The following is a 57671-nucleotide window of genomic DNA, read 5'->3' as shown; positions in this document are numbered from 1 at the left end:
GACATATCAACAGCGCTAGCATATCGTTCTGAAGTCCAATTCAAACGGTAATTTTCTTCGACGAGTTGGCAAAATTGCCTCAACTGATCGTCTTTTTGCGATATTGATAGTTCACGTGCAGAATGTTTGCTCGGTAAAGTTTGCCGGATAAGTGACACCAATATGGTTGTTATATCCGCTTTCAATGACTGCTTTCGCAAAGGATCAATGTTTGAAAAATCTGTCACCAGATTCTGGTATGCGTTGAACGCAGCGGAAAATGATGGGTCCGACTGCTTTAGGATGCACCAGCTTGTTGTAAGAAAGTGACTGTCAGGCAAATCTTCAAGCATGGCATGTAAAACGGGGAACCGAATGCTGATTGCCCCGCCAATGGCATTTTGGGGAAATTGAAATGCGTGCACGCAAAGCGGTGGGATTACGGCGAAGATAGGCTGTGAGGTGCAAATATCTGTTTCACCTAAACGTAATTTTGCACCTGGAGTTTCTACGTAAAATAATTGCCAAAGCGTATCATGTTTGTGTGGTTTTATTGACCAGTTGTGTTCTGCGCTTCGGATACGAAGTTGCTCAAAATGCAATATGTCATCATAGCTTTCTTCGAGATTTTCACCGTAAAGCGCATATGTTGGAATAGGTTGCATATTGGATGAATCGTGCTCTTAAGTTGAATTGTGTGATCGAATAGTACTATTCTTTGTTCATTCTGTCACTTGAGAAGGCTCGTCGCTACTGCCTAAGTCTAAGCTAGGCAAATGGAAGATCGTTATGAAAAGTAAGAAGACGCAAGTTTGTATCATAGGTAGCGGACCTGCGGGCCTCTTACTGTCGCAACTTCTGCACAATGAAGGCATTTCAAGCATAATTATTGACCGCCAGTCACGGGAACGCATTGAAGCGCGCGTGCGGGCAGGCGTGCTGGAATGGGGATCGGTCGAAGCGCTGGATGAAGCTGGTATTGGTGCGCGTATGCACAAAGAAGGCATTCCCCATGCAGGCTTTGATCTGGCATTTAACGGCAACAAGCACCGCATTGATATCAAAGGCCATACAGGCAAGGATGTCATGATCTATGGTCAAACCGAATTGACAATTGATCTCATTGCTAAGCGTTTGGAGCAGGGATGCGAGATTATCTTTTCAGCAGATGACGTGCAGCCTATCGATGTGAAATCAAGTTCACCTAAAGTGCGTTACTCACGCGGTGGAGAGAGTTACGAGGTCGAGTGCGATCATATTGCTGGATGCGATGGTTTTCACGGCGTTGCGAGAAGTGCGATTCCAGACGATGTAATGAAAACGTTTGAGCGTGTTTATCCTTTTGGCTGGCTCGGTGTGCTGGTCGAGAAACCGCCGGTTTCAGAAGAATTGATTTACGCAAATCACGAACGCGGTTTTGCACTCAGTTCGATGCGCTCAGAAATCCGAAGCCGCTATTACATTCAATGTTCGCTCAATGACAAAGTTGAAGATTGGTCAGATCAGCGTTTCTGGGATGAGTTTTCACTTCGCATGGGCCCGGAAATTGCAAGTAATCTGAAAATCGGTGCTAGCTTTGAAAAGTCGATTGCGCCGCTGCGCAGCTTTGTTGCAGAGCCAATGCGTTACGGCAATTTATATCTAGCAGGGGACGCTGCACATATCGTGCCGCCAACAGGTGCAAAGGGTCTAAATCTTGCGATTGCCGATGTGCGTATTCTTTCGCGCGCGCTTGTTGAGCACTATAAGAAAAACAACAATGATTATCTGGAACGCTACTCTGAGATTTGTTTGAAACGAGTTTGGAAAGTAGAACGATTTTCATGGTTCATGTCGATGATGCTGCATCAATTTCCCGATATGAGTGCCTTTGAAAAACGTATGCAGCGCGCAGAGTTTGACCATATAGTGGGCTCCGAAACAGCATCGCGATCAGTCGCGGAAAACTATGTCGGCTTGCCGCTTGAAATGTGAGGATTGTTAAATGTCTGACGCGAACAATAAAGGAATGAAAACGCGCCGTGCTGTTTTAGGCGATGCACATGTTGATCGCGCGGAAGCTGCTAAGACAGATTTCGATGCTCCGTTCCAAACAATGATAACGGATGCTGCTTGGGGTAATGTCTGGTCGGGCGACCATTGGACAAAGCGCGAGCGCTCTATGGTGACGCTCGCGCTGCTGGCAGCGCTTGGGCACTACGAAGAGTTTGAAATGCATGTTAGGGCAACGGCGCGCACTGGCGCAACGATGGAAGATATTCGCGAAGCATTGATGCATGTGGGTATTTATGCCGGTGTGCCCCATGCCAACCATGCATTTAAAATAGCAAAAAAAGTGTTGGCCGAGATGAAGGATAGCTGATCATGAGTAGTTCCATTAAAGGCGTTTCACCGCGTCAGTATGATGCCCAGCCGGCGATGGATTACCCGGACTATCGCTCAACTATTTTGAGGCATCCCAAGCATAAGCTTGTCGCGGTTCCTCAAACACTTAGCGATGTAACAGGGCCCGCCTTTGGCGACATGGCTTTAGGTCAATATGATAGTGATCTGATCGTCAATTATGCGGAGGCGGGGCAAAGCGCCATTGGCGAACGCATTGTCGTTCATGGTCAGGTTCTTGATGAGGCCGCACGACCCGTGCCGCATGCTTTGATTGAGGTGTGGCAGGCTAATGCCGGCGGCCGCTATCGCCATAAGAATGATTCTTATCTTGCGCCATTGGATCCTAACTTTGGTGGCTGTGGGCGCTGTGTAACCGATGCGGAAGGCCGCTATCAATTTCGCACGATCAAACCAGGGCCTTATCCTTGGCCCAATGGCGGCAATGATTGGCGCCCTGCCCATATACATTTTTCAATCTTTGGATCAGGTTTTGCGCAACGCCTCATTACACAAATGTATTTTGAAGGTGATCCGCATATAGCGATTTGCCCGATTGTGCAGTCGATTAACGATGCACGTGCTGTCGATCAATTGACGGCGCGCTTGGACATGTCAAAAAGTATCCCAATGGATTTGCGGGCTTATCGTTTTGACCTTGTCTTGCGCGGACCGAGTTCGACATTGTTTGAAAATAAATTGGAGGGCAATTAAGATGGACCCTTTGGAAATCAGACGCACACGACCAGCAGAAACTAACACGCAAAATCCGTTGCGGGAAACCGCGTCACAAACCGCTGGTCCTTACGTCCATATAGGCTGCCTTCCAAATTCCGTTGGCATCGATAAAATCTATGACAATGATCTAACGCATTATGGTGCGATCAATCATAAAGACCCCATAACAATTCGCGGACAGGTTTTTGACGGCGATGCGCAAATCTGCCGCGATGTTATGCTTGAGTTTTGGCAACCAGAGAATGAAGGCACTTGGCGCCGTACAGGCACAGATTTTGAAACTGGATTTTATGAGATCAAAACATCTAAACCGGTATCAATGCGTGATGAAAATGGTAACGAGGTTGCGCCTTTCATTACAGTTTGGGTTACGGCACGCGGCATCAATATCGGCCTTGTGACACGCATCTATTTTTCGCAGGTTGATGGAGATGCTCAACTTGAATTGGTGGATGAAAGCCGCAGGCACACGCTTATCGCTAAGCCACTAGACGAGGCAGGCGTCTACCAGTTTAACATTCACCTGCAGGGAGACCAAGAAACTGTCTTCTTCGACATATAATCAAGATCACAGGATAATCGCATGAGCTATACATTTGGACCAAGTGCAATGCTCAATGCGTTTAACGACGATGCTGAGATTGAAGCGCTTTTCACGGCCAAAGTCGACATTCAAGCAATGCTAGATTTTGAGTATGCTTTGATCTGTGCGCAAGCGCAGATGGGCATCGTCGCTCAGGAACACGCAGAAATAATCAAGGGTGCAATCGAGAAATTTGAAATCGACGAGAATGCACTCGCCGCAGATTTCAAGAGTGATGGCGTTGCACCGCCGTCGCTGGTTCGCCAACTGCGCGCAAATCTTGAAGAGAATATACGTCCTAGCTTCCATCTGGGCCTGACCAGTCAGGACCTCATCGACAGTAGCGTGATGGTGCGTTTGCGCCAATCGGTTGCAATTGTTGATGAGCGGCTTGCCGTCTTGGATCAGGCATTAGATGCTTTGGTTGCGCGTAGTGCAGACGGTCAAATTTTACAGGCTCGTACACGCATGCAGAACGCGCTGCCAATTTCAGTGGCTGAGAAAGTTGGCAACTGGAAGTCTCAAATAGCAAATTTGAAACGCACAAAACCGGATTACTTTCCCGTTCAATTGGGAGGGCCGGAAGGCGCTGCGCGCAATTTAGGCAAGCCTTACGATGCGCTTTGCACATCGGTCGCAAATGCTCTGAATTTGGATGCGCCCAGCCACCACTGGCAAACAGACAGGCAGCCAATAGTCGCGATTGCTGTGTGGTTCTCGGCTGCAGCGAGCGCCATGGGCAAAATTGCACAAGACATCTTGATGATCGTGCAAACCGACATTGCGGAAATGACATTAGCCTCAGGTGGCAGCTCTTCAGCAATGGCACATAAGAAAAACCCTGTCCTTGCAGAGATCATCGTTGCGCAGGCCCGTTATTGTCATGCACAAATGGCCGGACTTCATACGGCTTCTATTCATGAAAATGAACGTTCCGGTGTTGCTTGGACCTTGGAATGGATGCTTCTGCCAGCCATTATAATCACGGCGTCTAAGAGCGTGTTGAATTTAAACGAACTGATAGGCGGCGCGCAATTTCGAGTGCCTTAGTGAATATTGGTATTCCAGATATCTATTTTGAGAAATATAAGTCGCATTTTAGCGGCCCATTTCTTGTGTTTTTAACATCCGCACCCTATGAGAATTATAGCAAATAAGGGTTAATATATGTCGAAATCGACCATCCGTCTTCATAAGGGCGATCTATCCGATGAGGCTGTTGCCCTTTATACTGGTGACGTTGCCATAGATACAGAAACGCTGGGTCTAAACCCGCAGCGAGACCGATTATGTGTGGTTCAGCTTTCGCCTGGTGATGGGTCTGCTGACGTTGTGCAGATTGCACGTGGACAGAAAAAAGCACCCAATATTACGGCGCTATTGAGGGACCGTAAGAAGACGAAGATTTTCCACTTTGGCCGTTTTGATATTGCGATCATGGAGCATGCCTTTGGTGTTCAGGCTAATCCTGTATTTTGTACAAAGATCGCTTCCAAGTTGACGCGCACTTATACAGATCGCCACGGGTTAAAAAATCTGACATCGGAAATGATCGGTGTTGATCTGTCCAAACAACAACAATCCTCTGATTGGGCTGCTGAAAAACTGACTGATGCGCAAATTGATTATGCGGCAAGCGATGTCTTGTACCTGCATAAATTGATGGACGCGTTAAAGCTTCGGCTTGAGCGTGATGGGCGCATGAAAGAGGCAGAAGCGTGCTTTAAGTTCTTGCCTACACGCGCAAAGCTCGATTTGATGGGCTGGCCGGAACAAGACATTTTCTCACATACGTAAGCGACAATAATGTTCGATAAACCACTGATGATTTTCGACTGCGATGGCGTGCTCATCGATAGCGAAGTAATTTATCTCGAAGAAGAATTCCGGGTGCTAACATCCAAGGGAGTCGATGTGGATAAGGCTTGGTATGTCGGCGAGTTCATGGCGCTGGCACAGCCGCTTTGGAAGAATAAGTTTGTAAATCTCATCAAAGAACGCGCAGGTGTTGATCTCACTGATGATGACTTTGAGGCGATGAAAGCTCTGACAAGAGAACGTATCGCCGCTGAAATTAAAACGGTTAACGGCGTTGAAGATATGCTTTCCGCGTTGCGCGTGCCAGCCTGTGTTGCTTCAACAACGCAAATGCAGTTTTTGCCGAAGAAGTTAAACAGAACCAATCTTGCGCAATATTTTGGTGAAGGCGTTTATTCCGGTGATATGGTTCAATACGGTAAGCCTGCACCCGATTTGTTTTTATATGCTGCGGATCAAATGGGCGGCACCGTAAAAAATGCTATCGTGATTGAAGACAGTGTAAATGGTGTGCGCGGCGGTAAAGCTGCAGGCATCTACACGATAGGCTTTACAGGCGGCTCGCACTGTTTTGATGGGCACGATGAGATATTGAAAGCTGCTGGCGCAGATGTGGTTTTACCATCGCATTCTGCATTGCTTGAATGGCTTTCTGTCAACACGAATGCACTCACCTAGCTTGTAATTATTTAGGTCGTTTGATCACGCCGACACGCGCCATAACATCCTTGGGAATGTCATAGGTGCTGGTCAGGTGATGATCGGTGCGAAGGCCCAAATGGTCGCGCTGGATAAAGAGTGTCCATGCTGCATCAGCAGCTTCTTGAACAAGATCGTCGCGGTTGCGGTTGGCTCCGGATGTAGCATCATGGCGTCTTAGAGCCTCCAATGCCATTTCTAATCTTTTGCCGATGCGTCCCAACGCAACGGCCGTTTCCTGTGCAGCTTCATAGGCCAGCGCATCCAGTGAATCGCTTCCCGTCTGTCCTTGAAATGCACGTGGCGGCTTTAGCATTTTTGTCCTCTTCAAAGCTCGAATATAGGCAAAGAAAAACCCGCCGCAACTGTTCAGTTACGGCGGGCTTGATCAAGCAAAGATAGGACGACTTATTTGTCGTCGCCACCTTTCAAGGCTGCGCCAAGAATATCACCGAGTGATGCACCTGAATCGGATGAACCGAATTCAGCCACAGCGGCTTTTTCTTCTGCAATTTCAAGCGCCTTGATAGACACTGAAACCTTGTTGTCTTTTTTGATGTACTGCGTCACGCGAGCATCAACACGCTGACCAACAGAGAAACGCTCTGGGCGCTGCTCGTCACGGTCACGTGAAAGGTCTGCACGGCGGATGAAGCTTGGTACGTCATGATCGACGAGTTTCACTTCAAGGCCACCATCAGTAACAGCTGTTACTTCACATGTGACAACTGCGTTTTTACGCAATGAACCATCTGAAGAAGGTGCGGCTGAACCTGAACCTTCACCGGAAAGCTGCTTGATGCCAAGTGAGATGCGTTCTTTTTCAACATCAACGTCAAGCACGATGGCTTTAACCATGTCGCCTTTGTTGTAGTCTTCGATTGCTTCTTCACCTGAACGGTTCCAGTCAAGATCAGACAAGTGAACCATGCCGTCTACATCGCCTTCAAGGCCAATGAAGAGACCGAATTCAGTCTTGTTCTTAACTTCACCTTCAACATGCTGGCCAACTGGGAATTGAGTAGCAAAGCTTTCCCATGGGTTGTCCAAAGTCTGTTTAAGGCCAAGAGAGATACGGCGCTTGTCCGGATCAACTTCCAATACAACCACCTCAACCTCCTGAGATGTTGAAAGGATTTTACCGGGATGTACGTTCTTCTTTGTCCATGACATTTCAGAAACGTGGATCAAGCCTTCAATGCCTGGCTCAACTTCAACAAATGCACCGTAGTCAGTGATGTTTGTTACCCGGCCAGTAATTTTTGCTTCAACTGGGTATTTAGCGTCGATGCCATCCCATGGATCGCTCTCAAGCTGCTTCATACCAAGTGAGATACGATGTGTATCTTGGTTGATACGGATGATCTGTACTTTCACAGTCTGACCAATCGACAGGATTTCTGTCGGGTGGTTCACACGGCGCCATGCCATGTCTGTGACGTGTAGAAGACCGTCGATACCGCCAAGGTCAACGAATGCACCGTAATCGGTGATGTTTTTGACCACACCTTCAACTGTCTGACCTTCTTCAAGGTTCTGAACAATCTCAGAGCGCTGTTCCGCACGGCTCTCTTCAAGCACTGTACGACGTGAAACAACGATGTTGCCACGGCGTTTGTCCATTTTCAAAATTTCAAATGGCTGCGGTGTGTTCATCAATGGTGTCACATCACGGATAGGGCGAATATCAACCTGTGAGCGCGGCAAGAATGCAACTGCGCCATCAAGATCGACTGTAAAGCCGCCTTTAACCTGATTGAAAATTTGGCCTTCAACGCGTTCACCAGCTTCAAACTTGGCTTCAAGTTTGATCCAGCTTTCTTCGCGGCGGGCTTTGTCACGAGACAGAACAGCTTCGCCAAGTGCGTTTTCAACGCGCTCAACATAAACTTCAACCTGATCGCCAACTTTTAGCGTTCCGTCTTTGGCTTTTGCGCCGAATTCTTTAAGAGCGATACGGCCTTCAACTTTAAGACCGACATCCACAATCGCCATATCTTTTTCAATGGCTGTGATTGTGCCGACAACAACTTGGCCTTCTACGGCATCGTGTGTCTGGTAAGATTCATTGAGAAGAGCTTCAAACTCTTCCATTGTTGGGTTCATTTCTGACATTTAGGCTCCAAAGTACCGGCATTATATGCGGGCACAGGCGTCGGGGTTAGTGTTTCAAATGCTCCAAACAACAATCCGGCCCATCATATTTGGGGCCTTCCGACGCAGAATTGCGGTTTGAAGGTCGTCAATTTTTGATAGCTACAACATCTATGATGTTTTTGGCAGCTTCAAACGCCGCCTCTATAGTCATTTTTGACGTATCGAGCAAGTGCGCGTCTTTCGCTGGTTTTAATGGGCTGTCGGAACGCCCCATATCGCGTTCATCACGGACTTTTATATCGGCCAATATCTGGGCTTCATCGGCCTCATTTCCGCGCGCTAATATTTCATGAAAGCGGCGTTTTGCACGTACTTCTGGTGAGGCAGAAACATAAAGCTTCACGGGTGCGTCAGGGCATACAACGGTGCCAATATCACGCCCGTCCAGCACCGCACCACCAGCCAAGCTGGCAAATTCGCGCTGCTTTTCTACCAGTGCTTGGCGCACACGCGGCATAACCGCTATCTTTGATGCAGCTTCTCCAATTGCGTGAACGGCCAGCTCTTCACGCTTCATCGCGCCCAGATCAACGGCTTTGGCCGTTTGTGCGGCAATGTCTTCATCGTCAAGCGTCAGCCCTTTATCTAAAAGTGCTTTGGCAACCGCGCGATAAGAAAGGCCGGTATCAAGATGCTTAAGGCCGTAATGAGCTGCGATCTTTTGCGATAAAGTGCCTTTGCCCGATGCGGCTGGCCCGTCTATAGCAATTACTAGTCGCATTAATTTGTCACCTGAATATCTGCGCCTAAGCCGCGCATTAAATCCATAAATTCAGGAAAGCTCGTGGCAATCATTGTCGCGTCATCAATATGAACCGCTTTTTCAGATGCCATACCCATCACGAGGAACGCCATGGCAATCCGGTGATCAAGATGGGTTTCAACAACAGCCTGTGCGGACAGCGCACCAAGCCCTTTACCGCCAGGTGAGCCTTTTACAGTTAGTGACATTTCACCTTCATGACATTCAACGCCATTGGCTTCTAAACCGCGTGCGACAGCCGCAAGCCTGTCAGATTCTTTGACACGCAATTCGTCTAGCCCGTCCATGAAGGTTTCACCTTCTGCAAAGGCTGCCGCGATAGCAAGAACCGGATATTCGTCAATCATGGATGGCGCGCGTTCCGGTGGCACCACGACGCCCTTAAGGTTAGATGCTCTGACATGTAGATCTGCTACATCTTCGCCGCCCGCATCACGCATATTGATGATGTCAATTTGGCCGCCCATTTCCTGCAAGGTCGTAATAAGACCTGTACGCGTTGGGTTCATCAAAGCGTTTTCGATAATAATATCGGAGCCAGGTACAATCAGCGCGGCAACAAGCGGGAAGCCTGCAGATGAAGGATCGCCCGGCACTTCAATGGTTTGGCCATGCAATTCGCCTTGCCCGTGAATGTGGATGTGGCGCGTACCATCGGCATCTTCTTCAATTTCAATTTTCGCCCCAAAGCCTGCAAGCATTTTTTCTGTATGGTCACGCGTCATCACGGGCTCAATGACCGTTGTAATGCCGGGCGTATTCAGGCCTGCCAGCAAAACAGCAGATTTAACCTGCGCGGATGCCATTGGTACACGGTAGCTGATTGGATTAGCGGTGCGCGGGCCATGCAAGGTTATCGGGCAGCGGTCACCATCGGCGGCTTCCACTTGAACGCCCATTTCACGCAGTGGGTTCAGCACACGGCCCATAGGACGTTTTGACAAAGATGCATCACCGGTAAAAGTGGTTTTCATATTGTAAGTTCCGACAAGCCCCATGGTTAGCCGCGCGCCGGTGCCTGCATTGCCAAAATCAAATGGTTCTTCCGGTTCAAGCAAACACCCATTGCCTGTGCCATTGATAATCCATGTATCGCCTTCTTTACGAATTTGCGCGCCCATGGCCTGCATCGCACGGCCTGTCGCCAATACATCGTCGCCTTCTAAAAGCCCTGTGACACGGGTTTCACCAGATGCGAGCCCACCGAACATGAATGAACGGTGAGATATTGATTTATCACCTGGTACACGTGCTTTACCTTTAAGCGGCGGAGACTTGTGAGCCGAAGCTGGCTTGGGTGTATGATTGTGCATTTTTGACTCTGAGCTAATAGGCGGTTTTAAAATGAAACTAGGTGGCGATTATCATGACATTATGCGAAAATCACGCCTAGATGCCGCCAAACCTTCAAATAGTTTGCATATCACCTATAAAGATGAGCGATGTGAGAAGCATTTGGGCTTTGACTTAAAGCGTCTTTATCGGTATGCACCCCCGATCATCACGAAAATAATTTACGATGGATCCGGCATTTCGCTGTGAATCATGCGATAAAAGCAAGCATAACCGAGGTTTACATTGGCTAAAGCTGAACTTGGAACAAAACGTACTTGTCCTGAAACGGATAAGAAATTTTATGATCTCAACAAAGATCCGGTAGTTTCACCTTACACAGGTAAATCTTACCCGTTGTCATTCTTCGACTTGCCGACAGGCCCAAGCCGCGCAAAACCTGCGCCGCCAATTAAGGCCGTTCAACCTGCATCTGTTGAAGACGAGGACGAGGATGATCTAGAGTTGGAAGGCGCTGATGTCGTTTCATTGGAAGATGCCGATGAAGACGAGACAGGGGCAGACGACGCAAAGAACATGCCTGATCTCGGTGATAACACCGACGACGACATTGAAGACGTTGACATCGATGACGATGATGACGACGACACATTCCTCGCGGCTGATGACGACGATGACGACGATGACGTTACCGGCATTGTAAATGTTTCTGGCGACGACGACGACGACAGCTAATTATTGAAACATTATTTCGATAAACACTTGATATCGCCCGCATTGGGCGGTATCGGAAATTCCAGAATTTGTTTGCTTGATTATCTTTTTTAAATCCCAAGATCAGGCAAACCCGCAATAAGATTTATTGCGCTTTGGGGCCTTAGCTCAGCTGGGAGAGCGCTTGCATGGCATGCAAGAGGTCAGCGGTTCGATCCCGCTAGGCTCCACCAATTTTCTATCATGTCGCAACTTTAAGCTGCTGATTCATATAGATTTTTATTCTTCTACATTCCGGCTATCTTCAAAAGTTTGCAACCGAGCAACTTACCCTACAACGTAGCGCCGAACTTGTGTTCTCGTTCGCGAACTTGCTTGTTCGAGCAATCAACCGACTGTCATATGCGTATTACAATTAGAGAACAAAAGAGGGGAGTTAAACGATGGAGACGAAAATGATACCCAGCGCATTCACAGCGAGCGGCCAATTTTGGCGGGGCAATTTACATACACATTCGACAAATTCAGATGGTGTATTGGCGCCGGAGGAAGTTTGCCGCCGGTATCAAGCCGAGGGCTATGATTTTCTTGCCTTAACGGATCATTTTATAGGCCTTTATAACTATCCAATTACGGACACAGCTGCATTTAGAGGCGATGGCTTCACCACCATTTTGGGCGCGGAACTGCACTCTGGCGCGATGAAGAATGGCGAGTTGTGGCATATACTTGCCGTGGGTCTTCCTTCTGATTTCGCCGCGCCTAATTCTCCAGCCTTTAGTCCTGTGGACGGACAGGAAACAGGCCCAGAAATTGCACAGCGCGCGCGCGATGCTGGTGCCTATGTTGCTATTGCTCATCCACAATGGTCTGGTCTGACGATGGATGATGCGCGTTCGATAGACGCTGCTCATGCTGTTGAAGTATACAATCATGGCTGCGCGATGGGATGTGACCGTCCAGATGGTTTCCACACGCTGGATCTGCTTCTTAGCGAAGGCAAGCAGTTGAATTTATGCGCGACAGATGATGCGCATTTCTACGAGCCTGATCATTTTGGCGGATGGGTCATGGTCAAAGCTGAGAAGAATGAACCTGAGCAACTTTTAGCCGCATTAAAAAATGGCAACTACTATTCAACTCAGGGTCCAAATCTACATCATATTGAAATCAAGGATCGTCAACTTCACGTTGAGTGCTCTTCAGTTTCAGCCATTATCATCCAAGGTCAAGGATCTGCTGCCGTTGCAAAGCACGGCCATTCAATGACAAAAGGTCAGATCGGCCTTGGACGCTTTGACGCTTCACCTTGGATTCGCGTTACTATTATGGATGCGGCAGGCAAGAAAGCTTGGAGTAATCCGATATGGTGTGACGAATTCAAATAAACGAACGTGGATGAAGGTTGCCCGTTTTCTGAGATGGAACACGGGCAATTAACATCAACAATCGCAAATGATCGTGTCCAGTTTAAGCTGGTAGCGCGAGAATATCTGAGCTGGCGAAATAAACGGATGTTTTGTCACCAACATCTGGCAGCATCAGGCTTGGATTGTTGAACATATCAAATGATATTTCACGCCCTTCAACGTCCATTACGGCACGGATGACCGAGCCAAGAAAATTTATGCTGGTCACTGTACCATCGAGAGATACATCCTTTGCAGCATCAGGGACGATTGAAAAGGCTTCAGGGCGCAGTGCTAAAGAAACCATGCCGTCTGGTTTAACATGCTCGATAGGATCGTTCAGCTGTATTTTTTTGCTGCCGATTAGGACGGTGCCGTCATCTCGATTGTGAACTTTCGCATCAATGATATTGAGAGTGCCGACAAAGCCAGCGACAAAACGTGTCGCGGGCTTATTATAGATTTGATTGGGAGTGCCAATTTGGTCAGCGCGCCCCCCATTCATAACCACGATACGGTCAGAAATCGTCAATGCTTCTTCTTGGTCATGGGTTACAAAGACTGTTGTGATGCCAAGCTTTTTTTGAATGTCTCGAATTTCTTCACGCAGTGAAACACGAATTTTTGCGTCCAATGCAGAAAGCGGTTCATCAAGTAAAAGTACATCCGGCTTAGGCGCTAAAGCGCGTGCGAGAGCGACACGTTGCTGCTGGCCGCCAGACATTTCATAGGGGAAGCGGTTAGCCAGATGGGTAAGGCCAATAAGCTTGAGCATCTCTTCAACACGCGCTGAAACAGCCTGTTTTGTCATGCCTGAGATTTTTAGGCCAAAGGCAATATTGTCGAAAACACTCATATTTGGAAACAGCGCATAAGCTTGAAAGACCATGCCAATATTGCGCTTATTGGGGGCAACGTTTGTTACATCTTTGCCGCCGATTGTGATGCTGCCGCTTGAAGGCGTTTCAAACCCAACGATCATGCGCAGAACAGTCGTTTTCCCACAGCCTGATGGCCCAAGAAAAGAAACAAATTCACCCTTTTCAACAGCCAGATCAAAGCCTTTAACAACAGTGTTGGTGCCAAAGCTTTTGACGACATTGGAAATATTGACAAAGCTCATGCTTCAACTTTCTTATATAATTTAATGCTTAGCCTTGGAAACCAACGCGAACCTGGTTTTTTGACCGCAAATAGTTGCATGAGCGCCATACAGGCCCATGTGAAGGCAAAGGCCATAATTGCAAGGGCGGCGGGTTCGTAGGCACGGTCTTGACCAAGCTGAACAAGGTAAGGGCCAAAGGCGGGGCGGTTGAGCAGGCTTGCAAGGACGAACTCGCCCAGTGAGATTGAGAAGGTTAAAAATGCGCCCGACATGATTGCGCCGCGTACATTTGGAAAGATAACAAAAGCAATAGTGCGAATGCGAGAAGCGCCAAGGCTTTCTGCAGCTTCGGTGAGCGTTTTAATGTCAATGACGGACATGCCATTGTCTACAGCTCTAAACATATAGGGCATCGACATAACCACATAGCCAAAGACTAACAATAAGTTGGTGCCCTGGTCGCTGCCTGCTAATGGCAACCAAGAGTTAGAGCCAAAAACACGAATATATCCGAAAACCAAAACTACAGGTGGCACGACAAGCGGCAGCAGGCTGATGAACTCGATGACCGGTCTAATGTGGGGGAGTTTCAATCTAACCCAATAGGCCGTTGGCACGATGATAACAGTGCCAATAACAATTGCGCAAAGCGATGCAATGGTTGAAAATGTAATTGTGTCTATAAATATCGAACTGTTGAGCACTGAGCGATAAGAGGCAAAACTATATTCGCCGCGTGTCATCTTCAATGAAAACAAGAACGTGGCATACAGCGGCACGAGAAAATATAGCGCTGACATAAGCGCAATTAATGTTGGCATAATTGGAAAAGGTTTTTTCATTTTTGCCATCTTTCCGCGCGTGCCCGCAAGGTCAAATAAAGCGTATTTGAAATACCCATGATGATCACCATACCGAGCGCAACAGCATAGCCAAGATTTGGATTATAAAGCACATTCCCGCGAATTTGCTGGAACAGAACAATCGGAACCACATCAAAGCTGGAGCCGGTCAAAGCGTAAATCGTGGCCAAGGTTCCAAAGGCGTTGGCGAAAAGTAATAAAAAGCAGCCAAGAATAGAAGGCATTAACACCGGAAGTGCCACCAATTGCCAATATTGTCGGCGCGTTGCGCCAAGAGTTTCTGCCGCCTCTCTCCATTCTGCCTTTAGACCATCAAGCGCAGGTGTGATCATGAGAAACATCAAAGGCAGTTGAAAATACAGATAGGCGAGAGCAAGCCCAAAGAAAGAAAAAAGTGTAAAGCCAAGATCATTATAAATATTGATGCCAAATAAATCACGCATCAGGATTGTGACCAAACCTAAACGGCCCAAAGTTGCAATGAAAGCAAAAGCAAGCGGAACGCCAGCAAAGTTTGATGCAACGCCGGAAAAAGTCATAAAGGCATGGCGCACCCATTTTGGTAACCCGCCTAAGATAACAGCGCAGCCTAATAAAAGGCCGGAAAGAGCACCAATAAAGGCTGACACAAAGCTAAGTTTTATTGAGAGCAAGAAGCTGGCAACAATATTGTCGCTGCCCAAAGCGGCGATATTTGCGAATGTAAAGTCGCCGTCGGTATTTTGAAAAGCGCCAGTTATCAAATAAAGCACAGGGCCGATAAGAAACATCGCAGCAAAGAGAAAAAATGGCACAACGCCAAGCCATTTCAAGTCCAGTTTGACAAGGTTCTTTTTCGGGGGGGTTGTATGGCCAGTTTGCACGGCCTCATAGGGCATTGTGGCGTTAAATGACATTTTGAACTCGCTTGCGTAATGCAGTCGTGTAAATGGACGCCGAGCAGAAGTCGGCATCCAAGATTAACAAGGACGATTATTGAGCGCCCATTTCCGTTGCCCAAGTGTCAGCAACAACCGCTTTAGCCGCAGATTGCTCTTCGAGGCTTGGGAAAATCGCGTTTGCATAAGATGCAGCGTCGGGGAGTTTTTCCATGATGTCAGCTGGAATAACGTTGCGAGCATTCATATCGTTGAAACGGATTGGGTGACAGTAACCTTTTAGATATTCAATCTGACCTTCGTCAGAGTAAAGGAACTCCATCCAAAGTTTGGCTGCATTTGGGTGTGGTGCATAGGCTGAAATCGCCTGAACATAAACACCTGCAATGACAGCGTCAGTCGGGATCGTTACTTCAACGGGTGGGTTGCCAGCTAATTTGTCACGCATTGCAAGAATGTTGTAATCCCAGTCTGCAATGACGGGGGTTGCGCCTTGTGTTAAGTTTTGCGCGTTCCCGTTTGCTGCAACAAGATTGCCGCTTGCTTTTAGATCTTTATAGTAAGCGATGCCAGCAGTAGCTGCGTCGCCGCCAGCAGCTGCACCTGTTGATATGCCAGCGGCATAAACAGTCATCATTGTACTATTGCCAGTACGTGGATCACCCTGAAGAGATATAGAGTTTTTGAACTTAGGGTTTTTCAAGTCTGCAAAGCTTGTTGGGGCTTCAGGCACGAAGTCTTTGTTTGAACCAAGCGCAAGAACGCCGTAGTAATCACCATACCAAAAACCATCAGCATCTTTGGCTGAATCTGGAATAGAGTCCCAAGTTGAGACTTTGTAAGCTTGGATCAAGCCGTCTTTTTTCGCAGCAGGGCCAAATGATAGACCAACATCGATAACATCTGGAGCCTGAGGCCCAGTATTGTCTTTATTTGCTTTGATTGCTTCGATTTCGTCGCCCGAACTTGCATTGGGGTTAAGCTCGTTTACTTCTAAACCGTATTTGGCTTTGAATGCAGCGATAACGCCGCCATAGTTACACCAAGAGTGCGGTAGTGCGATTGTTGTTAACGTGCCCTCAGCCTTTGCTGCAGCAATAAGATCTTCCATATTGTCAGCATGTGCAACACCTGATGCTAAGATTGCCAGCGAGGTAGTTAGAGATAAAAATTTTGAAAACTTAAGAACCATTTTCTGCTCCAATGGATGTCAGCGATGTTAATAGTCACAGGTATTCCTGCTGCATGACATCTATATGAACGCGAGGATTCACACGGCTTTGCAAAGGGACCGTTTATTCTTAGAGGTGCGGGAGGTGTTATAAAAAGCGACGGCTTTCAATTAACGCAGGCCGATGGCCGTCTGTATAAAGCAATCCATCTCATCAAATGGTTTGAAAAGTAACACAGCGCGTTAGGATGCCATTTGGGCGAGACAAAAAGCTTAAATGGGGGTTGTGCTTTCGCGTACCAACAGCTTCGGTTTGCCCAGTATCAAATCCGATGGTTCAGAGTACCCTAGTCGATTGGCAACCAAGGCTGCTGTATATTTGCCAATGTTTTTTGCATCTACGTCAATCGTGGTTATGGTCGGGTTTGAGACTTCTGAAATATCGTATGCGCCAAACCCAGCTATGGCAATCTGCTCAGGCACTTGTATATTGTTTCGAATACAATGGCTGATCGCGCCGAACGCTGAGAGATCTGAAACACACATAACTGCATCTGTATCAGGCCATTTTTCCAAAAGTTTAGTAAGTGAAGTCACGCCTTCGCGCATTGTAACGGGCGGAGGGCCTTCAGAAACAATCCGTTGGCTGTCGATATCTAATTCATCTAGCCTTCTTACGAATCCGCGCCTGCGATCTAGGCCGCGTGTATCACGCATTTCATCGCCGCCGATAAAACCAATTTTTGTACGCCCAAGGCTAACAAAATGATCAACCATAAGCGAAGCTGCTGCCGCATTTGAAAATCCAATATGCTCATCAATGGGATCTTCAGGTTCGTCCCACATTTCAATTACGGGCACGCCAGCTTGTTTCAATAACCGCCTGCAGCGTTCTGTATGAGAACCGCCCGTTACGACAACGGCTTCAGGGCGGCGTTGCAGAAACTGTTCGACGAGGCGCTCTTCCTCGTCTTTGGAGTAATCGGTGTATCCGAGCAGGATTTGCAAGCCGCTATTGCGCAAGCCTTCACTCAGGCCTGTGAGTGTCTCTGCAAAATTTGCATTGTTTATTGAAGGGATTGTTACCGCGACAAACCCAGTTTTGTGTGACGCAAAGTTGGCAGCGTTGGTGTTCAGAACATAACCCAATTCTTCGGCTGCATTTTGTATGTTTTCGCGCGTTTTCTTGCCGACAGAAGTGTCTGGCCTGAGCGCACGCGAAACTGTCATAGGTGATACACCTGCCAGTTTCGCAACATCCAACATGGTGGGCAGTTTGGGTTTTGTAGCCATGATTTTATATAAATGGTACCTTCAACTATTATCAAGCAGTGAAACGCTTGCATTGTGGATTGCGCAATTGTGATTTTGTGAACTACAAATCATAAGCACAACCCACAGCGTTATTCTATTGCGTTGCTGAAACATTGAAATGGTTTGCTAACGTCACATGATGATGGATTACGCCGTCGAAGAATTTTTCAACCATTTTTCCAGTTTCTTCCTTAGAGGCATATCGCGCGGGGCTTTCCATGGCTTGTGCCATAGCGTCACGGTTCGGATAGCTGATCGCCAGAATTAATGGAAATTCCGGGGCGCCTTCGTCTCGCTCTTCAGAGAACATCACGCGGACTTCTTGGGCGCCGGTGAACTTTGTCCAAAGCGGCACAAGGTGTTCTTGCGCATAAGCGCGGAATGCCTCTGTCTGTCCATCTTTAATGGAGCCTTGAAATAAAGCGTAACGTGTAATCATGATAAGTTATCCTTGTTTGCGCCATTGAAGAATTCCATGACTGCAGCCTGATCTTCTCCGCCCAAGCCTGCAGCTGTGAGCATTTTATGAATTTCCATACATAGCGATGTCATCGGCATTGAGGTTCCAGTTTGCCGCGACAGGTCTTGAGCAAAAGCGAGATCTTTTACCATGTTGTCGATACGCCCCGTACGGCGATAATCTTTATTTGCAAAACGCGGCATATACTCCTGAAGGAGCGCGCTATCAGCGCGGCCACCGCGCAATGCAACGGGAATTTTCTCTGCATCTACACCTGCATCAAGTGCAAGCTGTGTTGCTTCTGCGACAGCTAAGAAACCGAGCCCACACAAAACCTGATTGATGATTTTCGTTGTTTGCCCCGCGCCACTTGGGCCCATATGTGTATAGTTAGATGCAACGTCTTTCAGACACTCATGCGCGCGTTTTACATTTTTTTCTGTGCCACCAGCCATCAATGTAAGTTCACCAATTAACGCTTTAGGTGCGCCGCCAGAAAGTGGAGAATCTACCCAAGCTAGGCCTTTTTCGTCTGCTTTCTTGGCAAACTCGCGTGTGTTTTCCGGATCAATTGAAGACATATCGATGAACACGGTTCCGGCTTTTGCACCGCTTGCAGCGCCTTTTTCACCGAAGGCAGCGATGCCAACAATTTTTGCAGCGTTGAGCGAAAAAATCACAAAATCGGATACGCTTGCGGCTTCAGCAGCACTCGTTGCCGCCGTGCCACCTTTTGCTACGAGCTCGTCGACTTTTCCCTTATCGAGATCAAAAACGCTTAGTTCATTTCCCATTGCCAATAAGCGAGTGCCGATTGCGCTCCCCATTGCACCAGCACCAATAAGCGCAATCTTATTTGCCATTCTTCTTCTCCCAATCTTCCCTGATCACATCAGCGATGTGTGTAATGATTTCCCGTTCCTGACCCGAGATATCAACCGAAATCGCGTTCTCTGTTTTGTTCGGCTCTTCTAATGTTGCAAACTGACTTTCCAGCAACTTAGCAGGCATGAAATGCCCTTGACGTGCGGCCATTCGTTCGCCGATCAGTTCTTTCGTGCCATTCAAATAAATGAACTTAACCGGCTCGCCTGCATTCGCAGTTATGACTTCTCGGTATGCTTTTTTGAGTGCCGAACACCCAACTAGACCGATGCCATTAATGCGAGCCAGTTCAGTTGAAACAATCTTGAGCCATGGCCATCGGTCATCGTCTTTCAGTGGTTCGCCACTTGCCATTTTGTCGATGTTAGATTGCGGGTGAAAATCATCGCCATCTATATATGTGCCACCGATTAAATCTGCGACACCTGCACCAATCGATGATTTCCCGCTTCCGGCAACACCCATTAAAACGTAAAGACGCTGTTTCATTTATAGTGACGCCGTGATGCCACCATCAACGAATAATGTGTGGCCATTAACAAAACTCGAAGCACTTGATGACAAAAAGATCGCCGCTCCCACCAGTTCATCAACATTGCCCCAACGGCCTGCTGGTGTGCGTTTTGACAACCAATCTGAGAATGCTGGATCTGCAACAAGGGCAGCATTAAGCGGCGTGTCAAAATAACCAGGTGCAATAGCATTGCATTGAAGCCCGTGTTTTGCCCAATCCGTTGCCATGCCTTTTGTAAGATTTCCAACTGCGCCTTTGGTTGCTGTGTAAGGCGCAATCCCTGGCCGAGCTAATGCTGTTTGAACAGACGCGATATTGATGATCTTGCCAGCGCCGCGCTTAATCATATGGTTCGCTACATATTTGCCGACCAAGAAGACACTGGTGATATTGGTTTTTAGAAGCAATTCAAATTTGTCTTCTGGGAAATCTTCAAGCGGAGTGCGGTGTTGCATGCCCGCATTGTTGATCAAGATATCAATGGAGCCTTGCTCGGCTTCAAATCCATCAATGGCACTGCGAACAGCAGCGCCGTCAGTTGCGTCGAAAGCCAACTCATAAACTTGTGCACCAGCTTTTTTCAACTCTTCTGCCGCCGCACTCAATTTATTTGCATCTCTGCCATTGAGTATAATTTCTGCGCCAGCTTCGGCCAAGCCTTTTGCCAGTGCAAATCCGATACCTTGGGATGAGCCAGTTATAAGTGCACGCTTACCATGCAGGTTAAAAAGTTCGATTCCACCAGCCACGTTTTTTTCTCCAAAGTTCAAATTTATCTCGACAAGTACGATTTGAGCAGTATATGTTATCGATAACAATTTGCAAGCGTCAACGGAACAAAATCATGAGTAAACCAGAAATTCTTCAAGTCGGCCCGTACCCTGAATGGGATGAAGGCCCACTCAATGAAGCATTCACAACGCATCGTTATTTTGAGGCTTCCGATAAGGTTGAGTTTCTTAAGCAGCATGGTCCCGCAATTAAAGGCATCGCAACGCGCGGAGAGTTAGGCGCAAACTGCGCTATGATCGAGGCGTGTCCAAATCTCGAAATAATATCTGTTTATGGTGTTGGTTATGATGCCGTTGACCTTGCTGCTGCAAAAGAAAAAAACGTGCGTGTTACCAATACGCCAGACGTGTTGACTAAGGATGTTGCGGATCTGGGTGTTGCAATGATGATGGTTCAATCACGTGGCATGATCGGCGCCGAAAGCTGGGTACGTTCAGGCAATTGGGAAAAGCAAGGCCTTTATCCGCTGATGAATCGTGTGCACGGCAAAAAAGCAGGAATACTAGGCCTAGGGCGCATCGGTTTTGAGGTAGGTAAACGCCTCGCCGGTTTTGATATGGACATTGCTTATAGTGATGTGGATGCAAAGCCATATGCTTCTGAATGGACATATATCAAAGATGCTGTGGCGTTGGCTGAACGTTCGGACTTTCTCTTCGTTACGCTGGCAGCATCTGCCGCAACGCGTCACATTGTTAACAAGCAAGTTATTGAGGCACTTGGTCCTCAGGGCATGGTCATCAATATTTCTCGCGCAGCAAATATCGATGAGGATGCTTTGCTTGATGCATTGGAAGCCAAAAAACTCGGGAGCGCAGCGTTGGATGTCTTCGAAGGTGAGCCAGCACTTAATCCGCGTTTTTTGAAACTTGATAATGTCCTTTTGCAACCTCATCACGCATCGGGAACGTTTGAAACCCGTAAGGCCATGGGCAAATTAGTAAGAGATAATCTAATTGCACATTTCAATGGCGATGATCTTTTGACACCGGTACTTTAAGGAAAAACCATGCGGGCAATTGTAGTTCACGGCGCAAAAGACTTACGCATTGAAGAAGCTGAAACGCAAATTCTTGGTGCAGGGCAGGTCGAAATTAAAATGGCAACGGGCGGCATCTGTGGTTCGGACTTGCACTATTATAATCATGGCGGTATCGGCGAAACCATACGTCTCAAACAACCAATGGTGCTTGGACATGAAGTGTCCGGTTATATCAGTGCGCTTGGTGATGGTGTTAGCAATCTTGCTGTTGGTGACCTTGTTGCTGTGTCGCCTTCGCGTCCTTGTTTTTCCTGCCAGTATTGTCAAAAAGGGCAGCATAATCATTGCGAAAGCATGCGCTTCTATGGCTCAGCAATGCCGTTTCCTCATATTCAGGGCGCATTTCGTGAGGTTTTGGTTGCAGAAGCTTGGCAATGTGTAAAAGCCGATAATTTGTCACCAGGTGAAGCTGCTATGGCTGAACCTTTAGCCGTTTGTTTGCATGCCACGCGGCGTGCCGGTGAAATGATCGGCAAGCGCGTTCTAGTCACTGGTAGCGGCCCCATCGGCACGCTTTGCGTACTGGCCGCGCGTGCGGCAGGGGCAACTGAAATAGTCGTGACCGATTTAACGGATGAGGCTTTAGCATACGCACAAAAAATAGGTGCGGACCGCACTGTGAATATGATTAAAGAGCCGGACGTTATGAAGCAGTACCAAGCAGGCAAGGGTTACTTCGATGTTTTGTTTGAATGCTCAGGTGCGGCTCCGGCTCTCGCGGCAGGCGTAGCAGCGATGCGACCGCGCGGCGTAGTTTTACAGCTTGGGCTTGGCGGAGACATGAATGTGCCGATGCAGATGCTGACAGCAAAAGAGCTCGATTTGCGTGGCTCGTTCCGCTTCCATGAGGAATTTGCGGTTGGTATCAAAATGATGCAGCAAGGTCAGATTAATGTGAAGCCCCTCATCTCTCACACGTTCTCGCTTGATCAAGCCATCGATGCATTTGAGATCGCCAGTGACCGCACAAAAGCTATGAAGGCGCAAATCAGTTTTTCTTAAAAAACGGTTTGCGCGCCAATAGCGACCAAGGCGGCTGCGGCAACTTCGATGTCCTGTTCACCTGTGCCGGAACCAACACCGATGGCGCCAACCAAATCGCCATCGATAATTATGGGAAGTCCGCCTGGTAAGCCAGTCACCTTGCCGTCTGTTGCAAGACCAATTTGAACGCGAATATGATCAGGTATGTTTATCGAAGGGGCGCCTATAGAGGCGGCTGTCAGGGCTTTGGCAGCGGCACTTTTACGGCTTAAATACTTTGCGCCATCCATACGAATTTCACCGAGCAGCTCGCCACTTGTATCGACGATAACGATACATTGAGGTTGCTTCATCTTTTCTGCGGCATTGACTGCTGTTTTTAATAACAGCATCGTGGCGCTGTGAGTAAGGTAGGGTTTTTGTACAGTAAAATTCATAGCAAAAAGTCTTTAACATATGAGTAATTGTTACCGATAACAATTGCACGAAACGCGGGTTAATACAAAAGGAAATATGGATGTTATTTTTCGAGGCTACTGATCCAAAATTCAATACATATTCTGGCAGCGCAAAGACTTCCTTTGATCCTACTCGCGCTTTTTTCCGATTCAGAAACGCAGTAGAGAATCCAATGAACGGTAATCAAAGGGCATTAGGTTCAACGACAAAACAAACTAATCTTTTTTTACAACTGCCGCTTAGTTTCTTGAGCCTTGAGTTAACTGAAAGGTCTAATAAAGGTTGGTAAAAGTGGTTGCTACCAATACAATTACAGAACTGAACTAGGTAATGCAGGCGTGAGGCTCTGAGGGGCTAAGCTACTTTCGCTGTTTTCACAGATATCAACTCTCCATTGAGCTCCCTATTACACTTATAGGGCGTGTCATCTACGTTTAATAAGCCCCAAATACAATAATACGAATGCATCGCGTGTTTTTAACCTGAGCTTAAAACGCGCTTACTCTGCTCTCACCCAGCAGTTGCGATAAGTGCTTCGTGATTATGCGATTCCGTCACGTGATGATGAACTCGCCCTTCGAAGTAGGTACTCAAAATTTCTTCAGTTATCATTTTGGCTTTCTCGCGCTCAGGACTTTCGAGCGCAATTGTCATACATTTTATATCACTATACGTGACGGCCATAATGATAGGAAACTGTGGCGCTCCTTCGTCTTGAAACTCGGAAAACGAAACGGTGAGGTTTAACACATTCGGCATTTGCCTTAATTGAGGAACAGCCTTGCTTAAGAATGCCTCGCGGAAATCTTCTAGTTCGTCGTTCTTAACGGTGCCTTCAAAAAGTGCATAACGCGTAATCATAAAATAACTCAGTGTTTGAAAGTAAGATAAGTGGATTTCGAGCGCAAAAGTTTATCCAGTTGTTCCCGATAGAATGTGTAATTTAGTTGGCGGAATCTTCTCCGGCTTTTTGCCGTCTAGTATAGCGCGGAGTGCTACACCTGCTGTTGTTCCGATCGCGCGCCTGTCCATACTGATTGTGGTCAGTTGTGTTTGAACCGTGTTCAAGCGAGAGGTGCCATTAAATCCCAACACGGAGACTTCATCTGGAACCTTGATGCCGTATTTTAACAAGGCACGTAAGCCACCCAATGCCATCGAATCATTTAAGAAGAATATGGCATTAGGCTTGTATCCTGATGAAATCATTTGATTGACGAGTGTTTCACCCGACGCAGCTTGCCGAGGGGATGCTTCATCAACAAAGCATTCTAAGGCAATGTTTTCCTCTGCAAGCCGTTCGCGAAAAGCCTCAAGACGCAGACGTGCACAAATATCCTTTGAAAGCTCGGCACCAACATAAGCAATTTTATTTAGGCCACTTTTCAAAAAATGCTCAGCAGCTATTCGGCCAGCCTGCAAGTGTGATGGTCCAATCGTAGCGTCGCCGAAAGGGTTGTCAGCGTCCCACAATTGTAAGATTGGCGCAGGATAGCGCTTGAGTAATTTTTCGGCGCTAATTGATCGTTCTATGCCGCCAGTAACTATTAATGCAGCGGGTCGAAGTGACATGATCATTCGAATTTGCCGCTCTTCTATTTGCCCACTGAAATTGCTCTCTGAAATTAGGAGCGTTAATCCGGCCTCAGTAAGGCTATCGCTTAATGCGCTGATGATCTCTGAATAGACGCTATCTGAAATTGACGGAATCACGATACCGACTGTGGTGTTCTTTTTCGCACTTAATGCGCCTGCGATACCATTGGTCACATAGCCTAAGGCTTCAGCCGATGCTTTTACGCGGGCGCGAGTATCTTTAGAAATGCTTCCTACACCACGTAGAACTTTTGAAACTGTCATCGCGCTAACATTTGCGTGACGCGCCACATCAGCCAGCGTCGCATGCTTAGCTGTTGGAAAATTGGCGTCGGCCAAATCAATCTTATCTTTCTCGTTTTTCATAGCTTGACTCAAATAAAGGTTATCGATAACTTTGAGGTTATCGATAACCTTTATTGTCTATATTTTTAGTGTTGGCAACTTAATTACGGTTTGGGAGGACCTCCTTTGTTATTGAGAGTGATATGGCGATCAGTTGATCTAATAATGGCCTCGCTTCTCTTCGCGATGATTGTGCTCGTTTTTACGAATGTCGTCATGCGATATGGTTTTTCTTCCGGCCTGCGCCCATCCGTGGAGCTCTCTCGGCTTGGTTTTGTTTGGCTTGTGATGGTTGGGGCCGCCGTGGTGCTCCGGCGCAACGAACATCTCGCGGTGTATGAGTTTTCAGTTGCAGTCATGCCGCGATTGGTACCTATTTTGCGCCGCTTGGCTTACGTCGTCATATTGATCTCAATGCTCATGTTGTTTTGGGGTGCGTTCAAACAGATGAATGCCAATTGGAATAATATTTCTCAGCTAACAGGCCTGCCTTCTTCACTGTTTTATTTAGCGGGTGTGATTTCTGGTGCTCTGATGAGCTTCATCGCCATCGTTCGCATTTTCAATCCAGCAATGTTGCTTGACGAGGAATTACAATGACACTCGCTCTCTTTCTTGGCGTCCTAATTGGGTCGATCCTTTTAGGCTTGCCTGTTGCTTTTGCTCTACTTCTGTCTGCAATGGCGCTAATGCTTCAGATGGATTTGTTCAGTGCAGATATTCTAGCGCAGTCACTGATAAACGGTGTTGATAGCTTCCCTCTTTTAGCCATTCCGTTCTTTCTGGTGGCCGGTGAGGTGATGTCATCGGGCGGTTTGTCCAAGCGTATTGTTGACCTTGCCATGACCCTCGTTGGCCATCGCCAAGGTGGTCTTGGATATGTTGCTATTTTTACGGCAGTGCTTTTGGCGGGCCTATCTGGTTCAGCCGTAGCTGACGCCGCTGCGCTCGTCAGTATGCTATATCCGATGATGCGCAAGGCAGGTTATCCCGAGGGCCATTCGGTCGGCTTGCTGGCTTCAGGCGGTATCATTGCACCGGTAATCCCGCCTTCTCTGCCTCTGATCTTGATTGGAGTTGCAGGTAATATTTCAATCAAAAATCTGTTTCTTGGCGGCATTGCTCCAGGCTTGATGATGGGCGCTGTATTGATTTTCGTTTGGTCTCGGTTGATGCGCAAGGAAAAGCTGGAAACTATGCCAAAGGCGTCAACGGCACAGCGGGTAGATGCTTTTCGCAAAAGTATTTGGGCTTTGTTTCTCCCGATAATTATTGTTGGCGGCATTCGCTTTGGTGTGTTTACACCGACCGAAGCGGCCGTAGTTGCAGCTGTATATGCGATATTTGTATCCACCGTTATTTACCGTGAGATGACCCTTTCTGGATTTGTGGGTGTTCTTATTAATGCGGGACGATCAACAGCTATGGTTATGTTCCTCGTTGGTTGCGCAATGGTAGCTGCATGGCTCATCACGGTAGCGCAATTACCTCAGCAACTTGCTTCAATGCTTGGACCGCTCATTGAGTCGCCGCGTCTCTTGATGGCAGTCATCATGATCATTGTTCTGCTCATTGGCATGGTAATGGACTTGTCGCCGACCATTTTGATTTTAGTGCCGCTGCTAATGCCAATCATCAAAATGGCAGGCATTGATCCTGTCTATTTTGGTCTCATGTTTGTCATCAATACATCAATTGGTCTGATAACCCCTCCGGTTGGGACCGTCCTGAATGTGGTTTGCGGTGTCAGCCGTGTACCCATGTCAGTCGCCGCGAAAGGCGCACTGCCTTTCATAATAGCTTACATGTTGCTCTTAGCCGTCTTTATTGCGGTGCCGAGCATCATCATTGTTCCGATGAAATGGTTCATCGGATAACTTCTGGGAGAGTAAAATGAAAAAAATATTGAAGACGCTCGGTGTCGCGTCACTAATTGCGGTTGCATCCGTTGGTAATGTATGGGCTGAAGTAACGCTGAAGCTTGCGCATGCTGCACCTGAAACAGACCTACAGCAGGACTTTTCAGTGTTTTTCAAAGAAGAGGTTGAAAAACGTACAAACGGCGAAGTCAAAGTTGCAATTTTCCCGCAAGGACAGTTGGGTAATGACGCAGCGATGATTGATGGTACACGTTCAGGTATTATCGACATTTTCATGGTTGGCTTGAACAACCTTTCAGGTTTGATGCCAGAATCTGCGGCCTTCACATTGCCATTCATGTTCCCTGAACGTGAGACTGCATACAAAGTGCTTGATGGAGAAGTTGGCACAAATTTGCGTATGCAGATGAAAGATTTTGGTCTTATTGGTCTTGGATACCCAGAAAATGGTTATCGCAATATGACAAACAATCGCGGACCAATAGCAACACCTGCGGACGTTAGCGGCCTTCAGATGCGGGTTAACAATTCTATAGCACTAAACGATATGTTTGCTGCGCTGGGTGCGAACCCACAGCAGATACCTGTTGCAGAACTATATACTGCGCTAGAAACGGGTGTTGTCGATGCGCAAGACCACCCGATCGGTGTAACATTGTCTTTCAAATTCTACGAAGTTCAAAAATATCTCTCTTTGACACAACACGCATATGCGCCTCTTGCTGTGGCAATGAACCTAAACAAATACGAAGGCCTGACTGCAGAACAGCAAGCAACAATCATGGAGGTTGCGAAAGAAGCAACTGACATGCAACGCAAACTTTCTATTGAGAAAGAAGATGAAATGATTGCTGATCTTGAAAAGAATGGAATGGAGGTTAACCGCGACGTTGATGGCGCAGCATTCCAAGCAGCTGTGACGCCTGTATGGGACGCCTTTATCGCAGAAAATGGCGATACGCTGATCAAAGCAATCAAAGCTGCATCAGCAGAATAAATTTATATTGATCTAGCATTTATACCCAGCGGTTAGTTTCGCTGGGTATTTTTATGTGGGCTAACCAAGGTAAATACGGAGCGCTGCAACGAAGCGGAAATAGTGTAGATCTTATCAGTTTGATGAGGAAAAAATTCGACAATCAAACATCATCACCCTTAGTCGCACAATTGTTTTTCGCATGGATAAGAGCGATTCACATCTTGGCAAAAGATAGCCTAAAGTCACTTAAGCAAGATCATAAATTAGAATTTATAACCAAGGCGGAACGTATATGTGTTCATTGATGCATTGATGTCGACAGGCAAAGGTAGATCCGCAAAGTCATCGAATTCATGACGTTGATACTGTACGCCAGCATAGAGGTTTTCCGTCAAACCAACATCCAAGCCTGCGCCATAGACAAGTCCAATGTCGCGGCCCTCTAATATCGTATTTGGAGATGTTGTATTGCCCATTGCGCCGCCAATAAATGCATAGCCGTGAAACCTGTCGATTGCATAGCCTAAACGCGCTGTAACCGACCACATATCTTCAATCGTAACCTGATCACCGTCTCTAAACATAGTGTCGTATTTTTGGTACGAACCTTCAATACCAGCAACAAAATTGCCCATTTGATGGCTGTAACCGATAAAGGCGCCATATACGTCGCCATCACCTTCTGCAGCCGCATAAACCGTGCCGCCTGGCAAAACCTGTTCGTCAGATTGTGTACCATAGCCCGCAATGACACCGACATTAAAGCCGGACCAAGACCAGCGCTGGTCAAAATTAGCATCTGCTAGAGCAGATTGGCTATCTGCAGCTGCTGCGGAGCCTGTAGATAAGGCGGCGATGAGAAGGCCATACTTTAAAATATGCATAATCTTGTTCCAAATAGAATTCCTTGGACACAAAATGAATGAATATGGTTTCCAAACCATTAATTACGGTATCTAAGAATTAGATAACGCATTTAATGTTACGCAGCGGTATTACCTTTTATAGTTGCTGGAGAGCGTGTTGAAATTGCTTCAGAGAACGTGCGCAACAAAAATGCAGGTACTTCACTAACTGGAATAGGTTTAGAGTAATAATAACCTTGCGCCTGATCGCAGTGGATCGTTTTCAAGAACTCAACATGTTCTCGTGTTTCGACACCTTCAACAGTGATGTCGATATTAAGATTTTCACCCAACGCAGAGATGGCATAAACAATTGCTTTTCGATTTTCGTTCTCCTCCATCCCCATAAGAAACGATTTATCGATTTTTAGTCGATCAAATTTGAAGCGGGTCAAATAACCCAAACTTGAATACCCTGTTCCAAAATCATCCATTGCGATACTGACACCCAGTGCCCGTAATCCGTTGAGTTTGGTGACCGTTTCACCATTATTATCAATTAGAATGCTTTCGGTGATTTCAACTTCAAGTCTTGATGGCGTGATACCCGTTTCTTCAAGGACTTGTCTTACATCGCCAACGATATCCGAGCGCATGAAGTGCATGCCTGAAATGTTGACCGCGACTTTTACATCTTCCGGCCATGTAAGTGCAGTGTTACAGGCTGATTTTATTGACCAGCGCCCGACATCAACGATCAAGTTTGATTGTTCGGCAATAGAAATAAATTCATCTGGAGACAAGCGACCGCGAATTGAATGGTTCCAACGGATCAAAGCTTCCATACAGGCAACGCGCCCGCTTTGCGTGCTGATCATCGGCTGGAATTTCATTTCAAATTCATTATCGCTTAAAGCCTGACGCATTTCTTGTTCGAGCATTCTGCGTTCGCGCTGTTCGAAATCCATCTGGGCTTCAAAATAACGGAAGACACCGCGTCCGTCATCTTTGGCGCGATACAATGCCAGGTCGGCATTACGCAATAATTGTTCGCGCTGCGTGCCATGTATTGGTGCCATCGCAATGCCAACACTTAGACCTATATAAAGGGTCTCGTTTTCAACTTCATAAGGTTCAGAAACAATTTGAATGATGCGCGCTGCCAATTTGGCAACGAAAACGGGGTCATTGGTTTCCTGCACGAGTACTGCAAACTCATCGCCGCCTAGACGACCAACAACATCTTTGTCCCGCAACACAGAGCGAATACGATTCGAGGCCTCTTTCAGCAATGCATCGCCGACATGGTGACCATAGGAATCGTTGACGAGTTTAAATTTATCAAGATCAAGAAACAGTAAAGTAAACGGTGTCGCATATCGCTCAAGGCGGCGCACCATCACATCAATTTCCTTATAAAGGCTTGTCCGGTTGTGTAATCCGGTCAAACCGTCAACTATCGCCATCTCGACTATTTTTTCTTCAGCCAATCTAGCCTTTGTGACATCTGCACAAACGCCGGCAAAACCTCCAAAGGAGCCATCATTTCGTGTGATCGTGCGTCCAGAAAATGAAACCCAGTGTTTGCCGTCTTCAAGATCAATTCTTAATCCTAAGTCTTCAAAATCTTGGCGGGCAGCCAGCACTGAAGATAGGCTACCGCAACTATCTGGATCAAAATCACCAAGCTTAATACTTGTGGCTGTGTCAGAGAATGCGCTGTTTACTGTGCTAAGGAAACTACGTAAATTATCAGAAGCACGTTCCAAATACCCATTTTCATCTGTTGCCCAGAACCAATCATGCCCTGTTTCTTCAAAGCGGTTTAAAAGCGCGTTGGATATTTCAGCTTCTTCATTGCTGTTAAGCTCATTTATGCACCGCGTAAAAAACTCTTTCGATTGCTGTAAAACCATTGCTGGAACGAGCGTGTAATAGGCAACGATAAGGCCGATCACATGAACAAGGCTAATGACTTCAGGGCGGCTAAAAAGGCCTAAAGCCAGGAAGATTCCGCTAACGGCAATGAAGGTTAAGCTCGCCTGAGGAACGGATCGATAACAAAATGACGTGATAAGTAGTGTACCGCCTAAAATCATACCGCTAACAAAGAGGTCAGTGCTATCGGCACTAGAAATTACCAAGTAACACATGCCGCCCCAAAGGACGCCATGCACGCCAGCACGTAACACGAGACGCTTAATGATTTTTACGCTGGCTTCTCTACGTGTTTCTTGTTGGCGCGCGACAAGGTAAGCGCGCAGCGCCATAAACTGATAAACAAAAATGAATGCAGATACGATCAAAGCAACTTGAACGACAGATGTGCCTTGCATCATATTCGTCAGCAAAAGCACTGATAAAACTGCGCCTACCGTTCCAATTGGAACCATCTCCAGTAAGCCGTTTAGTTGGCTAGCCATGAGTTGGCGCCGACGCTTACTGTCAATGCAATAAGGTGCAATCATACTTTGTAGCTTTGACTTATAGTTGCTATATATATTCATCGTCTCACCATCATAATAAAGCGACACTATAATAGTGGTGTTAACTCAGTGTTTCTTTTGGCTGACGTTAAGTTAGAATTTTATACATTTCTCGATTATGATTAACGAATGGTTGCAAGTAACTGCTCGTTTTTATCTAACGTAGTGAATTTCAGTTTACCTCAATTTTTATCATTGTTTTCAGATGTTTATCCTATGCTTTAGCAATATAATAAAAGTGGGCAAATAAAATTGGGCAATATGATGGAAAATAATTCTAAAAAAATAACAAGCGAAGCATTGCAGGGAAGCTTACGTGATTATCGCGCTTTCACAGGTACTGACATAATTCACCGTACGGATGGATTTTTTGATTGGCAGGAAATTCGCCGCGCTTCGGACCTTTGGCCTTATGCTAAGTCAACAGCGACAGCGCCAAAAACACATTGTGAAGCAAAAAATGATGATGGTTCATTGGTCAAAGGCGTCAATTTCGCTTCCCAAGATTATTTGAGCTTATCGTCGCATCCTGATGTAAAAGAAGCTGCAATCGAAGCGATTAAAGAGTACGGCGTACATAGCGCTGGTTCAGCGGCTCTTCTTGGAAATACACGTCATTCATTGGCTCTTGAAAAACGTATTTCTGAATTTCTCTATGATCGCGAAACTGTTCTTTACCCAACAGGCTGGTCAGCTGGTTATGCTGCTATTCAGGGTTTTGTTCGCCCTGATGATCATGTTGTACTTGATATTCTCGCGCATTCTTGCCTCCAGGAAGGTGCACGTGCATCAACACGGAACATCCATTTCCATGGTCATTTGAACTTGCGCGCTTTGGAGCGTCGTCTTCAAAAAATCCGTGCAGTCGATAAAGATAATGGTATTTTGATTGTCACTGAAAGCTTGTTCTCAATGCATTCAGATACACCGGATATCGGTTCAATCCGTGCATTGTGCGACGAATATGAAGCAACGCTTTTGGTCGATTGTGCACATGACTTCGGTTCAATGGGCGATGATGGCCGCGGCCACATGGGGCTTCAAAATGTATTGCAAGACGTCGATATTATTATTGGAAGCTTCTCGAAAACATTTGCATCTAATGGTGGGTTTATTTCTGTCAAAGATCGCGCAACCGCTGAGTACTTAAAATATTATTCAGCAACACAGACATTCTCAAACGCCTTGTCTCCAGTGCAAGCCGCAACAGTACTGACTGCATTGAACATTGTCGATAGCGCTGAGGGTACAGCCCGTCGTCGCAAGCTGATGGACAATATTCTCTACATGCGCGCTGAAATGGGCAAAGTAGGCTTGGAAACACTTGGTGATCCATCTGCTATCGTTCCAGTACGTGTTGGTGCTGAAGGCCTTGCTCGTATTGCATCACGCGATTTGAGCAATCTTGGTGCCATTGCAAACTTGGTGGAGTACCCAGCTGTACCGCAGGGAGGCGCACGCTTCCGTGTGCAGGTAATGTCTGATCACTCATTCGCTGATGTTGATGAGCTGGTACAACTCATGCTCAAAGCAATGCGTAGCGGCGAAAAAGAATACTTGATGCTTTGTGATCAACATCCATCTCTTATTAAATCACGTTTCGGCAATACGGTAGATGCTGACGCTAGTGTACGGAACGCAGCATGATTGGGTTTCGCCAACCAAGACTTCTAGCAATTGACGATGATGTGTCATCGGCTGAATTGATCGTTCGCGTTGCCGAACGTTGTCGATACGAAGCCTTTGCTACATCTGACTCTCGCGGGGTTTTGAATTTGGCGAGTGCATTAGCACCGGATGTTCTTTCAATTGACATTCGTATGCCAAATCTTGATGCAAATGATCTATTGATCCTATTGGCAAATGCAAAATACGCTGGGAAAATACTCATCATCTCGGGACAAGAACCCGAGATACTTGAGGAAACGCGGGTTAAAGCAATTTCACTGGGATTAAATGCTCCTTTTGCGTTGCAAAAGCCGATTGAGATTGCACAATTGCGTATGACTTTACTGTCGGAAGAAATGAGTGCCGCAGCATAGTGACGGTATGATTGATCCATCAGGCAGACAGCCAATATTACAACAGTAAAAAAGGCCTGATAAATTTTATCAGGCCTTTTGTTTGATGCTTATCAGAAAAGATAAGTTGGTATTATTGGACCAAAAGCGCGCGGTTCATTTTAATGAGCAATCTTGGCAGATCGACCGGCTTAGTATCAAAGTCAATACAGCCAGCTTCCAATGCGCGCGTCCGGTCTGTTTCAAAAGCACTCGCCGTCAAAGCGATGATCGGAATGTTTGTCGTAGCAGGGTTGGCTTTAATCCTACGTGTGGCCTCACAGCCATCCATTTCTCCAAGCCCTATGTCCATCAGTATGATGTCAGGGTTAAATTCTACAGCACCTTCAACGCCGGATGGGCCGTCGACGGCGTAACGAATTGTGTACCCCCGTTTTGAAAGACGCCGCCCGATAATGTCTCGGTTAACCGGATGGTCCTCTACAATTAGTACTGTTGTGCTCATAAAATTACCCTGTCTGGATGTTGCTTATGCAGCATCTTTCTTAAGCAAACTGTTAATACTTTTGATCAATTGCTTGCTGTCTACTGGTTTAGGAATAAATGCGTCTACGAGATTGCTGCTACCTGTTTGCGGGCCATCGATCACACTTACCATTAAAAGTGGAATTGATGCTGTGTCAGGCGATGATTTCAATATTTCGACAACTGCCCAACCATCGATTTCAGGCATTAGGACATCAAGCATAATAAGTTGAGGTTTAACGGCTCTTGCAAGTTGCATAGCACTGGCAGGCTGATCACTCAGAACAGGGCTGTACCCTTCTTTACGCAATATGCGATCAACGAGATTCAAATATCCTTTATCATCATCAATGACCAAAACTCTTGGCGCACTGTGTGTTGTTGTACTTGCCGATAAACCCGCATCGCCTTCTTGGAATGCACGCAAATCAGAAGCAGCATTCATCAATGCTTCATCAACCTGGGTGTGGTTTTCATTTTCTATTTCGTCAGTAATTGCGTTATCAGCAACTTCAAGCGGAACAGTGATTGTAAAGACCGATCCTTCACCGATTGTACTTGTTGCTGTAATGTCACCGCCCATGAGGCGGCATAGATTTCGGCTAAGTGATAGGCCAAGACCTGTGCCACCGAATTTGGCGTTAACAGCTGCATTGGCTTGACTGAAATTCTCAAACAAAGTTGCCAATGACTCTTCTGTGATGCCAACACCAGTATCTGATACCGCAATTTTTAGCATTGGAACTTCGCCTGTAAAATCCTTGGTTGCGGTCAACACAATTTTACCATTCTGGCAGAACTTAGAAGCATTCGACAGAAGGTTGAAAATGGCTTGGCGTGTTTTGGTCAAGTCAATTTTAGCAGCGCCTAATTGCTCGGCTTTCTCAATGACAAATGTGTTGGTGTTTTTAGCTGCCAACGGGCGAGCGGTCATCTCGATTTCGTTTATCATCTGATCGATGTCGACATCTTCGATATACAGTTCGGTTTTCCCAGCTTCAATTTTTGAAATGTCCAAAATGTCGTTGACCATCGCAAGCAAATGCTTGCCGGCAGCACTAATCTTTTGCAAATCAGCAATTTGCTCACCATTGCCATCCAGCTCAGCATCTTCCAGCAATATCTCGGAGTAACCTAACACTGCGTTGAGCGGCGTACGCAACTCATGGCTCATCTTGGCTAGGAAATCAGACTTTGCGCTGTTGGCGCGTTCAGCTTCTTCTTTTGCGAATTTCAAATCATCAAGAGTTGCCTGATGTCGGGCGATTTCGCGTAGTAACCCAGATTGTGAATCGACAACCGATGCATAATAGCTCGACATAAAGAAGATATACATCGAAGCACAGATCAACGATAGCATGGTCACGCCAACCATATCTTCAAGAGGAATGTGCTGCGGAAAAGAACCATCAAGCAAGTAGACAGTGTAGAAAACGCCGACGCCGCCAAAGATCTGTAAAAGCGTTGCCACGCTTGTTTTTATGCCTGAGCCTAAATAGAAAAAGGCGAGCAATGGTGTTAGCAAAAACCACATCAAAAACGGTGAACTCGCACCGCCATATTGATATGCTGTAAACAGAATGATGAAATTTAAGTTCACGGTCGAAGCGAGCGCTAGCGCGCTATACCAATTAGGAAACAGTTTTAGCGCGATTATAAAAGCCCAGAACATAGCAAGTGCTGCTGTTGGGATGTGAACATGCGGCCATGGGGCCGGGTCATTTACAAATAAGAACAGGAAAATTGGGAAGCCTAAAAATGGGCCGAGCAAATGCGAAATAATGAACATTCGAACGCGTTTGAGCTCATTGATGTCGCTTCGCATCTCATCGGGAACAAGACGGTCTGCAAGATTAGCGAAGTAGTTCATCAGATTTGTCATTAAGCTAGGCCCTTGTTTTGCCGCAAGCGCGGCTTCCTACTTCGCTTAATTTTTCATAAAATTGTAAATAACAGCTTAGCATTGTATTATTGCTAAACTTCACGCCTCTACCAGTGGGGCGCTCACAGGTCACGCTTTGACGAAATCATGTAGAATGAGAGCGTTTATGCAGCGCTTCAAGACGGAATTGCTTGGAATCAGTCTCTGATTGGTCTTAGAGCGCTATGCGTAGAGTTTGGTTTCATGGTCGAAAAACACTGATAGAGGAGCCGGTTTTCCAAGTAGATAACCTTGTGCATGTGTGCAACCTGATGCACGCAGAATATCATATTGCTCTTGAGTCTCCACACCTTCGGCCGTTGTTTCCATACCAATATTGCGTGCTAAAGCTGCAACTGCGCTAATGATGGCGCCTGATTGCTGATCCCGAAGAAGTTTCAGAACAAAAGAACGATCAATTTTCAGGCGATCAAACGGGAACATATTGAGGTAATCTAATGTTGCAAAACCGGTGCCAAAATCGTCAATAGCGATGGTGATGCCAAGCTTCTTGATCTCGATAAGCTCTTCCATCGCGCCATTGACATCTAACAAGACCGAGCTTTCTGTTAGTTCTAATTCCAGTTGTGCCGGATTAACACCAGTGCGTTTTATTGCAGCTTTAACATGCGCCAACAGTTCACCTTTACCCAATTGGAGCGGTGATACATTGACGGAAACTTTTTCGGTTAATCCATAGGCTTTGATGTTACTCAAGGCGCAGCTAATTGCATATTTGCCCAATAAATCAATGAGGCGATTTTCTTCTGCAACGCTTATGATGCGATCTGCTGGAAACCAAAGATCGCTTTTTTCAGGCCAGCGCACAAGCATTTCAAACCCAATTCGAGCGCCTGTTTGAAAAGAACAGATTGGTTGAAAATGAAATTCTAATTGGTTGTTGCGACAGGCTTCAATAATCGCATGATTTTCTTCATCTCGAAGCTTAAGTTCTGCGGCCATACGTTCGTCAAAGATTTCAAACGAATTACCACCGCGCGCTTTGGCACGGTACATAGCCATATCGGCCTGATGGAAAAGCTCTTCGCGTGTAATCTTGCCGCCTTGCCCAAATGCGCAACCAATACTTGCGGCAGGTTTGATTGTTTGTCCGCGAATGAGAGCCTCACGCATGAGGTTGGCTTGTAATTTTGTCAGATCAGCTTTTACTTTTTCAACATCGATGTTCTTCGTGACATAGGCAACGGCAAATTCATCGCCGCCAAGTCGTGCAACAATTGCCAATTCACCGTAATGCTCACTCATTCTAAAAGCGAATAGTTTGAGCAATTGGTCGCCAGATGCGTGTCCGTATTGATCGTTAACAGGCTTGAAATCATCAAGGTCGATGATCACCATGACAACATTGAGATGAGATTCTATCAGCTCTTTAAACTCGGTTTCGAATGCATGCCTGTTGAGCAATGATGTCAAAGAATCATGATGCGCAGCATAGGCTAGCTTTGTTTCGGCCTGCTTTGCTTCTGAAATGTCATGGTGCGTGCAAACCCAGCCACCTTCCGGTAAAGGCCGGTTGATTGTTTGAATTGTGCGAAAGCCATTTATCGTTCCAGTTTGTACGGTCCCGCGATTGGCCGCCATGTCTTCAAGCAAGGCTTCACTAAATATTTTTGGATCGCCAACGAAATCGCCACGTTCAAACTCGCAACTAAGAATCTCTTGAAGGGTCATTCCTTCATAGATTTCGCCTTCGGGCTTGTTGAACAGGTCAAGATATTGCTGGTTCCAGAACCGAAGCCGGCCCTCGGCGTCAAACACATTCAGACCATGATCAACATTGTCGAAGATTGATTGGAGTTTATTCAGTTCTCGCTCGGTGTCTTCTATGTTTTGAATAGTGCCGAAAACACGGGGGGTATCATGCAGATCAGTTTTCACTTCGCCAAAAGTACGGACGCGAATTTGCTCGCCATCTGCTCTGATCAATCTTAGTTTTAGATCCCACGAAGCATGCTTTTCAATCGCAGCAGTTACAGCTTTTGTTATGATAGCGCGATCATCGGGGTGATAGAACTCGATTGCTGTTTCTATCTTTGGTTCATAATCCAACGGTACGCCGTGTATTCGTTTGGTTTGGCTTGTCCACTCAAGTTTATTGTTCTTAAGATCCAATTGCCAGCCACCAACGCCGGACACTTCCATAATACGTTCGATTGTGAATTCTTCGATCAAGTCGTTTCACCAATAAATAGCCGCACCAGAACAGTGTCGGCAAAGTCCGAATTACATTTTGCCTTCCAGCGATCTTCTGGATCATGAAGAATCGCACGCTTAATTATCCGGTTGCTAACCAGTTAATTGAGCGCTGCCGCAACGGAATTTTCCCGATCGGTGGCAAATAGAATTGGCATTTAAATCTTAAGATTAGGTCAACTGTAGCGCCGAGTTCGGCTATAAAGTGTGTATATCGACTGACATGCCACGCGACAGGGTCTTGTATTGATCATGCAGGACCATGTCGCGTGCTTCTTGATATTTTATCGCCCTGTAATTCCGGGGAATATGATCAGCATTGTCAGTGCCAAGATTTGCAATGCAATGAACGGTAGAAGTGATTTGAAAATCGTCGCCAGCGAAATGTCAGGCGGTGCAACGCTTTTCAAATAAAACGCAGCAGGACCAAATGGCGGTGACAAGAATGATACCTGCATATTCATACAGAACACCACACCAAACCAAACAGGATCGTACCCTAACTCTGAAATGATTGGTACGAATATAGGCATTGTCAAAAGCGCGATGCCGACCCAATCAAGGAACATGCCCAAGACGAACAAGATAAGCATCATGAAGAGCAAGATGATAACGCGGTTATCAGATATGCCTGTGATTAAATCAGACACGAAATTGATGCCGCCCATCAGGTTAAAGACGCCAACAAGGGCACTTGCACCGATGCCGATCCAAACGATCATGCCGACCGTCTGAAGCGTTTGCAGAGCAGCGCCCTTCAAAAGGTCTAGCGTGAATTCACCGCGAATGATGGTTGAAAGTAATACGCCAGCAACACCGACCGCCGATGCCTCTGTAACACTGGCAATGCCGCCATAGATCGAGCCTAAGACGCAGACTACAACGAGAAGCGGTAAAATAAGCCCTTTTAAAAGACGAAGCTTCTCGCTCATAGGCGTTTCATCGTCTTGCTCAGGAATGGGAGCCATAGCCGGATTTAAATGAGCGCGCACAAGGATATAAATGACATAGAAGCCCGCAAGCATAAGCGCTGGCAAAAATGACGCGGTGAATAGATCGCCGATGGAAACATTGGCTGTTAAGCCGTAGATGATCAGAACAATAGAGGGGGGCAGCATCGTGCCAAGTGCACCGCCTGCGCAAACCACGCCAATTGCCAGATGTTTGTCATAGCCAAGGCGCAGCATTTGGGGCAGGGCCACAAGTCCAAGCAGAACGACTTCGCCGCCAATAATGCCGCTCATCGCGGCCAAAATAACAGCAACGAAGATGGTTTGAATGGCAATGCCGCCGCGAAGACGGCCGCCAACAAGACGCATAGCGTCAAACAGATCGCGCGCGATGCCAGAGCGATCAAGTATTGCCGCCATAAGCACGAACATTGGCACTGAAACAAACACAAATGATGAAACAAACGAGTAAACGCGGCTTGTTATCAGCGGCACAACCATCGGTCCAAACCAGCCGAGGGCGAAGATAAGCGCCACGAGGAGAGTAACATAGGCCAATGGAATGCCGGTTACGAGTAAACCCAGCAGCATAGCGAACATTAAAAATGTGCCGCCTCCAATGCCGAGTTCTTGAAATGAGCCAAAGAATTCCACTAGTTGCGACCCCGCGCGTAATTATAGGCAAGAATAATAAATTGAACGGCCATCACAGCCATAATAACGAGTAGAAAAATCTTTACGGTTCCCGGAAAGATAGGGTCCCAAGCGCTTCCAGAACGCTCTAGTCTTATGCTGCCGTCTGGTCGAAAAGCTGCACGCAAAACCATTGTATAGGCTGCCCAAGCAAACATGGCGCTAGCGGCGGCGCAAACAATAGAAATGATAACGTCAAAGATGCGCCGAATGCGCGGCGGTATGACATCGTAAATTAAAACGACACGGATGTGGCTGTTACGCGCGGTGCAATATAGCCCGCCATAGATGAAGGCCATACCGCAAAGAAAGATCGTGGTTTCGTGCGCCCAAATAGTCGGTGCATTGAATACATAGCGCAAGATAACTTCGTTCATCAGGATCAGCACGGATAGAACGATGCCAGTAGCAAAGATAATACCAATACGATCAATCCAGCGACCCAGCCAACCTGCTTGCTGAATGGCGCCCGGATCAACATTGTCATGAACCGGTTTTTCTGTTTTGGGCATTTTAGCCTCCCCGCGTAAGAGAATCGGGCAAAGTGCCCGATTCCTTGTTAGCCAATGCTTATTGCATTAGGCCGTTTTCTTTCAGGTATTTAGTCAAAACGTCATAGACTTTTTGGGAGTTTTCAGAACGCTCTGCAACTTTCGCCCATTCGCCTGTGGCGATAGTACGGAATTTCGCACGTTCTTCCGCTGACCAGTTTGAAATGGTAACTTTGCCACCTGCTTTGGCAGCCTCAACAGCTTCCATGTCTTTAGCAGCAAGTGCCGCAACTTGGTTTTGCGCAAATTCGCGTACGCTTTCTTCAAGCATGGCTTTCGTTTCATCCGGCAAGGCGTCCCATTTTGCCTTGTTCATTGAAATTTCAACCAATGGCATGGAGTGGAAGCCCGGATATACAGGGTTTGTTGCAACGTCATGCATGCCCTGCGCTTGGTTTGTTGAAAATACAGAATAATCTGCCGCGTCGATCACGCCTTTATCAAGCGAAGTAAACACTTCAGAGCCAGGTAAGTTCACCGGTGAAGCACCTGCGGCTGCAAATACTTGTTGAACAAGTCCTTCTGGTGCGCGGAGTTTCAAGCCTTTAAGGTCATCAACGCCGTTAAGTGGCACCTTGGAAACAAATGCTTCCAGACCTGGAGTTGTTGCGCCAATGAAATGAAGGCCATATGGCTCCAACAATTCATTCATTAGCTCTTTGCCGCCACCTTCGTTCATGAATGCGAACATTTCTTCAGGCGCTGACCATGCGCCAACTGGGTTTGCAACTAGGCCAAAAGCTGGATCTTTACCTGCGAAGTAAGATGTATCGGTAATATGGCCATCCAAAATACCTGCGGCTATGGCGTCTTGAGTTTCATTATGCGCGACGATCGATTCAACGGGCAATAATTCAATAACAATCTTGCCGCCTGACTTTTCAGCAACAATCTCAGCCCATCCTTGTTGAAGGATGAAATTCGGATTGCCAGCAGGGTCTGAAGATTGGAACTTCAATGTCATTTCCTGCGCATAGGCAGAAACGGACATTGCTGCGCTTACTAAGCCGACAAGTGCGAGTTTCGAAATTTTGTTTATCATGCGGTTTTCCTCCGTTGCATGTGTTTTCGTTCTCAGCCAGTAAATTGTTGGCTGACATTGACCCTCAAGCCGTTTTTATGGGCATTATCGAGGTATGTGACGATCTGTTCTATGATCGTCGTCAAAGGCTGGTTGCAGTCGAGCGTTATGCCATTTTCCTCTTTTGCCAGAAGCTCAAGAGAGGCCAGTTGGCTTTCAAGTAACGCCACGCCGACAAAATGAGATTTTCGCGCCTGTAGTCGCTCGGCTAAAATGTTACGGTCAGCGCTCAAATGTATGAATAGCGCGCCAGAAAGCTGAGTGCTGAGTAGCTCTCGGTATGAGCGCTTGAGCGCAGAGCATGCAATCACAGGATTGATGCCGTCATCTGCTGCAAGCGCAGTTTTAGCAACAGCTTCAAGCCATGGTATACGGTCTGCATCTGTGAGTGCGATACCGTTCGTCATTTTTGTGCGGTTTGAGGTTGAATGAAAGTCGTCCGCTTCAACAAATGGGCGATTTATATTTTTCGCCAAAGCTGCGCCGACAGCAGATTTACCTGCGCCGCAGACACCCATAATGATGATTGATGGCGATGTCGCGCTCGCATTCATGTGAATTTTCCTCCGAGGGACAATAAAATGGTAGCGCTAACATTTGTCAAGTGATAAATTACATTCTAGATGTTGCCAACTGCGAGTTTCGAGCGCCGACTGGATTAGAAATAAAATGAAATCAACGGGTGTAACTATTGCAGATGTTGCGCGTGAGGCTGGCGTGAGCCCCATGACCGTATCAAGGTCACTGCGTGAGCCAGAGCGCGTATCAGCTAAATCACGTGAACAGATCGCGGCAGTTATAGAGCGTTTGGGTTATGTGCCCGATCCAGCGGCGCGGGCGCTTGCTGCTGGCCGCACAAACGTCATTGGTGTCATCATTCCGTCTGTGACCAATAATGTTTTTGCAGATGTGATGCGCGGTATTTACGGCGTGATTGAAGGTAGCCAATGGCAGGTGCAATTGGGTAATTCACGCTATGTGGCTGAAACGGAAGAGGCGTTAACACGCACTTTTTTAAGCCAGCGACCTGCCGGATTAATTGTTTCTGGAATCGATCAAACAAAAAAAACACGCGAGCTCTTAAAAAACGCACCGTGCCGCGTTGTTCAAATCATGGAAATTGGTGCATCGCCTATCGATATGATGGTGGGGTTTTCCCATAGCGACGGTGCACGCGCAGCAACACGGCATTTGATTGATCGCGGATATAAGCGTCCGGGGTTTTTGGCAGCGCGAATTGATCCACGGACGCAGCGGCGCATGGAAGGGTTTGAAGATGTTACGCGGGCTGCTGGCATTTTTGACCCGAACCGCATTTTGACGACGCCTGCGCCATCCTCGGCTGCGCTTGGCCGAGATTTAATGGCTCGGTTGCTGGAGCATGCGCCTGATACAGATGCAGTACTGTGTAACAATGATGACTTGGCGCTCGGAGCAGTGTTTGAATGTCTGCACAGAGGCATAGATGTTCCAAACAATATGGGAATTTGTGGTTTTAATGACCTAGAGATGATGGCCGCCGCTTACCCCGCGATTACCAGCGTCAAAACCTACCGCGAAGAAATGGGCCGCATGGCTGCAACAATGTTGTTGCAAACTCTGCAAGGTGATGAACCTGAAAAGCCCGTTGTTGATTTAGGATATTCTGTGATGGCGCGTGAGAGCACAGCTCGAAAGCCAAAGAGCTAACACGCGCCTAAATGAGGTCAGGGACTGTGAGCGGTTATGCCATATAGCGAGCCGTCCCAGATATTTGAATTGAGCTGCCTTTTTCGCCCGACACTGTTGCTTTTATGAGCGAGCGAGCGCCCATGTCCTCACCTTGGATGATGTTAATTTCCCCGCCTGACAATTTCCCGCTATCGCGCAAATAGCCTGCAAAAGCAGCAGCTGCGGCTCCTGTTGCAGGATCTTCTAATACACCGCCAGAAGCGAAAGCGTTTCGCACATGAAAGAGCCTTTCACTTTCTTGCCAAACAAGCATGATGGTGGTGAGGCTCATTGCATTCATTAAAGTGCGGCCAGCATCAAGATCATAGTGCATAGCGGCAAGCTTTTCGAGGCTGTTTAAGTTAAGGACAATATGGTTGGCGCCAGCACTGATCAACATTGGGGGCATGTCCTTATCGAGGTCGTTAGCATTATATCCCAAAAGTTCGAGGATCGCGCCCAATGTCTCCGCCACAATCTTGCTGTGTGATGTTGGCGGTGACTGTAGGGATGCGCTGTAGACCTTTCCGTTTTGGCTGCCTTCAATCGTGATTTCAGTATGACGTAAAGATAATGTCCAAACGTTGGGACCAAATTGATCAGCCAAGGCTGCACCCAAAGCAATTGTCGCATGCCCACAAAAAGGCACTTCGCTTTCAGGCGAAAAATACCGCGTCATCCATTTCCCATCAGTTTGACGAGCTGCAAAAACTGTTTCTGAATACCCAACTTCAGCAGCAATCTTCTGCATCTGTGCTTCGCTTGGTAATTCCTCAATTATCATAACGCCCGCTGGGTTACCGCCAGTTTCCGCATCGCTGAATGCTGCCACTCTTAAAATCGTCATGTCATTGTTCCTGATTGATGAAGTCTGGTGTTAAGATAACAAATTGATGGAGTTTGCGATCTGCATATTTCAAGGTATAATTCCTAAATTCTTTTTGAACTGTAGGTAAATTAAAGAAATGCCCTCCCAATATAAGGTTGTTGATAGCGTCGACTTAAAAATTCTATATGAATTGGATAAGGCTGGGCGCATTTCTTATTCTGAGCTTGCCTCAAAGGTCGGCATGTCTAGCCCAAGCGTTGCCGAGCGCGTTAAGCGAATGGAAAGTGCTGGAATAATCAGGAATTTCACCGTTGATATCGATTATGGAGCGCTTGGTCAGGCGCTCGAAGCGATCGTTAGAATTAAGCCAAGGCCGGGCAATTTGCACATTATCAAGAGCATGATCATCGAGGAGCCGCGCTTCACAGCCTGTGATGCGGTGACAGGGGATGATTGCTTTGTCTGCCGTTTGGTTTTCGGTGAGATGAAGGACCTAGACGCTATTCTTGAGCCATTTCACGAAAAAGCAGAAACAAATACCGCAATAATTAAATCATCGCCGGTGCGCCGCCGTCTGCCACAAATTAAAGCTTCACAGCTGCGTTAGGTATTTTAGTAAGCAATTTGTAGGTGGTGCAAAAAGCACATTTATCGATCAATGATGTGGTGCCAGAAGAGGACTCGAACCTCCACACCCTTGCGAGTACCAGCACCTGAAGCTGGCGCGTCTACCAATTCCGCCATCTGGGCACGTTATTGGTGAGCCGATTTACGGTTTGGTATTTTGCAAGTCAATAAGCCAATTGTATCAAGCTCGCAAAAATCCTCTTGCTTGATGTGATTGATACCTGACAATGAAAATGCATTCTGATAGCACGAGTGAGCATCATTTTAGATGGTTCTAAGAAGCTTCGTGAATGCTAAGTATGAAGGCAAAGGGATATTTATGATAATCGTTGTTGGCTCAATCAATCTTGATTTAATCGCCCGTGTTAAAAAAATACCTTTGCCCGGTGAAACAGTCTCAGGGTCAAGTTTTGCAAGCGCCCCCGGCGGAAAAGGCGCCAATCAGGCATTGGCCGCAAGGCGGGCAGGCGCGGATGTCTCAATGATCGGTGCCGTTGGCGAAGATGCAAATGCAGAACCTGCCTTGGCATTGCTTAAAAGCGCAGGCGTGGATTTGGGCGGTGTCGCGGCGATCACAGAGGGCGATATTTCTACTGGCGTTGCGATGATTTTGGTTGATGAAACCTCTGGGGAAAATCAGATTGCAGTTATCGCTGGGGCTAACGCTTGTGTCGATGGTGACAGCTTAAAGGGCGCTTCGATTAAAGCGGATGATATTGTCGTCTTGCAGATGGAGGTGCCTGATGCGGCAAATCTTGCAGCCATCAAGGCTGCACAAGAAGCTGGGGCACGCTCCATTCTTAATATTGCACCTTACGGTGAAGGGGCCGTTGAACTTGCCAAGCACGCCGATATCACCATTGCCAATGAAACAGAATTTGACGATCTGAGCCAAGCTTTGAACCTGAGCGGAAATGACCGCCGTGAAAAAGCGCACGCCTTTTGCCAAACCTTTGGCAAGGGCCTCATCATAACGCTGGGCGCAGATGGTGCCTTGGCGATCATTGATGGCAAAGAATATTCTGCAAAATCGCCCAAAATTGAAGCTGTTGATACAGTGGGCGCAGGAGATACTTTTTGTGGTGCGCTTGCTGTTGCATTGAGCGAGGGACAGCCGGTCGAAGCAGTACTAAAATTTGCATGTGCTGCGGGAGCTTTGGCTTGTTTGCAGGCCGGAGCGCAGCCAGCGATACCGCTGCGCGCCGACATTGATAAAATGATTGCTTAAAGCGTGGCGACGCGCTCGGTAATCAAATCAAAGAAACCTTGTGCGTCAATTTGATTGAGAACCATCGCGTTCTTTTTGCGATCCGTCACACCCCACCAGTCAATCACTGTCATGCCCATTGTGAGTTCGGACTGAGTTTCGATCTCCACATTACACATCCGGCCAGAGAAAAGTTCAGGCTTGATAAGATAAGCTGTCACACAAGGGTCGTGAAGCGGGCCGCCGTCGGTGCCGTATTTTTCTTCATCAAAACGTTCAAAGAAATCAACGAGATCAGCCGTGGCGTCGCATACCTTTGTGCCTTTAGCGCGAAGGGCATCAATACGCTCTTTTGTTGTTAAAGCTTTGTGTGTGCAATCAAGCGGCGCCATGACAATGGGTATGCCCGATTTGAAAACAATGTCGGCAGCTTGTGGGTCGACATAAATATTAAACTCAGCCGCAGGCGTTATGTTGCCACCTTCAAAAAAACCACCACCCATCAAAACGATCTCACGTATTTTAGGGGCGATATCGGGCGCTTTTTGCAATGCGGTTGCGATGTTTGTAAGCGGTCCAAGCGGACAGAGCGTTATGTGGCCTGCATCATGTGCGCGAACCTGTTCGATGATGAAGTCAACGCCGTGTTTATCTTGAGGCTGCATTGTTGGTTCAGGTAAATCAGGGCCATTTAAGCCTGTATCACCATGAACATGTTCAGCCGTTACCAGCGGCCTGCCAAGTGGACCTGCCGCACCGGGAAAGACTTTAGTGTCTGTTTTTCCAGCCAACTCACAAACTTTGAGGGCATTTTTAACGGTCAAATCAAGCGGAACATTGCCCGCGACGATTGTAAGCCCAAGCACATCAAGCTCAGGGCTCGCAAGAGCGAGTAAAATTGCAATTGCATCATCTTGGCCAGGATCTGTATCAATAATGATGGCGCGCGGATCATTGTTTGCCATTTGTCGTCCGTATCTTTCTTGAAAATGTGATTCTAAGTGACCATACTTAAGGTTGAAGCAAATGCCAGTAGGGTTTGTTTCTTATGTCGCTTAAAATGAGGGCATGGCCAGCGAAATCTGGTCTGATAGATTATGACACGTATGACCACTTTTTCCAGTCCGCTTCTTGTCGGGTTTGAAGCTATAGAAAAATCACTTGAGCGGGTTGCGAAATCTGCTGACGGCTATCCACCTTATAATATTGAGCGCATGCGCCATGAGGAAATGGATATCTTGCGGATCACGCTTGCCGTAGCGGGCTTTGCCATCGATGATCTTGATATCACGACCGAAGACAGCCAGTTGGTTGTGCGCGGCAAACAACGCGATGATAGCGACCGCGATTTCCTTCACCGCGGCATTGCTGCGCGCCAGTTTCAAAAAGCATTTGTATTGGCCGATGGTATGCGGGTTTTGGCTGCTGAGTTGAAAAACGGCTTACTTATGATCGATCTTGATCGTCCGCGCCCTGAAAAGCTTGTAAAAAAGATTGCGATTTCTCAGACAGATTAACCACAGCTGTTTGTATATCACTACTTTGTGAGTTGAGCGCTCTATTGGTGAATTGACCTTCGAGCGTTCTACATGTTCAAGATGTCTCATAATTAATTGGGGCATCGAAATGATCAAGAAAATTAGTCTATGGACCGCACTGAGCGCAGCGTCTCTTTCTTTGACAAGCCATGCCTTTGCAGACACTGATTCCAAAATCTGGGATATGGTTGTTAAAGAAGCCGAAGGCCAGACTGTCTATTGGAATGCTTGGGGCGGATCGACTCAAATTAATGACTATATCGAATGGGTCGGACAGAACCTTAAAGACACCTATGGCATTGAAGTTGTTCACGTTAAATTAGACGACACTGCAAATGCAGTTTCCGCAGTCGTTGCTGAAAAAGCTGCTGGCAAAGATGAAGATGGCTCTATTGATTTGATTTGGATTAACGGAGAGAACTTCGCATCCATGAAGAACCAAGACCTGCTCTATGGTCCCGATTGGGCGCAAAACCTTCCAAATTGGCAATATGTAGACGTTGAGAACAAGCCAACGATTACAACAGATTTCACCATTCCAACAGATGGCATGGAATCGCCCTGGGGAATGGCAAAGCTTGTCTTTTTCCACGATAGCGCCCGTACTAAGGCGGATGAAATGCCAGACAACTCTGATGATCTGCTTAAATGGGCAGAAGAGAATCCTGGCCGTTTTTCCTACCCACAGCCACCGGATTTTATTGGCTCAAGCTTCCTCAAGCAGATTTTGATAGAGCAGGTCGAGGACGTGTCGCTGCTTCAGCAACCCGCCGAGGATGTGGATTTTGAAGCCGTCTCCAAGCCGTTGTTTGATTATCTTGATAAGCTGCACCCAAATCTTTGGCGTGAAGCAAAGGCTTTTCCGCGCGACTACCCATCAATGAGCCAATTATTGGCTGATGGCGAATTGGAAATAACATTTGCCTTCAATCCAGCAACCGCTTCAAGTGCGATTGCGAACGACGAGTTGCCCGATACCGTGCGGTCCTTCACATTTTCAGGCGGCACATTAGGCAATACGCATTTTGTTGCCATTCCGTATAATGCCAATGCAAAGGCAGGCGCTCTGATCTTAGCGAACTTTCTGATTTCACCAGAGGCACAATTGCGAAAGCAGGATCCTGCATTTTGGGGTGATCCAACCGTTTTGGCGATGAGTAAATTGCCAGAAGAGAAAGCCGCAGAATTCAGCGCACTTGATCTTGGCGTGGCAACATTGCGCCCTGATGAGCTTGGGCCAGCATTTGACGAGCCGCACCCAAGCTGGATGGCTGTAATCGAAGAAAAATGGGCATCTCGTTACGGTGTTGCCAATTAATTTCTTTTTGGTTGAGCAAGGGCGGGTAGGCTAATGCTGCGATATTCACCGCTCATTGCATTGCTGGTTCTGGCTGTGCCCGTTTTATGCGGGTTAGCTGGAACCGTGCTACCAGCATTTGGCTATTTGCCAGCTTTAGGGGGCGAAGATTTTTCGCTGCTTCCTTTTGGAGAGTTGTTTTCGCAAACAGGTATTTGGCGCTCAATTTCTCAATCGTTTTTTATAGGCATCATCTCAACCGCTCTATCTGTTATGCTTGTCGCAGGCTTTGTGTCCGCATGGTATGGCACGCGCCTTTTTAAAAAAGTTCAATATCTCGTTTCACCACTCTTATCCGTGCCCCATGCTGCGGCGGCATTTGGCTTTGCGTTTATGATTGCGCCTTCGGGGTTTTTCGCACGCCTGTTTTCACCATGGCTAACAGGGTGGGAGCGGCCGCTAGATTTATTGATCGTCAACGATCAGCTTGGCCTTGCGCTGATTGCCGGATTGGTCGTGAAGGAAGTGCCATTTTTATTGTTGGTAACGCTTGCCGCCTTGCCGCAAATTGCAGCAATTAAATCGTCTCACCTTACGCAGTCTTTAGGGTATGGCCGCATGGCAGGTTTCCTGCTTTCGACATGGCCGTCGGTTTACAGGCAGATAAGACTGCCTATATTTGCCGTTATTGCCTATGCAAGCGCCAATGTGGATATGGCAATCATTCTAGGCCCAGCAACGCCATATACTTTGCCTGTGCGGCTTGTCGGCTGGATGAATGATCCTGATTTAAAGATGCGCTTTATGGCCTGTGCCGGTGCGTGTGTGCAAATTGCAGTCACAGCTTTTGCATTATTGGTTTGGATACTCATCGAACGCTTTACCGGCGCTGCATCTCGAAGCTTGGCCGCAAAAGGAAACCGCTACACGCATGATTGGGGCTTTCGCGTTACGGCATCCGTTTTGATGACAGCATCAGCATTGATCGTATTTGGCGGTTTGCTCGTTCTTGCCCTTTGGTCCGTATCGGGTCTGTGGCAGTTTCCAAACACATTGCCCAATACACTTTCGTTTAAAAACTGGATGCGAGCGCTACCGGGGCTTTCGCAACCATTGATAACAACGATCATTATTGGGGGAGCGTCGGTCGCAATTTCCATAATAATTAGCTTGGCCTGTTTGGCACGCGAACAACAAACGGGGCGTAATGGCGGCAATCGGGCTTTGTTATTGCTTTATCTGCCTTTGCTGGTTCCACAGATTGGCTTTCTTTTCGGCCTTCAACTTTTGCTCCTCAGTGTGAATGCGATAGCCAGTTGGACAGCGTTGATATTGGTCCATGTGGTGTTTGTTTTGCCCTATGTGTTTTTATCGCTTTCTGCGCCTTGGCGCGCATTTGACAAGCGCTATGATTCAATCGGTGCAGCGCTTGGATCATCAAATTGGCGAATCTTCTGGCGCATACGCACGCCCATGTTGCTGCGCGCGATATTGGCTGCATGTGCCGTTGGTTTTGCCGTTTCAATCGGGCAATATTTACCCACTTTGTTGATTGGCGCAGGGCGCTTTCCGACAATTACGACCGAAGCCGTTGCACTTGGATCGGGCGGTAATCGGCGTATTATTGGCATTTATGCTTTCATGCAGATGATGCTGCCATTTATCGGGTTCTTACTTGCATCAACACTGCCTGCTTTGATTTTCCGAAACCGCCGCGGCATTACAGGTCTATAGAAAGAACATTGGTTTTCTTATGAGTTACGCTTCAACAGGTCTTAAAATCGATGGTGTGCGTATCAGCCTTAACGGGCGTGAGCTTTTGGCTGTTGACCACCTTATCAACCCAAAGGAAGTGTTGACGATCATGGGGCCATCCGGCTCCGGTAAATCTACATTGCTTGCTTATATTGGTGGTTTCCTCGATCCTGCATTCGAAGCGGAAGGCGATGTATATTGCAGCGACATGAATATTACATTGGTCAAGCCGCAGCAGCGTCGCGCAGGGCTCCTGTTTCAAGACCCGCTATTGTTTCCGCATATGTCGGTGGGCGGTAATCTTGTTTTTGCGATGCCGGCAGATATTCAGCCAAAGGCAGAACGGCGAAGCCAAGCTGAACAAGCCTTAACCGATGTTGGATTGGACGGCTTTTTTGAGCGTGACCCTGATACATTATCAGGTGGCCAAAAGGCACGTGTCGCACTGGCGCGCGTGCTTATCTCACGTCCAGCCTTTTTGTTGTTGGATGAGCCGTTTTCAAAGTTAGACGCTGATCGCCGCGCACAAATGCGAGAATTGGTATTCGAAAACGCTAAGCGCCGCTCACTCCCTGTATTACTGGTGACACATGACCGCGAAGATGCACTTGCAGCAAACGGAACCATCATAGAAGTCGGTTCCCAAACCGCAGGTCAGTAGGCTAAAAGCCCCTATGATGAAGTTTGATGACCTTCCGGTTTTGGATGTATTGCCCGAGATAAAAAATGCTTTGGGCAGTCAGCGCAGCGCAATCTTAATTGCACCGCCAGGTGCTGGTAAAACAACAGCCGTGCCGCTTCAGCTTTTGGGTGAAGAATGGCTGGCGAATAACAAAATAATCATGTTGGAGCCACGGCGTTTGGCAGCGCGTACTGCTGCGCGCCGTATGGCGTCCAGCTTGGGCGAACCGGTTGGCAAGACGGTCGGCTATCGCATGCGTTTTGATACAAAGGTCAGCGCTGAGACAAAAATCGAGATTGTCACCGAAGGCGTGTTTCAACGCATGATTGTGGATGATCCTGAACTGGGCGGCATTGGCTGCGTTATCTTTGATGAGTTCCATGAGCGCAGCCTTGATGCCGATTTCGGTCTGGCTCTGACGCTCGATGTGATGGAAGCGCTGCGCGACGACCTGCGCTTACTGATCATGTCTGCCACACTTGATGGCGCCCGTGTTTCTACTTTTCTCAAAGGTGCGCCTGTCATTGAGAGCAAAGGTCGTATGCATCCGGTGGATATAAAATATCTGCCGCGCCGTGCCGATCAACGCATTGAAGATGCTATGGCGACTGCGATACGCAAAATGCTGATGGAGGAAGAGGGAAGTATTCTAGCCTTTTTGCCAGGGCAGGCGGAGATAAGAAGAACGACCGAGCGTCTAGAAGGAAAGCTGCCTGCAAACGCGTTCGTAGCGCCGCTTTATGGCGCGATGGACATACGAGATCAGGACTTGGCCGTTGAACCGCCGCCCGCTGGAAAACGTAAAATTGTGCTGGCAACATCCTTAGCTGAATCGTCCATCACCATTGATGGCGTTCGTATCGTCGTTGACAGCGGCCTTGCGCGGCTACCATCCTTTGAAGCCAACCTTGGCATTTCACGCCTAGAGACAAAGCGTGCATCAAAGGCCAGCGTGACACAGCGTGCAGGTAGGGCGGGCCGTACAGCGCCGGGTGTATCTGTTCGGTTATGGCAAGAAGAACAAACGGCAGCTTTGCCTGATTTTGAATTGCCGGAAATTATGCAGGCAGACCTGTCTTCTTTGTTGCTTGATTGTGCAAGCTGGGGCGCAAGCGGGCCAAGCGCACTACAATTTCTTGATCAGCCGCCTCAAGCGCACATAAACGAAGCACAAAAATTACTGGTTGAACTTGGCGCGCTTGATTCTAGCGGTGCGATCACACCCAAGGGCAAAATCATTGGCGCATTGGGCCTTCAGCCCCGTTTGGCAGCCATGATTGCTGCAGGAACATCGCAGAAGGATTGCGAACGCCGTGCAATGCTGGGCCTTCTGATCAGCGAGCGTGGTCTTGGCGGAAACCATGTTGATCTTGCCAACCGTTTTGAGCGCATATGGCATGATGGATCGCCGCGTGCGCGAAGCGCAAAGCACATGGCCATGAATATGGCTAAACAGGTCAAAGTGATTACGAAGGGCGATGAGGTGTCTGTTGGCCTTATGCTTTGCGATGCTTTTCCAGACCGCTTGGCACGGCAGCGTGATAATCAGGCTGGCAGCTATATTCTTGCCAATGGCCGCGGTGTCATGATTGAGGAAACAGAAGCCTTAGCAAGCCATAGATTCTTAGTGGTAACCGACATGATCGGATCGGCGACCAATGCCCGTATTGTTTCAGGCGCTGCGATTGAAGAAAGCGATGTGCTTGAGCGTTTCGCAGATCAAATCATTGAGCGCGATAGTTTCACATTCGACAAGTCATCTTTGCGCTTGAAAGGACAGCGCACGCGCCAATTAGGAGCGATTACGCTGAGTGCAGCACAAGTTGCTGTTCAGCCAAGCGATGCGGCAACCGATGCTCTTATCGCTGCTATACGGCGCTATGGTTTGAATATCCTTCCTTGGAACAAGGCTTCCACCATGTTGCGTGCGCGGCTTTCGTGGCTTCATATTCATCAAAATGATTGGCCGTCTGTATCAGACGATGCGCTATGTGATGCCTTGGAAGAGTGGCTTGCACCATTTCTAGTGGGCAAAACAAAACTAACGGAACTGTCCGATAATGATATTGTAAATGGGTTGATGAGCCTTGTGCCATATCAATTGCACGCGCAGTTAGATCAACTTGCACCAACGCATTATGTGGTACCGACGGGGTCGAAAATACCGCTGACATATAATGCCGATGGTGCTGGGCCGATTTTATCCGTGCGGGTGCAGGAGTTGTTTGGTTTGGCAACGCACCCCTCAATTTGTGATCGCAAAGTGCCGCTGACAATCGAAATGTTATCGCCAGCGCATAGGCCAATTCAATTAACACAAGATTTGCCGGGTTTCTGGTCGGGTAGTTGGCGTGATATGCGCGCTGATATGCGTGGTCGATATCCACGCCATGAGTGGCCAGAAGACCCTGCACAGGCTGCGCCAACACGCCGCGCCAAGCCTCGTAAATAATACGCTATGAGATGGCTGTTTATTTGGATGATTTAGCGCGACAATACGTGGATGGTAATGGATATTGATCTTGATGAAATAGACGGCTTTACAATCCGCCGTTTGCGACTTGCAACACTCACCGCCACACGTTGGCTGGCCGTGCTTGGACAAAGTTTGGTCTTGGCAATAGTTGCGGGCTATCTTGAGTTCCCGCTTCCGATAATGCCTTCCATTGCACTTATTGCGGCCTCGGCAATCTTAAATATCTTTGTTACGTGGATGTATCCTGCAAACCAGCGCTTGGAACCATATCAAGCGATGGCCATCTTGCTGTTTGACATTGTTCAACTTGCAGCACTGCTTTATTTGACGGGCGGGCTAACAAACCCATTTTCGATTTTGCTCATTGTTCCGGCCATTATTTCGGCGGCAACATTGCCTGTTAGGTACACGTTCCTGCTGACTTTGATCGTCGCGGTTGCCGCTTCAATTTTAGGATTGTTTCATTTGCCGCTCCCGTGGGAGGCAGGTAGCTCTCTCATTATTCCGTTTGTATTTGTTGTTGGGCTTTGGGGCGCTTTAATTTCTTGTCTGTTGTTTGCAGTGCTTTATGTTTACCGCGTTGCAGCCGAAGCACGGCGGCTGTCAGATGCACTTGCAGCAACAGAGCTGGTCATCCAGCGTGAACAACATTTGTCTGCCCTTGATGGTATGGCCGCCGCCGCTGCCCATGAGCTCGGAACGCCCCTTGCGACGATCAGCCTTGTTTCAAAGGAAATGGACCGCGCAACATTTGAGGACGATCCACTTAAAGAAGATATTACATTGCTGCGCACGCAGGCCGACCGTTGCCGTGAGATTTTAAGCCGCTTATCAACGCTTGGAACTGACGACGAAGACCCGATCACCCGTATGCCGATCATGGTTATGATTGAGGAAATCGTTGCCCCACACCGTGAATTCGGTGTTGAGATTTCAACGATTGTCACAACCAAAGATACACCAGAGCCAACAGTGCTGCGCAATACAGGGCTGATCTACGGCCTTGGGAATATCGTTGAGAACGCAGTCGATTTTGCTAAATCAAAAGTGTTGGTTTTTGTAAGTTGGGAAAATCAGCGCATAACAGTTCATGTGCAAGACGATGGTCCAGGCTATGCGAGCGAGCAATTGACCAATCTTGGTGAGCCAGACATAAGAAATCTGCGCGGGGCAGAGCGCAGCCGTGAAGGCAGTGAAGGATTGGGGCTCGGCATATTTATTGCTAAAACGCTTATTGAGCGTGCCGGCGCCGATATAGTATTTGCCAATGGGTCTATCCCCGGCGTTGGCGCAGATGTAAAAGTTTCGTGGCCTCTTACATCCAAAAGCCGATTGAGCGCGTAGTATTTATGAAAGAAGATGCATGATGACAGATAATGAAAATACTGCGAATACAGATATTGGTCCTGATCCAACATTATTGCTTGTCGATGATGATGCGCCATTTTTGCGCCGTCTGGCACGCGCAATGGAAACGCGTGGCTTTATAGTCGATATGTCTGAAAGTGTTGCAGATGGTTTGGCGAAAGTGAAAAGCCAGCCTCCTGCATATGCCGTTGTCGATCTGCGCTTAGAAGATGGTAATGGCTTGGATGTTGTTAGCGCACTGCATGAAAAGCGCCCCGATGCGAAAGTCGTCGTTTTGACAGGCTATGGTAATATCGCCACGGCTGTAACGGCCGTAAAGCTGGGTGCGATTGATTATTTGTCAAAGCCTGCAGATGCAGATGATGTTTTCAATGCACTGCTAAACACTTCAAACGGCAAGGCACCACCGCCAGAAAATCCAATGTCGGCAGATCGTGTGCGCTGGGAGCATATTCAGCGTGTTTATGAAGCCTGTGATCGCAATGTTTCTGAAACCGCGCGCCGGTTGAACATGCACCGCCGAACATTGCAGCGCATTTTGGCAAAGCGCGCGCCGCGCTAATTTTGCTCTGGCACAACATTGTAGCCAGCAAGTTCAGCCAAATGTAGCCGCTTAGCAGCAAATTGTGCAAAGCGAAGGGTAATCGCTTTGCGCCGCGCTGCATTAAGTTTTTGAACTGGGCAATCTTCAATAATGGCGGCACCGCGTGCGTCTGCAAGCATGAAACCTGCATCATTTGGAAACAGTGATTGGGGGACATCATCGAGCGTTGCAAAGAAGAGTTGATCACAATAGTCAAAATAATCGGGCCATTTATGGTCTGATTTGATGTCTTCTGCGGATGACTTAATCTCGATAATCCATATCGTTCCATCTCTAAAGATCGCGGCTAAATCAGCGCGGCGCCCATTCGCGAGCGTTAACTCAGGCACATGTGCTGCTCCCATTTGAGATAGCAGTTTTTGCACGCCGCGCCTTACTGCAAGCGCACGGTCTGATTGCCGCCCGTCAATGAGAGGGTTCGTTTTATGAGGAGAAATTATCGGCATCTAAGTTCTTGTTTTCTAACTATGGGTTTACAAATCGCGCTGCTTGCCGCCAACTTAACATGATTGTGGCTATTGCAAGGCAAGCGTTAAATGACGTAACACTACGTAAGCTTATAGTCGGGCATTAGTCAGATAGGAAATCCACGGGGAAAAACATGCGGTCTAACAAGAAACTTCTTCTTGCGGCGATGATTGGTGCTTTAGCACTTTCAGGTTGCTCTACAATTTCAAATTCTACTTTATTTGCAAATGCTTACGCGTCAAAATCTGATGGTGCATACCGTTTGCCTGCTATTCCTGTATCGAAAGTTTCTCGTGAATTTCGCCGTCAGGAAGTTAATTACACTGGTGGTGAAAAGGTTGGTACGATCATTGTCGATACCGGTTCACGTCACCTGTTTTTGGTTCAACCTAATGGCAAAGCGATTCGTTATGGCATTGGTGTAGGCCGTGAAGGCTTTGAATGGTCAGGCACAGCCAAAGTGGGCTGGAAGCGCGAATGGCCAGTTTGGACACCGCCTGCAGCAATGATTAAGCGCCAGCCTGAGCTTGCCAAACACCGCGGTGGTATGAAGCCGGGTCTTTCAAATCCACTTGGTGCACGCGCACTTTATTTGACCAAGGGCGGCGGCGATACGGGATATCGTCTTCATGGCACACCTGAATGGTGGTCAATTGGTAAGGCGATGTCATCTGGCTGTATTCGCCTAATGAACCAAGATATTGTTGATCTTTATGAGCGGGCGAAGCCTGGCGCGAAAGTTATCGTGCGTTAAACGCTAGAATATTTCAAACATTAAAAAGGCCGGTCGCAGCGATGCAGACCGGCCTTTTTAATAATGATTAGGTGCTTTTAAACAGGTTCAACTTGCTGAACTTCAGGAATGAAGTGGTGCAGCAGGTTTTGAATGCCGTGTTTTAAGGTTGCCGTTGATGAAGGACATCCAGCGCAAGCACCCTTCATGTGAAGGTAAACAGTACCTTCTTTATAACCACGGAATGTGATGTCGCCGCCATCTTGAGCAACAGCAGGGCGCACGCGCGTTTCAAGTAATTCCTTGATTGTTTCCACGATGCTTTCATCGCCTTCATCAAAGAATTCTTCTCTTGGAAGATCATCTACATCGCCTGCATTTCCGGCAGCCATAACAGGCTGACCAGCCATGAAATGTTCCATGATCGCAGCCAAAATAGCTGGCTTAAGATGTGCCCACTCAAGCGCATCTTCTTTCGTCACGGTCACAAAATCATAACCAAAAAATACGCCGGTGACGCCATTTACATTGAAAAGCTTGGTAGCCAATGGCGATTTTCCCGTTGCTGTATCAGCATCACGAAAATCTGCGGTACCTGCATCCATAACCACTTGGCCAGGCAAAAACTTCAAGGTTGCCGGATTCGGCGTGGCTTCTGTTTGAATAAACATGATCGGCTCCAGTCAGCGCCATAGCGCTATGTCGATTGTCGACTTTAGAATACTTCCAAACTAAGCATTTGGTATGGCGCATTCAAGTCAAATCTGTTGCGAGCCGTTCAATTATATGAACAGCTCGCTTGATTATTTTATAAGGCCAACAATCTGGCGCACATCTGCCAGCGTTTCTGCGGCCATTGCGCTTGCACGTTCAGCGCCATTTGCCAGCACCTGATCGATATAAGAAGGATCAGCCATTAAGCGTCTCATTTCGCTTGTGATAGGGCTAACAATCTCAATCGCAACTTCGGCCAAATGTGGTTTGAACTCAGAAAAAGCCTTGCCGCCATGATCGTTCAACACTTGCTCAGGTGTTGTATCGGTAAGTGCTGCTAATATGCCGACAAGATTCGCAGCTTCCGCACGACCAGCAAGGCCTTCAACGTCAGAAGGTAGCGGCTCAGTATCCGTTTTTGCTTTGCGTATCTTTTTGGCAATATCATCTTCCGTGTCCGTTAAATTAATGCGGGACATGTCAGACGGATCTGATTTTGACATTTTCTTCGTACCGTCACGCAAGCTCATGATGCGCGTTGCTGCGCCGCCAATGAGAGGTTCGGTTAGCGGAA

Annotated in this window: 58 protein-coding genes and 2 tRNA genes (2 of these 60 cut by a window edge); 28 read left to right on the top strand and 32 right to left on the bottom strand. The window is 47.4% G+C overall.

Features of this window, described 5'->3' with window-relative positions; all coding sequences use genetic code 11:
- Positions 1-644 carry the 5' portion of a helix-turn-helix domain-containing protein gene (locus tag C504_RS0108960; protein ID WP_018688997.1) on the bottom strand. It extends 229 nt beyond the left edge of the window, so 644 of the gene's 873 nt are visible here — the first part of the coding sequence; it begins with the start codon at positions 642-644; its stop codon lies beyond the left edge, outside the window.
- Positions 645-768: 124 nt separating this feature from the next.
- On the opposite strand from C504_RS0108960, the gene pobA reads away from it, so the two are divergent.
- From pobA to C504_RS0108925, 7 genes are all read left to right on the top strand, one after another.
- Positions 769-1953, top strand: a complete 1185-nt coding sequence (pobA, locus tag C504_RS0108955; protein WP_018688996.1) for a 4-hydroxybenzoate 3-monooxygenase — start codon at positions 769-771, stop codon at positions 1951-1953.
- A gap of 10 nt (positions 1954-1963) precedes the next feature.
- Positions 1964-2341 carry a 4-carboxymuconolactone decarboxylase gene (gene pcaC, locus C504_RS0108950; protein ID WP_018688995.1) on the top strand — a complete coding sequence of 126 codons (378 nt, stop codon included), beginning with the start codon at positions 1964-1966 and terminating at the stop codon, positions 2339-2341.
- A gap of 2 nt (positions 2342-2343) precedes the next feature.
- Positions 2344-3075, top strand: coding sequence for a protocatechuate 3,4-dioxygenase subunit beta (gene pcaH, locus C504_RS0108945; protein ID WP_018688994.1), 732 nt, complete (start codon positions 2344-2346; stop codon positions 3073-3075).
- A gap of 1 nt (position 3076) precedes the next feature.
- Positions 3077-3661, top strand: a complete 585-nt coding sequence (locus C504_RS0108940) for a peptidase associated/transthyretin-like domain-containing protein (RefSeq protein ID WP_018688993.1) — start codon at positions 3077-3079, stop codon at positions 3659-3661.
- A 21-nt stretch (positions 3662-3682) separates the two neighbouring features.
- Positions 3683-4732 carry a lyase family protein gene (locus C504_RS0108935; protein ID WP_018688992.1) on the top strand — a complete coding sequence of 350 codons (1050 nt, stop codon included), beginning with the start codon at positions 3683-3685 and terminating at the stop codon, positions 4730-4732.
- Between the two features lie 117 nt (positions 4733-4849).
- A complete protein-coding gene (locus C504_RS0108930) occupies positions 4850-5479 on the top strand; it encodes a ribonuclease D (RefSeq protein WP_018688991.1) in 630 nt (209 codons plus the stop codon).
- 9 nt (positions 5480-5488) lie between these two features.
- Positions 5489-6178 (top strand): HAD family hydrolase, encoded by a 690-nt coding sequence (locus C504_RS0108925; protein WP_018688990.1) that lies wholly within the window; start codon positions 5489-5491, stop codon positions 6176-6178.
- Positions 6179-6185: 7 nt separating this feature from the next.
- Here C504_RS0108925 and C504_RS0108920 read toward each other — a convergent pair whose 3' ends face one another.
- The 4 genes from C504_RS0108920 to aroA form a co-directional block, all read right to left on the bottom strand.
- Positions 6186-6515: a DUF6665 family protein gene (locus tag C504_RS0108920; RefSeq protein ID WP_018688989.1), complete on the bottom strand. Its 330-nt coding sequence runs from the start codon at positions 6513-6515 to the stop codon at positions 6186-6188.
- Between the two features lie 92 nt (positions 6516-6607).
- Positions 6608-8314 carry a 30S ribosomal protein S1 gene (rpsA, locus tag C504_RS0108915; protein ID WP_018688988.1) on the bottom strand — a complete coding sequence of 569 codons (1707 nt, stop codon included), beginning with the start codon at positions 8312-8314 and terminating at the stop codon, positions 6608-6610.
- Between the two features lie 127 nt (positions 8315-8441).
- A complete protein-coding gene (gene cmk, locus C504_RS0108910) occupies positions 8442-9077 on the bottom strand; it encodes a (d)CMP kinase (RefSeq protein WP_018688987.1) in 636 nt (211 codons plus the stop codon).
- Positions 9077-10432: a 3-phosphoshikimate 1-carboxyvinyltransferase gene (aroA, locus tag C504_RS0108905; RefSeq protein WP_018688986.1), complete on the bottom strand. Its 1356-nt coding sequence runs from the start codon at positions 10430-10432 to the stop codon at positions 9077-9079. Before aroA ends, cmk begins: the two co-directional genes overlap by 1 nt.
- 265 nt (positions 10433-10697) lie before the next feature.
- On the opposite strand from aroA, the gene C504_RS0108895 reads away from it, so the two are divergent.
- From C504_RS0108895 to C504_RS0108885, 3 genes are all read left to right on the top strand, one after another.
- A complete protein-coding gene (locus tag C504_RS0108895) occupies positions 10698-11147 on the top strand; it encodes a TIGR02300 family protein (RefSeq protein WP_018688984.1) in 450 nt (149 codons plus the stop codon).
- A 136-nt stretch (positions 11148-11283) separates the two neighbouring features.
- Positions 11284-11359 (top strand) — tRNA-Ala (locus C504_RS0108890).
- Positions 11360-11581: 222 nt separating this feature from the next.
- Positions 11582-12514: a PHP domain-containing protein gene (locus C504_RS0108885; RefSeq protein ID WP_026317340.1), complete on the top strand. Its 933-nt coding sequence runs from the start codon at positions 11582-11584 to the stop codon at positions 12512-12514.
- An 82-nt stretch (positions 12515-12596) separates the two neighbouring features.
- Here C504_RS0108885 and C504_RS0108880 read toward each other — a convergent pair whose 3' ends face one another.
- The 9 genes from C504_RS0108880 to C504_RS0108840 form a co-directional block, all read right to left on the bottom strand.
- Positions 12597-13658: an ABC transporter ATP-binding protein gene (locus tag C504_RS0108880; protein ID WP_018688982.1), complete on the bottom strand. Its 1062-nt coding sequence runs from the start codon at positions 13656-13658 to the stop codon at positions 12597-12599.
- Positions 13655-14491, bottom strand: coding sequence for an ABC transporter permease subunit (locus C504_RS0108875; protein WP_018688981.1), 837 nt, complete (start codon positions 14489-14491; stop codon positions 13655-13657). The genes C504_RS0108880 and C504_RS0108875 overlap by 4 nt, the downstream gene beginning before the upstream one ends.
- Complete coding sequence (locus C504_RS0108870; protein ID WP_018688980.1) at positions 14479-15399, bottom strand: ABC transporter permease; 921 nt, start codon at positions 15397-15399, stop codon at positions 14479-14481. Before C504_RS0108870 ends, C504_RS0108875 begins: the two co-directional genes overlap by 13 nt.
- A 76-nt stretch (positions 15400-15475) precedes the next feature.
- A complete protein-coding gene (locus C504_RS0108865) occupies positions 15476-16573 on the bottom strand; it encodes an ABC transporter substrate-binding protein (RefSeq protein ID WP_018688979.1) in 1098 nt (365 codons plus the stop codon).
- A 252-nt stretch (positions 16574-16825) separates the two neighbouring features.
- Complete coding sequence (locus C504_RS0108860; RefSeq protein WP_018688978.1) at positions 16826-17845, bottom strand: LacI family DNA-binding transcriptional regulator; 1020 nt, start codon at positions 17843-17845, stop codon at positions 16826-16828.
- 115 nt (positions 17846-17960) lie between these two features.
- Positions 17961-18305, bottom strand: a complete 345-nt coding sequence (locus C504_RS0108855) for a hypothetical protein (RefSeq protein WP_018688977.1) — start codon at positions 18303-18305, stop codon at positions 17961-17963.
- Positions 18302-19189, bottom strand: coding sequence for an NAD(P)-dependent oxidoreductase (locus C504_RS0108850; RefSeq protein WP_018688976.1), 888 nt, complete (start codon positions 19187-19189; stop codon positions 18302-18304). Before C504_RS0108850 ends, C504_RS0108855 begins: the two co-directional genes overlap by 4 nt.
- A complete protein-coding gene (locus C504_RS0108845) occupies positions 19179-19700 on the bottom strand; it encodes a gluconokinase (protein WP_018688975.1) in 522 nt (173 codons plus the stop codon). The genes C504_RS0108850 and C504_RS0108845 overlap by 11 nt, the downstream gene beginning before the upstream one ends.
- Positions 19701-20474: an SDR family oxidoreductase gene (locus C504_RS0108840; protein WP_018688974.1), complete on the bottom strand. Its 774-nt coding sequence runs from the start codon at positions 20472-20474 to the stop codon at positions 19701-19703. It abuts the gene before it with no gap.
- Between the two features lie 95 nt (positions 20475-20569).
- Here C504_RS0108840 and C504_RS0108835 point away from each other — a divergent pair, with 95 nt between their 5' ends.
- Positions 20570-21517, top strand: a complete 948-nt coding sequence (locus tag C504_RS0108835; RefSeq protein WP_026317339.1) for a 2-hydroxyacid dehydrogenase — start codon at positions 20570-20572, stop codon at positions 21515-21517.
- 9 nt (positions 21518-21526) lie between these two features.
- A complete protein-coding gene (locus C504_RS0108830; protein WP_018688972.1) occupies positions 21527-22561 on the top strand; it encodes an L-idonate 5-dehydrogenase in 1035 nt (344 codons plus the stop codon).
- Here the strand turns inward: C504_RS0108830 and C504_RS0108825 are convergent.
- From C504_RS0108825 to C504_RS17515, 3 genes are all read right to left on the bottom strand, one after another.
- Positions 22558-22980: a GlcG/HbpS family heme-binding protein gene (locus C504_RS0108825; protein WP_026317338.1), complete on the bottom strand. Its 423-nt coding sequence runs from the start codon at positions 22978-22980 to the stop codon at positions 22558-22560. The genes C504_RS0108830 and C504_RS0108825 overlap by 4 nt on opposite strands.
- Positions 22981-23512: 532 nt before the next feature.
- Positions 23513-23863, bottom strand: coding sequence for a hypothetical protein (locus C504_RS0108815; protein ID WP_018688969.1), 351 nt, complete (start codon positions 23861-23863; stop codon positions 23513-23515).
- A gap of 51 nt (positions 23864-23914) precedes the next feature.
- Positions 23915-24964 (bottom strand): LacI family DNA-binding transcriptional regulator, encoded by a 1050-nt coding sequence (locus C504_RS17515; RefSeq protein WP_018688968.1) that lies wholly within the window; start codon positions 24962-24964, stop codon positions 23915-23917.
- Between the two features lie 144 nt (positions 24965-25108).
- Between C504_RS17515 and C504_RS0108805 the strand changes: the two genes are divergently transcribed.
- Genes C504_RS0108805 through C504_RS0108795 form a run of 3 tightly spaced genes read left to right on the top strand, consistent with a single transcriptional unit; the run spans position 25109 to position 27820 of the window.
- Positions 25109-25543: a TRAP transporter small permease gene (locus C504_RS0108805; protein ID WP_018688967.1), complete on the top strand. Its 435-nt coding sequence runs from the start codon at positions 25109-25111 to the stop codon at positions 25541-25543.
- The gene (locus C504_RS0108800) at positions 25540-26820 is read left to right on the top strand and encodes a TRAP transporter large permease subunit (RefSeq protein WP_018688966.1); all 1281 of its coding nucleotides are present in this window, start codon (positions 25540-25542) and stop codon (positions 26818-26820) included. Before C504_RS0108805 ends, C504_RS0108800 begins: the two co-directional genes overlap by 4 nt.
- Before the next feature lie 16 nt (positions 26821-26836).
- Positions 26837-27820 carry a TRAP transporter substrate-binding protein gene (locus tag C504_RS0108795; protein WP_018688965.1) on the top strand — a complete coding sequence of 328 codons (984 nt, stop codon included), beginning with the start codon at positions 26837-26839 and terminating at the stop codon, positions 27818-27820.
- A gap of 245 nt (positions 27821-28065) precedes the next feature.
- Here the strand turns inward: C504_RS0108795 and C504_RS0108790 are convergent, their stop codons facing one another.
- The gene (locus C504_RS0108790; protein ID WP_018688964.1) at positions 28066-28686 is read right to left on the bottom strand and encodes an outer membrane protein; all 621 of its coding nucleotides are present in this window, start codon (positions 28684-28686) and stop codon (positions 28066-28068) included.
- 98 nt (positions 28687-28784) lie between these two features.
- A complete protein-coding gene (locus tag C504_RS18315) occupies positions 28785-31070 on the bottom strand; it encodes a putative bifunctional diguanylate cyclase/phosphodiesterase (protein WP_018688963.1) in 2286 nt (761 codons plus the stop codon).
- Between the two features lie 327 nt (positions 31071-31397).
- Between C504_RS18315 and C504_RS0108780 the strand changes: the two genes are divergently transcribed.
- Together C504_RS0108780 and C504_RS0108775 are read left to right on the top strand one after the other, a co-directional pair.
- Positions 31398-32780, top strand: coding sequence for an aminotransferase class I/II-fold pyridoxal phosphate-dependent enzyme (locus C504_RS0108780; protein WP_041951656.1), 1383 nt, complete (start codon positions 31398-31400; stop codon positions 32778-32780).
- Positions 32777-33175 carry a response regulator gene (locus tag C504_RS0108775; protein ID WP_018688961.1) on the top strand — a complete coding sequence of 133 codons (399 nt, stop codon included), beginning with the start codon at positions 32777-32779 and terminating at the stop codon, positions 33173-33175. Before C504_RS0108780 ends, C504_RS0108775 begins: the two co-directional genes overlap by 4 nt.
- 112 nt (positions 33176-33287) lie before the next feature.
- Here the strand turns inward: C504_RS0108775 and C504_RS0108770 are convergent, their stop codons facing one another.
- The 7 genes from C504_RS0108770 to C504_RS17505 form a co-directional block, all read right to left on the bottom strand.
- Complete coding sequence (locus tag C504_RS0108770; protein ID WP_026317336.1) at positions 33288-33659, bottom strand: response regulator; 372 nt, start codon at positions 33657-33659, stop codon at positions 33288-33290.
- 24 nt (positions 33660-33683) lie between these two features.
- Positions 33684-35561 (bottom strand): ATP-binding response regulator, encoded by a 1878-nt coding sequence (locus C504_RS0108765; protein WP_018688959.1) that lies wholly within the window; start codon positions 35559-35561, stop codon positions 33684-33686.
- 222 nt (positions 35562-35783) lie between these two features.
- Positions 35784-37793 carry a putative bifunctional diguanylate cyclase/phosphodiesterase gene (locus C504_RS0108760; protein WP_018688958.1) on the bottom strand — a complete coding sequence of 670 codons (2010 nt, stop codon included), beginning with the start codon at positions 37791-37793 and terminating at the stop codon, positions 35784-35786.
- A 305-nt stretch (positions 37794-38098) separates the two neighbouring features.
- The gene (locus tag C504_RS0108755) at positions 38099-39364 is read right to left on the bottom strand and encodes a TRAP transporter large permease (protein WP_211097967.1); all 1266 of its coding nucleotides are present in this window, start codon (positions 39362-39364) and stop codon (positions 38099-38101) included.
- A 53-nt stretch (positions 39365-39417) separates the two neighbouring features.
- Complete coding sequence (locus C504_RS0108750; protein WP_018688956.1) at positions 39418-39969, bottom strand: TRAP transporter small permease subunit; 552 nt, start codon at positions 39967-39969, stop codon at positions 39418-39420.
- 58 nt (positions 39970-40027) lie between these two features.
- Positions 40028-41050, bottom strand: coding sequence for a TRAP transporter substrate-binding protein (locus C504_RS0108745; protein ID WP_018688955.1), 1023 nt, complete (start codon positions 41048-41050; stop codon positions 40028-40030).
- A gap of 32 nt (positions 41051-41082) precedes the next feature.
- Positions 41083-41643, bottom strand: a complete 561-nt coding sequence (locus C504_RS17505; protein ID WP_018688954.1) for a gluconokinase — start codon at positions 41641-41643, stop codon at positions 41083-41085.
- Positions 41644-41758: 115 nt separating this feature from the next.
- On the opposite strand from C504_RS17505, the gene gntR reads away from it, so the two are divergent.
- Positions 41759-42778: an HTH-type transcriptional regulator GntR gene (gntR, locus tag C504_RS0108735; RefSeq protein WP_018688953.1), complete on the top strand. Its 1020-nt coding sequence runs from the start codon at positions 41759-41761 to the stop codon at positions 42776-42778.
- 34 nt (positions 42779-42812) lie between these two features.
- Here the strand turns inward: gntR and C504_RS0108730 are convergent, their stop codons facing one another.
- Entirely contained in the window at positions 42813-43646 is an 834-nt protein-coding gene (locus tag C504_RS0108730; RefSeq protein WP_018688952.1) for a PhzF family phenazine biosynthesis protein, read from the bottom strand.
- Between the two features lie 118 nt (positions 43647-43764).
- Between C504_RS0108730 and C504_RS0108725 the strand changes: the two genes are divergently transcribed.
- Positions 43765-44235, top strand: a complete 471-nt coding sequence (locus tag C504_RS0108725; RefSeq protein WP_018688951.1) for an Lrp/AsnC family transcriptional regulator — start codon at positions 43765-43767, stop codon at positions 44233-44235.
- Between the two features lie 57 nt (positions 44236-44292).
- Here the strand turns inward: C504_RS0108725 and C504_RS0108720 are convergent.
- Positions 44293-44378, bottom strand: a tRNA-Leu gene (locus tag C504_RS0108720).
- Between the two features lie 196 nt (positions 44379-44574).
- On the opposite strand from C504_RS0108720, the gene C504_RS0108715 reads away from it, so the two are divergent.
- Positions 44575-45483 (top strand): ribokinase, encoded by a 909-nt coding sequence (locus C504_RS0108715; RefSeq protein WP_026317334.1) that lies wholly within the window; start codon positions 44575-44577, stop codon positions 45481-45483.
- On the opposite strand, the gene C504_RS0108710 is transcribed toward C504_RS0108715, so the two are convergent.
- Positions 45480-46427 carry a nucleoside hydrolase gene (locus tag C504_RS0108710; RefSeq protein WP_018688949.1) on the bottom strand — a complete coding sequence of 316 codons (948 nt, stop codon included), beginning with the start codon at positions 46425-46427 and terminating at the stop codon, positions 45480-45482. The two genes, C504_RS0108715 and C504_RS0108710, sit on opposite strands and share 4 nt — an antisense overlap.
- Positions 46428-46559: 132 nt before the next feature.
- On the opposite strand from C504_RS0108710, the gene C504_RS0108705 reads away from it, so the two are divergent.
- The 7 genes from C504_RS0108705 to C504_RS0108675 all read left to right on the top strand — a co-directional run bounded on the left by C504_RS0108705 (position 46560) and on the right by C504_RS0108675 (position 55140).
- Positions 46560-46979, top strand: coding sequence for an Hsp20 family protein (locus C504_RS0108705; protein WP_018688948.1), 420 nt, complete (start codon positions 46560-46562; stop codon positions 46977-46979).
- 109 nt (positions 46980-47088) lie between these two features.
- Positions 47089-48318 carry an ABC transporter substrate-binding protein gene (locus tag C504_RS0108700; protein ID WP_018688947.1) on the top strand — a complete coding sequence of 410 codons (1230 nt, stop codon included), beginning with the start codon at positions 47089-47091 and terminating at the stop codon, positions 48316-48318.
- Between the two features lie 33 nt (positions 48319-48351).
- Positions 48352-50031, top strand: coding sequence for an ABC transporter permease (locus C504_RS0108695; protein WP_018688946.1), 1680 nt, complete (start codon positions 48352-48354; stop codon positions 50029-50031).
- A gap of 19 nt (positions 50032-50050) precedes the next feature.
- On the top strand, positions 50051-50713 hold the full coding sequence (locus tag C504_RS0108690; RefSeq protein WP_018688945.1) for an ATP-binding cassette domain-containing protein: 663 nt from the start codon (positions 50051-50053) through the stop codon (positions 50711-50713).
- Positions 50714-50726: 13 nt separating this feature from the next.
- Positions 50727-53186: an ATP-dependent helicase HrpB gene (hrpB, locus tag C504_RS0108685; protein WP_018688944.1), complete on the top strand. Its 2460-nt coding sequence runs from the start codon at positions 50727-50729 to the stop codon at positions 53184-53186.
- Between the two features lie 51 nt (positions 53187-53237).
- Entirely contained in the window at positions 53238-54554 is a 1317-nt protein-coding gene (locus tag C504_RS0108680; RefSeq protein WP_018688943.1) for an ActS/PrrB/RegB family redox-sensitive histidine kinase, read from the top strand.
- A 22-nt stretch (positions 54555-54576) separates the two neighbouring features.
- Positions 54577-55140 carry an ActR/PrrA/RegA family redox response regulator transcription factor gene (locus tag C504_RS0108675; RefSeq protein WP_026317333.1) on the top strand — a complete coding sequence of 188 codons (564 nt, stop codon included), beginning with the start codon at positions 54577-54579 and terminating at the stop codon, positions 55138-55140.
- Here C504_RS0108675 and C504_RS0108670 read toward each other — a convergent pair.
- A complete protein-coding gene (locus tag C504_RS0108670) occupies positions 55137-55628 on the bottom strand; it encodes an MmcB family DNA repair protein (RefSeq protein ID WP_018688941.1) in 492 nt (163 codons plus the stop codon). The two genes, C504_RS0108675 and C504_RS0108670, sit on opposite strands and share 4 nt — an antisense overlap.
- A gap of 155 nt (positions 55629-55783) precedes the next feature.
- Here C504_RS0108670 and C504_RS0108665 point away from each other — a divergent pair, with 155 nt between their 5' ends.
- Positions 55784-56404, top strand: coding sequence for a L,D-transpeptidase (locus C504_RS0108665; RefSeq protein WP_018688940.1), 621 nt, complete (start codon positions 55784-55786; stop codon positions 56402-56404).
- A gap of 77 nt (positions 56405-56481) precedes the next feature.
- Here C504_RS0108665 and C504_RS0108660 read toward each other — a convergent pair whose 3' ends face one another.
- Complete coding sequence (locus C504_RS0108660) at positions 56482-57054, bottom strand: NifU family protein (RefSeq protein WP_018688939.1); 573 nt, start codon at positions 57052-57054, stop codon at positions 56482-56484.
- 132 nt (positions 57055-57186) lie between these two features.
- Positions 57187-57671 carry the end of a tryptophan--tRNA ligase gene (trpS, locus tag C504_RS0108655; RefSeq protein ID WP_018688938.1) on the bottom strand. Its footprint extends 583 nt past the window's final position, so only the last 485 of its 1068 coding nucleotides appear in the window; its start codon lies off the right edge, out of view; the stop codon is at positions 57187-57189.

The organism is Ahrensia kielensis DSM 5890 (assembly GCF_000374465.1).
Taxonomy (GTDB): Bacteria; Pseudomonadota; Alphaproteobacteria; order Rhizobiales; family Rhizobiaceae; genus Ahrensia; species Ahrensia kielensis.
This window is presented reverse-complemented; position numbering and strand designations above follow the sequence as displayed.

Bases quoted from the DNA above. Each gene is read 5' to 3' on its own strand.
- pobA (WP_018688996.1), top strand. From the start codon at position 769: ATGAAAAGTAAGAAGACGCAAGTTTGTATCATAGGTAGCGGACCTGCG.
- pcaC (WP_018688995.1), top strand. From the start codon at position 1,964: ATGTCTGACGCGAACAATAAAGGAATGAAAACGCGCCGTGCTGTTTTA.
- pcaH (WP_018688994.1), top strand. From the start codon at position 2,344: ATGAGTAGTTCCATTAAAGGCGTTTCACCGCGTCAGTATGATGCCCAG.
- C504_RS0108940 (WP_018688993.1), top strand. From the start codon at position 3,077: ATGGACCCTTTGGAAATCAGACGCACACGACCAGCAGAAACTAACACG.
- C504_RS0108935 (WP_018688992.1), top strand. From the start codon at position 3,683: ATGAGCTATACATTTGGACCAAGTGCAATGCTCAATGCGTTTAACGAC.
- C504_RS0108930 (WP_018688991.1), top strand. From the start codon at position 4,850: ATGTCGAAATCGACCATCCGTCTTCATAAGGGCGATCTATCCGATGAG.
- C504_RS0108925 (WP_018688990.1), top strand. From the start codon at position 5,489: ATGTTCGATAAACCACTGATGATTTTCGACTGCGATGGCGTGCTCATC.
- C504_RS0108920 (WP_018688989.1), bottom strand. From the start codon at position 6,515: ATGCTAAAGCCGCCACGTGCATTTCAAGGACAGACGGGAAGCGATTCA.
- rpsA (WP_018688988.1), bottom strand. From the start codon at position 8,314: ATGTCAGAAATGAACCCAACAATGGAAGAGTTTGAAGCTCTTCTCAAT.
- cmk (WP_018688987.1), bottom strand. From the start codon at position 9,077: ATGCGACTAGTAATTGCTATAGACGGGCCAGCCGCATCGGGCAAAGGC.
- aroA (WP_018688986.1), bottom strand. From the start codon at position 10,432: ATGCACAATCATACACCCAAGCCAGCTTCGGCTCACAAGTCTCCGCCG.
- C504_RS0108885 (WP_026317340.1), top strand. From the start codon at position 11,582: ATGATACCCAGCGCATTCACAGCGAGCGGCCAATTTTGGCGGGGCAAT.
- C504_RS0108880 (WP_018688982.1), bottom strand. From the start codon at position 13,658: ATGAGCTTTGTCAATATTTCCAATGTCGTCAAAAGCTTTGGCACCAAC.
- C504_RS0108875 (WP_018688981.1), bottom strand. From the start codon at position 14,491: ATGGCAAAAATGAAAAAACCTTTTCCAATTATGCCAACATTAATTGCG.
- C504_RS0108870 (WP_018688980.1), bottom strand. From the start codon at position 15,399: ATGTCATTTAACGCCACAATGCCCTATGAGGCCGTGCAAACTGGCCAT.
- C504_RS0108865 (WP_018688979.1), bottom strand. From the start codon at position 16,573: ATGGTTCTTAAGTTTTCAAAATTTTTATCTCTAACTACCTCGCTGGCA.
- C504_RS0108860 (WP_018688978.1), bottom strand. From the start codon at position 17,845: ATGGCTACAAAACCCAAACTGCCCACCATGTTGGATGTTGCGAAACTG.
- C504_RS0108855 (WP_018688977.1), bottom strand. From the start codon at position 18,305: ATGATTACACGTTACGCTTTATTTCAAGGCTCCATTAAAGATGGACAG.
- C504_RS0108850 (WP_018688976.1), bottom strand. From the start codon at position 19,189: ATGGCAAATAAGATTGCGCTTATTGGTGCTGGTGCAATGGGGAGCGCA.
- C504_RS0108845 (WP_018688975.1), bottom strand. From the start codon at position 19,700: ATGAAACAGCGTCTTTACGTTTTAATGGGTGTTGCCGGAAGCGGGAAA.
- C504_RS0108835 (WP_026317339.1), top strand. From the start codon at position 20,570: ATGAGTAAACCAGAAATTCTTCAAGTCGGCCCGTACCCTGAATGGGAT.
- C504_RS0108830 (WP_018688972.1), top strand. From the start codon at position 21,527: ATGCGGGCAATTGTAGTTCACGGCGCAAAAGACTTACGCATTGAAGAA.
- C504_RS0108825 (WP_026317338.1), bottom strand. From the start codon at position 22,980: ATGAATTTTACTGTACAAAAACCCTACCTTACTCACAGCGCCACGATG.
- C504_RS0108815 (WP_018688969.1), bottom strand. From the start codon at position 23,863: ATGATTACGCGTTATGCACTTTTTGAAGGCACCGTTAAGAACGACGAA.
- C504_RS17515 (WP_018688968.1), bottom strand. From the start codon at position 24,964: ATGAAAAACGAGAAAGATAAGATTGATTTGGCCGACGCCAATTTTCCA.
- C504_RS0108805 (WP_018688967.1), top strand. From the start codon at position 25,109: ATGGCCTCGCTTCTCTTCGCGATGATTGTGCTCGTTTTTACGAATGTC.
- C504_RS0108800 (WP_018688966.1), top strand. From the start codon at position 25,540: ATGACACTCGCTCTCTTTCTTGGCGTCCTAATTGGGTCGATCCTTTTA.
- C504_RS0108795 (WP_018688965.1), top strand. From the start codon at position 26,837: ATGAAAAAAATATTGAAGACGCTCGGTGTCGCGTCACTAATTGCGGTT.
- C504_RS0108790 (WP_018688964.1), bottom strand. From the start codon at position 28,686: ATGCATATTTTAAAGTATGGCCTTCTCATCGCCGCCTTATCTACAGGC.
- C504_RS18315 (WP_018688963.1), bottom strand. From the start codon at position 31,070: ATGGCTAGCCAACTAAACGGCTTACTGGAGATGGTTCCAATTGGAACG.
- C504_RS0108780 (WP_041951656.1), top strand. From the start codon at position 31,398: ATGGAAAATAATTCTAAAAAAATAACAAGCGAAGCATTGCAGGGAAGC.
- C504_RS0108775 (WP_018688961.1), top strand. From the start codon at position 32,777: ATGATTGGGTTTCGCCAACCAAGACTTCTAGCAATTGACGATGATGTG.
- C504_RS0108770 (WP_026317336.1), bottom strand. From the start codon at position 33,659: ATGAGCACAACAGTACTAATTGTAGAGGACCATCCGGTTAACCGAGAC.
- C504_RS0108765 (WP_018688959.1), bottom strand. From the start codon at position 35,561: ATGACAAATCTGATGAACTACTTCGCTAATCTTGCAGACCGTCTTGTT.
- C504_RS0108755 (WP_211097967.1), bottom strand. From the start codon at position 39,364: ATGTTCGCTATGCTGCTGGGTTTACTCGTAACCGGCATTCCATTGGCC.
- C504_RS0108750 (WP_018688956.1), bottom strand. From the start codon at position 39,969: ATGCCCAAAACAGAAAAACCGGTTCATGACAATGTTGATCCGGGCGCC.
- C504_RS0108745 (WP_018688955.1), bottom strand. From the start codon at position 41,050: ATGATAAACAAAATTTCGAAACTCGCACTTGTCGGCTTAGTAAGCGCA.
- C504_RS17505 (WP_018688954.1), bottom strand. From the start codon at position 41,643: ATGAATGCGAGCGCGACATCGCCATCAATCATCATTATGGGTGTCTGC.
- gntR (WP_018688953.1), top strand. From the start codon at position 41,759: ATGAAATCAACGGGTGTAACTATTGCAGATGTTGCGCGTGAGGCTGGC.
- C504_RS0108730 (WP_018688952.1), bottom strand. From the start codon at position 43,646: ATGACGATTTTAAGAGTGGCAGCATTCAGCGATGCGGAAACTGGCGGT.
- C504_RS0108725 (WP_018688951.1), top strand. From the start codon at position 43,765: ATGCCCTCCCAATATAAGGTTGTTGATAGCGTCGACTTAAAAATTCTA.
- C504_RS0108715 (WP_026317334.1), top strand. From the start codon at position 44,575: ATGATAATCGTTGTTGGCTCAATCAATCTTGATTTAATCGCCCGTGTT.
- C504_RS0108710 (WP_018688949.1), bottom strand. From the start codon at position 46,427: ATGGCAAACAATGATCCGCGCGCCATCATTATTGATACAGATCCTGGC.
- C504_RS0108705 (WP_018688948.1), top strand. From the start codon at position 46,560: ATGACACGTATGACCACTTTTTCCAGTCCGCTTCTTGTCGGGTTTGAA.
- C504_RS0108700 (WP_018688947.1), top strand. From the start codon at position 47,089: ATGATCAAGAAAATTAGTCTATGGACCGCACTGAGCGCAGCGTCTCTT.
- C504_RS0108695 (WP_018688946.1), top strand. From the start codon at position 48,352: ATGCTGCGATATTCACCGCTCATTGCATTGCTGGTTCTGGCTGTGCCC.
- C504_RS0108690 (WP_018688945.1), top strand. From the start codon at position 50,051: ATGAGTTACGCTTCAACAGGTCTTAAAATCGATGGTGTGCGTATCAGC.
- hrpB (WP_018688944.1), top strand. From the start codon at position 50,727: ATGATGAAGTTTGATGACCTTCCGGTTTTGGATGTATTGCCCGAGATA.
- C504_RS0108680 (WP_018688943.1), top strand. From the start codon at position 53,238: ATGGTAATGGATATTGATCTTGATGAAATAGACGGCTTTACAATCCGC.
- C504_RS0108675 (WP_026317333.1), top strand. From the start codon at position 54,577: ATGACAGATAATGAAAATACTGCGAATACAGATATTGGTCCTGATCCA.
- C504_RS0108670 (WP_018688941.1), bottom strand. From the start codon at position 55,628: ATGCCGATAATTTCTCCTCATAAAACGAACCCTCTCATTGACGGGCGG.
- C504_RS0108665 (WP_018688940.1), top strand. From the start codon at position 55,784: ATGCGGTCTAACAAGAAACTTCTTCTTGCGGCGATGATTGGTGCTTTA.
- C504_RS0108660 (WP_018688939.1), bottom strand. From the start codon at position 57,054: ATGTTTATTCAAACAGAAGCCACGCCGAATCCGGCAACCTTGAAGTTT.